Source organism: Candidatus Eisenbacteria bacterium (genome assembly GCA_035712145.1).
Taxonomy (GTDB): domain Bacteria; phylum Eisenbacteria; class RBG-16-71-46; order RBG-16-71-46; family RBG-16-71-46; genus DASTBI01.
In genome coordinates this window covers 1-57,671 of the sequence record DASTBI010000081.1, presented here as the reverse complement: position 1 = coordinate 57,671, position 57,671 = coordinate 1, and the positions used below count along the sequence as shown (strand labels likewise).

Annotated in this window: 42 protein-coding genes; 18 read left to right on the top strand and 24 right to left on the bottom strand. The window is 67.3% G+C overall.

The genetic code is table 11. The features are described from left to right. Positions 1–156: 156 nt before the first annotated feature. The 4 genes from VFQ05_05075 to VFQ05_05060 are packed head-to-tail and all read right to left on the bottom strand — an operon-like array spanning position 157 to position 5,032. Positions 157–408 carry a DUF2892 domain-containing protein gene (locus VFQ05_05075; protein ID HET9326127.1) on the bottom strand — a complete coding sequence of 84 codons (252 nt, stop codon included), beginning with the start codon at positions 406–408 and terminating at the stop codon, positions 157–159. Between the two features lie 15 nt (positions 409–423). Continuing rightward, positions 424–711, bottom strand: coding sequence for a hypothetical protein (locus VFQ05_05070; protein HET9326126.1), 288 nt, complete (start codon positions 709–711; stop codon positions 424–426). Further along, the gene (locus VFQ05_05065; protein ID HET9326125.1) at positions 708–3,980 is read right to left on the bottom strand and encodes an efflux RND transporter permease subunit; all 3,273 of its coding nucleotides are present in this window, start codon (positions 3,978–3,980) and stop codon (positions 708–710) included. The genes VFQ05_05070 and VFQ05_05065 overlap by 4 nt, the downstream gene beginning before the upstream one ends. Continuing rightward, the gene (locus VFQ05_05060; protein ID HET9326124.1) at positions 3,977–5,032 is read right to left on the bottom strand and encodes an efflux RND transporter periplasmic adaptor subunit; all 1,056 of its coding nucleotides are present in this window, start codon (positions 5,030–5,032) and stop codon (positions 3,977–3,979) included. The genes VFQ05_05065 and VFQ05_05060 overlap by 4 nt, the downstream gene beginning before the upstream one ends. Between VFQ05_05060 and VFQ05_05055 the strand changes: the two genes are divergently transcribed. Both VFQ05_05055 and VFQ05_05050 read left to right on the top strand, forming a co-directional pair. Further along, positions 5,031–5,936, top strand: a complete 906-nt coding sequence (locus tag VFQ05_05055) for a sigma-70 family RNA polymerase sigma factor (GenBank protein ID HET9326123.1) — start codon at positions 5,031–5,033, stop codon at positions 5,934–5,936. The genes VFQ05_05060 and VFQ05_05055 overlap by 2 nt on opposite strands. Further along, entirely contained in the window at positions 5,933–7,108 is a 1,176-nt protein-coding gene (locus VFQ05_05050; GenBank protein ID HET9326122.1) for an FAD/NAD(P)-binding oxidoreductase, read from the top strand. The genes VFQ05_05055 and VFQ05_05050 overlap by 4 nt, the downstream gene beginning before the upstream one ends. Positions 7,109–7,194: 86 nt before the next feature. Here the strand turns inward: VFQ05_05050 and VFQ05_05045 are convergent, their stop codons facing one another. The 3 genes from VFQ05_05045 to VFQ05_05035 are packed head-to-tail and all read right to left on the bottom strand — an operon-like array spanning position 7,195 to position 11,191. Continuing rightward, positions 7,195–8,175, bottom strand: a complete 981-nt coding sequence (locus VFQ05_05045) for a cysteine synthase family protein (GenBank protein ID HET9326121.1) — start codon at positions 8,173–8,175, stop codon at positions 7,195–7,197. Continuing rightward, positions 8,172–9,926, bottom strand: coding sequence for an NAD-dependent malic enzyme (locus tag VFQ05_05040; protein ID HET9326120.1), 1,755 nt, complete (start codon positions 9,924–9,926; stop codon positions 8,172–8,174). Before VFQ05_05040 ends, VFQ05_05045 begins: the two co-directional genes overlap by 4 nt. Before the next feature lie 2 nt (positions 9,927–9,928). Beyond that, a complete protein-coding gene (locus tag VFQ05_05035) occupies positions 9,929–11,191 on the bottom strand; it encodes a citrate synthase (GenBank protein ID HET9326119.1) in 1,263 nt (420 codons plus the stop codon). A 476-nt stretch (positions 11,192–11,667) separates the two neighbouring features. Here VFQ05_05035 and VFQ05_05030 point away from each other — a divergent pair, with 476 nt between their 5' ends. The 6 genes from VFQ05_05030 (at position 11,668) to VFQ05_05005 (ending at position 20,195) form a co-directional block, all read left to right on the top strand. Beyond that, a complete protein-coding gene (locus VFQ05_05030; protein HET9326118.1) occupies positions 11,668–13,068 on the top strand; it encodes a tryptophanase in 1,401 nt (466 codons plus the stop codon). Positions 13,069–13,257: 189 nt separating this feature from the next. Then, a complete protein-coding gene (locus tag VFQ05_05025; protein HET9326117.1) occupies positions 13,258–14,304 on the top strand; it encodes a hypothetical protein in 1,047 nt (348 codons plus the stop codon). Next, positions 14,301–15,731 (top strand): NAD(P)-binding domain-containing protein, encoded by a 1,431-nt coding sequence (locus VFQ05_05020; GenBank protein ID HET9326116.1) that lies wholly within the window; start codon positions 14,301–14,303, stop codon positions 15,729–15,731. Before VFQ05_05025 ends, VFQ05_05020 begins: the two co-directional genes overlap by 4 nt. After that, complete coding sequence (locus tag VFQ05_05015) at positions 15,728–17,554, top strand: hypothetical protein (GenBank protein ID HET9326115.1); 1,827 nt, start codon at positions 15,728–15,730, stop codon at positions 17,552–17,554. Before VFQ05_05020 ends, VFQ05_05015 begins: the two co-directional genes overlap by 4 nt. Before the next feature lie 5 nt (positions 17,555–17,559). Next, a complete protein-coding gene (locus tag VFQ05_05010; protein ID HET9326114.1) occupies positions 17,560–18,630 on the top strand; it encodes a hypothetical protein in 1,071 nt (356 codons plus the stop codon). Further along, positions 18,627–20,195 (top strand): hypothetical protein, encoded by a 1,569-nt coding sequence (locus VFQ05_05005; protein ID HET9326113.1) that lies wholly within the window; start codon positions 18,627–18,629, stop codon positions 20,193–20,195. Before VFQ05_05010 ends, VFQ05_05005 begins: the two co-directional genes overlap by 4 nt. Positions 20,196–20,511: 316 nt before the next feature. Here the strand turns inward: VFQ05_05005 and VFQ05_05000 are convergent, their stop codons facing one another. Both VFQ05_05000 and VFQ05_04995 read right to left on the bottom strand, forming a co-directional pair. Beyond that, positions 20,512–21,621, bottom strand: coding sequence for a T9SS type A sorting domain-containing protein (locus VFQ05_05000; protein ID HET9326112.1), 1,110 nt, complete (start codon positions 21,619–21,621; stop codon positions 20,512–20,514). Beyond that, positions 21,618–23,537 carry a FlgD immunoglobulin-like domain containing protein gene (locus VFQ05_04995; protein ID HET9326111.1) on the bottom strand — a complete coding sequence of 640 codons (1,920 nt, stop codon included), beginning with the start codon at positions 23,535–23,537 and terminating at the stop codon, positions 21,618–21,620. The genes VFQ05_05000 and VFQ05_04995 overlap by 4 nt, the downstream gene beginning before the upstream one ends. Positions 23,538–23,817: 280 nt before the next feature. Here VFQ05_04995 and VFQ05_04990 point away from each other — a divergent pair, with 280 nt between their 5' ends. Both VFQ05_04990 and VFQ05_04985 read left to right on the top strand, forming a co-directional pair. After that, positions 23,818–25,872: a hypothetical protein gene (locus tag VFQ05_04990; GenBank protein ID HET9326110.1), complete on the top strand. Its 2,055-nt coding sequence runs from the start codon at positions 23,818–23,820 to the stop codon at positions 25,870–25,872. A gap of 35 nt (positions 25,873–25,907) precedes the next feature. Continuing rightward, the gene (locus VFQ05_04985) at positions 25,908–27,629 is read left to right on the top strand and encodes a FlgD immunoglobulin-like domain containing protein (GenBank protein HET9326109.1); all 1,722 of its coding nucleotides are present in this window, start codon (positions 25,908–25,910) and stop codon (positions 27,627–27,629) included. 46 nt (positions 27,630–27,675) lie between these two features. Here the strand turns inward: VFQ05_04985 and VFQ05_04980 are convergent, their stop codons facing one another. Continuing rightward, on the bottom strand, positions 27,676–31,635 hold the full coding sequence (locus tag VFQ05_04980; protein HET9326108.1) for a protein kinase: 3,960 nt from the start codon (positions 31,633–31,635) through the stop codon (positions 27,676–27,678). Between the two features lie 299 nt (positions 31,636–31,934). On the opposite strand from VFQ05_04980, the gene VFQ05_04975 reads away from it, so the two are divergent. Continuing rightward, positions 31,935–33,557, top strand: coding sequence for an SBBP repeat-containing protein (locus tag VFQ05_04975; GenBank protein HET9326107.1), 1,623 nt, complete (start codon positions 31,935–31,937; stop codon positions 33,555–33,557). 28 nt (positions 33,558–33,585) lie between these two features. On the opposite strand, the gene VFQ05_04970 is transcribed toward VFQ05_04975, so the two are convergent. The 6 genes from VFQ05_04970 to VFQ05_04945 all read right to left on the bottom strand — a co-directional run bounded on the left by VFQ05_04970 (position 33,586) and on the right by VFQ05_04945 (position 39,133). Next, on the bottom strand, positions 33,586–34,260 hold the full coding sequence (locus tag VFQ05_04970; GenBank protein ID HET9326106.1) for a hypothetical protein: 675 nt from the start codon (positions 34,258–34,260) through the stop codon (positions 33,586–33,588). A 438-nt stretch (positions 34,261–34,698) separates the two neighbouring features. Continuing rightward, positions 34,699–35,520 (bottom strand): SRPBCC domain-containing protein, encoded by an 822-nt coding sequence (locus VFQ05_04965; protein HET9326105.1) that lies wholly within the window; start codon positions 35,518–35,520, stop codon positions 34,699–34,701. 8 nt (positions 35,521–35,528) lie between these two features. Continuing rightward, entirely contained in the window at positions 35,529–36,128 is a 600-nt protein-coding gene (locus VFQ05_04960) for a helix-turn-helix domain-containing protein (protein ID HET9326104.1), read from the bottom strand. A 53-nt stretch (positions 36,129–36,181) separates the two neighbouring features. Next, positions 36,182–36,640, bottom strand: coding sequence for a hypothetical protein (locus VFQ05_04955; protein ID HET9326103.1), 459 nt, complete (start codon positions 36,638–36,640; stop codon positions 36,182–36,184). 32 nt (positions 36,641–36,672) lie between these two features. Further along, a complete protein-coding gene (locus tag VFQ05_04950) occupies positions 36,673–37,494 on the bottom strand; it encodes a cyanophycinase (GenBank protein ID HET9326102.1) in 822 nt (273 codons plus the stop codon). Positions 37,495–37,525: 31 nt separating this feature from the next. Continuing rightward, positions 37,526–39,133 (bottom strand): acetate--CoA ligase family protein, encoded by a 1,608-nt coding sequence (locus VFQ05_04945; GenBank protein ID HET9326101.1) that lies wholly within the window; start codon positions 39,131–39,133, stop codon positions 37,526–37,528. A 324-nt stretch (positions 39,134–39,457) separates the two neighbouring features. On the opposite strand from VFQ05_04945, the gene VFQ05_04940 reads away from it, so the two are divergent. Genes VFQ05_04940 through VFQ05_04930 form a run of 3 tightly spaced genes read left to right on the top strand, consistent with a single transcriptional unit; the run spans position 39,458 to position 40,672 of the window. Continuing rightward, positions 39,458–39,976 (top strand): DUF2975 domain-containing protein, encoded by a 519-nt coding sequence (locus tag VFQ05_04940; protein HET9326100.1) that lies wholly within the window; start codon positions 39,458–39,460, stop codon positions 39,974–39,976. 2 nt (positions 39,977–39,978) lie between these two features. Beyond that, the gene (locus VFQ05_04935; GenBank protein HET9326099.1) at positions 39,979–40,203 is read left to right on the top strand and encodes a helix-turn-helix transcriptional regulator; all 225 of its coding nucleotides are present in this window, start codon (positions 39,979–39,981) and stop codon (positions 40,201–40,203) included. Positions 40,204–40,216: 13 nt separating this feature from the next. After that, the gene (locus tag VFQ05_04930) at positions 40,217–40,672 is read left to right on the top strand and encodes a hypothetical protein (GenBank protein HET9326098.1); all 456 of its coding nucleotides are present in this window, start codon (positions 40,217–40,219) and stop codon (positions 40,670–40,672) included. 24 nt (positions 40,673–40,696) lie between these two features. On the opposite strand, the gene VFQ05_04925 is transcribed toward VFQ05_04930, so the two are convergent. Further along, positions 40,697–41,011, bottom strand: a complete 315-nt coding sequence (locus tag VFQ05_04925; GenBank protein HET9326097.1) for a YdhR family protein — start codon at positions 41,009–41,011, stop codon at positions 40,697–40,699. Between the two features lie 218 nt (positions 41,012–41,229). Here VFQ05_04925 and VFQ05_04920 point away from each other — a divergent pair, with 218 nt between their 5' ends. Together VFQ05_04920 and VFQ05_04915 are read left to right on the top strand one after the other, a co-directional pair. Then, positions 41,230–41,754 carry a hypothetical protein gene (locus tag VFQ05_04920; GenBank protein HET9326096.1) on the top strand — a complete coding sequence of 175 codons (525 nt, stop codon included), beginning with the start codon at positions 41,230–41,232 and terminating at the stop codon, positions 41,752–41,754. Further along, complete coding sequence (locus VFQ05_04915) at positions 41,754–45,035, top strand: lamin tail domain-containing protein (protein ID HET9326095.1); 3,282 nt, start codon at positions 41,754–41,756, stop codon at positions 45,033–45,035. Before VFQ05_04920 ends, VFQ05_04915 begins: the two co-directional genes overlap by 1 nt. A gap of 66 nt (positions 45,036–45,101) precedes the next feature. Here the strand turns inward: VFQ05_04915 and VFQ05_04910 are convergent, their stop codons facing one another. Then, the gene (locus VFQ05_04910; GenBank protein ID HET9326094.1) at positions 45,102–45,608 is read right to left on the bottom strand and encodes a hypothetical protein; all 507 of its coding nucleotides are present in this window, start codon (positions 45,606–45,608) and stop codon (positions 45,102–45,104) included. Positions 45,609–45,623: 15 nt separating this feature from the next. Beyond that, complete coding sequence (locus VFQ05_04905; protein HET9326093.1) at positions 45,624–46,607, bottom strand: hypothetical protein; 984 nt, start codon at positions 46,605–46,607, stop codon at positions 45,624–45,626. 71 nt (positions 46,608–46,678) lie between these two features. On the opposite strand from VFQ05_04905, the gene VFQ05_04900 reads away from it, so the two are divergent. Then, a complete protein-coding gene (locus tag VFQ05_04900; GenBank protein HET9326092.1) occupies positions 46,679–47,149 on the top strand; it encodes a DUF1801 domain-containing protein in 471 nt (156 codons plus the stop codon). Positions 47,150–47,187: 38 nt separating this feature from the next. Here the strand turns inward: VFQ05_04900 and VFQ05_04895 are convergent, their stop codons facing one another. Then, positions 47,188–47,952, bottom strand: a complete 765-nt coding sequence (locus VFQ05_04895) for a DUF4239 domain-containing protein (GenBank protein HET9326091.1) — start codon at positions 47,950–47,952, stop codon at positions 47,188–47,190. Between the two features lie 160 nt (positions 47,953–48,112). Between VFQ05_04895 and VFQ05_04890 the strand changes: the two genes are divergently transcribed. Then, on the top strand, positions 48,113–49,807 hold the full coding sequence (locus VFQ05_04890; GenBank protein HET9326090.1) for a hypothetical protein: 1,695 nt from the start codon (positions 48,113–48,115) through the stop codon (positions 49,805–49,807). An 83-nt stretch (positions 49,808–49,890) separates the two neighbouring features. On the opposite strand, the gene VFQ05_04885 is transcribed toward VFQ05_04890, so the two are convergent. The 4 genes from VFQ05_04885 to VFQ05_04870 form a co-directional block, all read right to left on the bottom strand. Then, complete coding sequence (locus tag VFQ05_04885) at positions 49,891–50,607, bottom strand: hypothetical protein (protein ID HET9326089.1); 717 nt, start codon at positions 50,605–50,607, stop codon at positions 49,891–49,893. Positions 50,608–50,833: 226 nt separating this feature from the next. Beyond that, on the bottom strand, positions 50,834–53,647 hold the full coding sequence (locus VFQ05_04880) for a protein kinase (protein HET9326088.1): 2,814 nt from the start codon (positions 53,645–53,647) through the stop codon (positions 50,834–50,836). Continuing rightward, positions 53,637–54,221: an RNA polymerase sigma factor gene (locus VFQ05_04875; GenBank protein ID HET9326087.1), complete on the bottom strand. Its 585-nt coding sequence runs from the start codon at positions 54,219–54,221 to the stop codon at positions 53,637–53,639. Before VFQ05_04875 ends, VFQ05_04880 begins: the two co-directional genes overlap by 11 nt. A 117-nt stretch (positions 54,222–54,338) precedes the next feature. Further along, positions 54,339–57,551, bottom strand: a complete 3,213-nt coding sequence (locus VFQ05_04870; protein HET9326086.1) for an FG-GAP-like repeat-containing protein — start codon at positions 57,549–57,551, stop codon at positions 54,339–54,341. Positions 57,552–57,671 lie beyond the last annotated feature (120 nt).

Below are 57,671 nucleotides of genomic sequence, written 5' to 3'. Positions count from 1 at the left end.
GCCATCTCGCACTCCGAGCATCCCGCGTGCCATGGAGGGCCGGTGCCGCAACTCGTTGAAGGCGAATCGCGAGCCACGAGGTTCGATCAGCGAATCGTCGCGGGGGGCTGCCATCCCGGGTCATGGGACTGCCAAAGTCGCGGACCCGGCGGTCACCTACCGGGCGCTGGTGCCGTAGAGCCCCTTCCCCGCCGGACGCCGCGCGGACTCGGCGAGCTCGCCTTTACGCATGCCGAGCCTGCCGAGCAGCCACATCATCGGGCACCAGTGCGAGAATGCGGACTGCACCAGGTTCAGGCCGACGAATGCGGTGAACGCGAGAAACCACGGGCTCACCCAGAAACCGAGCGCCACCGAGACGGTGACGAACACTCCCGCCACGAGGCGAAGGCCTTCGTTGATGGTCATGACTGGCTCCTTTCCCTACGCTTGCCGCTCGATCGGCAGCAGGTAGAAACGAGTGACGCGATCACCGGCGGCGTCCCTGCGCCGCGCGAGCGCCTCGAACAGCGGATCGGCTGCGGCGTCCTCCACGGCCGCGAACAACAGGGCGAGACCTCCGGGGTGCACACGGTCCCCGGAATGGAGACCGGTTCGGCCCGAGCCCTCGGTCACCGGCAGCTCGGTCCAGCCCGGGGCGCCCAGCTCGGACAGGTCCTTGCGGGTCGCGGCGGCGCGCGCGTCGTCGGCGATCGCGAGAATCAGCTTCATGGCGTCGCCTCGACCAGTTCGGGTGTGAGCGGGAGCCGCCCTCGCGCGGGTTCGTGGTCCACCGCGGCCGCGGGCAGGTCGCCGGTGGACCGGGCCCGGTCGCGCCGTCGCACCATGTAGTAGAGAACCGGAACCGCGATCCGTGAGAGCGCGGTCGCCGCCACCTCGCCCCCGATCAGCGCCACCGCGAGACCCTGGAAGATCGGGTCGAACAGGATGACGCCGCCACCGACTGCCACGGCGGCAGCGGTGAGCACCATAGGGCGGAAGCGCACGGCGCCAGCGTCGATCACCGCGTCGCGCAGCGACAAACCCTGATCCCGGCGCAGCTCGATGAAGTCCACCAGAATGATCGAGTTCCGCACCGTGATCCCGGCTCCCGCGATGAAACCGATCATCGAGGTGGCCGTGAAGAACGCCCCGAGCATCGCGTGGGCCGGCAGGATCCCGACCAGCGAAAGAGGGATGGGCAGCATGATGACGAGCGGCGTCGTGAACGAGCGGAACCAGCCCACCGTGATCACGTAGATCAGCACCAGCACCACGGCGAACGCCGCGCCCATGTCGCGGAACACCTCGTAGGTGATGTGCCACTCGCCGTCCCACTTGAGGCTGTATCTTTCGTCGGAACGTGGAAGCTGCGTGCTGAGCTGGTGAAGCGCCACGCCGTCGGGTGTCGGGAGCTTCTGGATCGCCGGGCGCAAATCGGCGATCGCGTAGACCGGGCTCTCGACCCTGCCGGCAACATCGCCGAGCACGTAAACGACGCGCCGCAGGTTCTTGTGGTGGATCTCGGGAGGCGCGTGGTCCCGGCGGACGCTCACCATCTCGGAGAGCGGAGTCCCGGCGCCGGTTCCGAGCCGCAATGCGCCGAGCGCGGAGAGATCCGTGCGGTCGGCGGCGGGGAGCTGGAGCCGGATCGGCACCGGCTCGGCCTGCGAAGGCGCCCGGAGGACGCCGGCCACCGCGCCTCCGTAGAGCGCGGCGGCCGCTCGCGCGGCATCGCCCGGGCTCACGCCGGCGAGCGCGGCCCGCTCGCGGTCGATGTCGAAACGGATGCGTGGAGCGTGTTCGGTGAGCAGCAGGTCGCTGTCGACGACGCCGCGAGTGCGGCGGAACACGCCCCACACTTGATGCGCAAAGCCGCGCTGGCCCTCGAGGTCGGGGCCGTACACCTCGGCGACCAGCGTGGAGAGCACGGGCGGCCCGGGCGGCACCTCGACCACTTTGACCCGCGCGCCCGAGGCGGCCGCGATCCGCTCGAGCGCCGGGCGCACGCTGCGCGCGATCTCATGGCTCTGGCGGCGCCGGTGGCTCGCCTCGACCAGCTCCACGTGGATCGAGCCGAAGCGCGACTCCTCGCGGAAGTCGTAGTGCCGCACCAGACCGTTGAACGTGACCGGCGCCGCGAGACCGGCGTAGATCACCTGATGCTCCACTTCGGGCGTCGCGACGAGCGCGTCACTCATCCTCTGTGCCACCGCGAGGGTGCGCTCGAGCGGCGCGCCAGGCGGGAGGTCGAGGACCACCTCGAACTCGCTCTTGTTGTCGAACGGCAGCATCTTCACCGTGACCACGCGAAACGCCACCAAAGCCATCGCGCCGCCCAGCATCAGCGCCACGCCGCCGAAGAAGGCGCGGCGCGCACCGGGGCGGTCGAGCAGACGGCCCATCACGCGGCGGTAGAGCGCGTCCATCCGGTTTTCGCCGGCGCCGGACCTCGTCGCGGGTCTGGCGTGGGGCCGCAGCACGCGCCGTGCGGCCCACGGGGAGATCGCGAACGCCACACCCAGCGAGAACAGCATCGCCAGCGAGGCCCCGATCGGAATCGGCTTCATGTAAGGGCCCATCAGCCCGCCGACGAACGCGAGCGGCAGGATCGCGGCGATCACCGCGATCGTGGCGAGCACGGTGGGGTTGCCGACCTCGTCCACCGCCTCGACCACGCGCCGGTCGGGGTCGCGGCCGTCGCGCATGGCGAAATGGCGGGCGATGTTCTCGACCACCACGATCGCATCGTCCACCAGGATGCCGATCGAGAAGATCAGCGCGAACAGCGTGACCCGGTTCAGGGTGTAGCCCAGGAACCGGTAGAGGAACAGAGTGAGCGCGAGCGTCACCGGGATCGCGATCGCCACCACCACCGCCTCGCGCCGCCCGAGCGCGAGCGCGATCAGCGCCACCACCGAGAGCGTGGCGAGGAGCAGATGGAACATGAGGTCGTCCGACTTGTGCTTCGCCGTCGCGCCGTAGTCGCGCGTCACCGCCACCTGAACGTCGCGTGAGAGCAGCGTGGGTCTCAGCTCCGCGACGCGGGCGTGCAGGTCGCGCACCAGCGCTGCGGCATTCACGCCCGGGCGCTTCGCCACCTCGAGCGTGACGGCGGGTTCGCGGCGTCCGTCCCGGCCTGCGAACTCCACGTAGGTGCGGGGTTCGTCCGGCCCGTCCCTCACGGTCGCGACCTCGGAGAGCCGCACCCTCCGTCCATCCCGGGCCGGCACGAGGAGCGCGCCGATCTGCTCCGCGCTCTCGAGCGCCGATTCCGCGCGCAATGTCACCTGGCCCCCGCCCTGGAAGGCGGCGCCGCCCGGCAGCGAGAGCCCCGCGCTCGAGAGCGTGCCGAGCAGCGCGTCCACGCTCACCGACGCCGCGCTCATGCGGCCGGGATCGGGCTCGATGCGGATCGTCCGCGGCGGACCGCCGAGCAGTCGCACGCGCGCGACGCCCGGGTGCTTGTACAGCTCGGTCGCCAACTCAGTGGCCACCGGCCGCAGATCACCGGGACCGAGATCGGGGCGCGAAGGCGCCGTGAGCGTCAGCGCCAGCACCGGGACGTCGTCGATCGAGCGCGGCGCGACCGAGGCGATCGCGGCGCCGGGGGGCAGAAGCGGAGTCGCCTGGTCGAGCCGGGCGCGTACGCGGGTGAGCGCGCGATCCGGACTCGTGCCGACGAGGAACCGGGCGATCAGCAGCGCGCCGTCATCGGTCGAAGTGGAGTAGAGGTACTCGATGCCGGGGATTTCCCAGAGCGCGCGCTCCACCGGCGTCGTGAGTTGGCGTTCCACCTGCTCGACGGGGACGCCTGGCCAGGCGAGGCGCACGTCCACCATCGGCACCTGGATCTGAGGCTCCTCCTCGCGTGGGAGCGTCGCGAGCGCGAGCAGCCCGAGGAGGATCGACGACACCACCATCAGCGGCGTCAGCCGGGAGTGAACGAACGACGCCGCGATGCGGCCGGCGAGGCCGGCGCGGAGCGAGCGGTGCTTCAAGGTCCGACCTCGATGGCGCGGCCATCCGCCAGGCCCGCCGAGTCCAGCGCGTAGATCTCGCCGGGCTCGAGGCCCGCCAGCACCTCCACGCCTTCCGTGCTTTCACGCCCCAGCCGAAGCCATCGGAGTCGGGCGCGGCCGGATTCGATCACGTACACGCCCGCCAGCGATCCGCGCCGCGTGAGGCTCGACGCCGGAACCACGCCCGCGCCGCCGTTCGTGCCACCAATCGCGACGCGCGCGAACGCTCCCGGCTCCCACGCCCCCGGGGGCAGAGCGAGCCGCGCGGTGCGGGTGCGCGAGCGGAAATCGGTCATCCCGTCCAGCCGGGCGAGACGCGCGGCATGCCAGGCGCCGTCGGCCGACTGGATGCGCAGTGGGCCGCGCTCGAGCGCGGCGACCGTCCCCTCGGGGATGTCCGCGACCGCCTCCTCCGCCGAGGCCGAGCGCAGGTCCAGGAGCGGCGTGCCCGACTCGAGGTCGGCACCGGCGTCCACATGACGTCGGATGACGACCGCATCGAACGGGGCCCGCACGGCCACCCCGCTTTCCAGCGCGTCGAGCGCCGCCGTCGCTTGGCTCGCGCGCGCCCGGGCGGCGCTGAGGTCGGCGTCGGCCACCTCGCGGTCGTGCGACGAGATCACGCGCAAGGCGTACAGTGACTCGGCCCGGGCGTGCTGACGCAAGGCGAGTGCGTGCGCGCTGGCGGCTGCATCGCTCTCGGCGCGCGCCGCCGCGAGCGCGGTACGAGTCTCGGGGGCGTCGAACCGCGCGAGAACGGCGCCGCGCGAGACCCGGTCGCCTTCGCGAACGACGAACGCGGTGAGCCGCGCGTCGAGCCGTGCGCGGATCGTGACCTCCTCGGACGCCTTGATGCGGCCCGGGAGGATCAGGGTACCGTCGCCGCCGCCCGCGTCGAAACGCGCGGCGCGTGCCCGCACCGGCGGCGCGGCGGGCGCGACAGTCTCGTGACGGGCGCAGCCCACCAGCGAGACGACCGATGCGAGTGCTAGGATTCGGCGCAGATGTCTCGTGCCCCGGGAGGGATTCATGGCCGGTGAGAACCGCGAACCTCCAAAAGGATTCGGCGTGGGCCGCAGGCCGATGCGGCTCAACGAGCTCCGCGCTCCGACCGAGATCGAGAGCCGGACCCGCGCCGCCACGGAGCGCGCCTTGGTCGCGGACGCTCGGGCGGGCGATCGCAAGGCCATGGACACTCTCGCCACCCGCCTGGCGGACGCCGCTTACCGTTTCGGTCGCGGCTTCTGCGGTGACCCCCACGATGCCGAGGACGTGACGCAGGAAGTCCTCACGGCTCTCGTCACGTCGCTGCCGCGGTTCCGGGGCGAAGCCTCGCTCTCGACCTGGGCGTGGATCGTGGCGCGCCGCGCGTGCGCCCGCCGCCGGCGCGACGTCCGCCGCATCGCGCCCCTCGAGACTTCCGGGAACGGGAAGGTTCGTGAGCATGCCGACCCCGCGGCCGGGCCCGATCGCCATGCCGAGCGGCGCGAGCTGGCCTCCGCGCTCGACCGCGCGATCGCGTCGCTGCCCTCCGGGCAGCGCGAGGTGCTGCTGCTCCGCGACGTCGAGGGCCTGCCCGCTTCGCGCGTGGCACGCGCGCTCGGGCTCGAAGTGAGGGCGGTCAAGTCGCGCCTCCATCGTGCCCGGCTCGCACTGCGCGCCGCGCTCGCCCCGCACGCGCCGGGCGCGGAGCCGTCGCGCCGGCGCGGTTGCCCCGACACGGCGCGGCTCGTCAGCCGCTTCCTCGAGGGCGAGCTGCGCGGCGACCTGTGCCGGCACCTCGAGGCGCACGCGAGCGAGTGCCCTGACTGCACGAGGGAGTGCGCCGAGATGCGCGAGCTGCTGGGCTCCTGCCGCAGATGGGGGAAGGCGCCCGCGCCGCGGGCGCTGCGGCAGCGGCTGAGAAGGATGATGAGGGCAAAGGAGCTTCGATGAACACATTGATCCTCGGCGGTGGCTTCGGCGGCATCGCGGCGGCGCGTCACCTCCGCTCCGCGCTCCCCTCCGGCCACGCGATTTGCCTCGTGACCGACACGCCCACGTTCCAGATCGGGGCCACGAAGACGTGGGTGATGATCGGTGAAGCCGACCCTGCCTCGGTGCAGCATCCGATCGACACGCTGCGGGATCACGGCATCGAGATCGAGCATTCGACCGTCCGCCGCATCGACGCGAAGAACCGCACGGTCCACACCGATGCCGGCGAACGCGGCGCCGATTACCTCGTGATCGCGCTCGGTGCGATCCGCGACGCGAGCCTGGTGCCCGGGCTCCTCGAGGGCGCCGAGACGTTCTACACGCGTGAAGGCGCGATCCGTCTGCGCGGGACGCTCAGCGGCTTCGATGGCGGCCGCATCGTGGTTCTCATTCCGAGGGTCCCGTTCTCCTGCCCGCCGGGGCCATACGAGGCCGCGATGCTGCTCGAAGCGTGGCTCGAGGCGCGCGGAATCCGCGACCGCTCGTCCCTCGGCGTGTACAGTGTCGAGAAGGCGCCCATGATGACCGCGGGGCCGGAAATCGGGCGCTACGTCGTCGAGCGTCTGAACGAGCGGGGCATCGGATTCCATCCGGCCTGTGAGGTCCAGGCGGTCGACCCCGCCCGCAAGGTGGTGAGCATGAAGAACGGCGACGAGGTCCCGTTCGACCTGCTGATCGCCGTCCCGCCGCACGTCGCTCCCCCGGCGGTCCGCGAGAGCGGACTCACCGGCCCTTCCGGCTGGATTCCCGTCGATCCCCGGACGCTCGAAATCACAGGGTCGCCCGCGCGGGGGCGCATCTTCGCGATCGGCGACGTCACCGGCGTCCCGCTGCCGGGGCGGTTCAATCCGGATGTGCCGCTCTCCCTTCCCAAGGCCGGAGTGTTCGCGGAAGCGCACGCCCGCACGGTGGCGGCGCGCATCGCTGCGGATGCGCAGGGCAGGGAACCCGACGCCGTGTTCGACGGCCGCGGCTTCTGCTACATCGAGCTGGGACGGGGCGAGGCGCTGCGCGGGGACGGCTCGTTCTTCGATCTGCCGCATCCGCGGATGACGCCGAGCGAGGCGGGCGCGGCCCGTCTCGCCGAGAAGAAAGCATGGGTCGAGCAGTGGTTGGCGAATTACCTCTGAAAGCTCGGTGCCAGTTTCCTGACGACGACGGAGTTCGATGACGGGCTCGTGCTCGTGGTCAGGATGGTCAGATCATCGAGCAGCGGTCATTCCGGTTTGGAGAGCAAGGCCTGGGCGCGCGCCTGGCAGAAGGGCTGGAGCGCGCAGCGCAGTCCCTCCGCTGCAGGACTCAAACCGCTGGAGGCATAGCGGTCGGCGGAATCGGGCCAGAGCGTCAGCACGTTTGCAGGGCCGGTGCGGAGGCGTAACGCGATCCGCATGTTCGCCCCCGAGCTGATCCCGACGCAGAATCCGTAACGGCCTCGGATCCGGCGCGCCGTGTCGAGCGCCTGTGCGGTCGAGACCGTGCGCACCTCGTGGATTCGCGCGAGATCGATGAGCTCGGGAACGAATCCATCGCCGATTCCCATGATTCCATGGTCCCCTGCAGGGCCACCGCAAAGCGCGTTGGATTCCATGGGCTCGACGGCGACGATCTTCATGTCAGGCATGCGTTCGCGGAGGGCTTCCCCGACTCCCATCAGCGTCCCGCCCGTGCCGACTCCGGCGACGAAGTAATCGATCCGTGGAGAGCCGTGGTCTCGGAGCTGCTCCAGGATCTCGCGAGCGGTCGTGGCGCGGTGGCAGGCGGGGTTGTCCGGATTCGCGAACTGGTCGGGAACCCAGAAGCCGCGCCGGGACTTGTACGCATCGCGGGCTCGTATCGCGCCTGGGAATCCTTCCTCGCGCGCTGTGAGTCGCACGACGGCGCCGAGCCGCTTCATCATCTCCCGGCGCTCGGGGCTCATGTGCTCGGGCATGAAGATCAGCAGGGGAAAACCGAGCTCACGCGCCACCATCGCCAGCGCGATACCGGTGTTGCCGGACGTCGTCTCGACGATCGTCATGCCGCGGACCAGCTCGCCGCGCTGGATTGCCTGAAGGACCATGTGACGCGCGATCCGATCCTTCACGCTCCCGCTCGGATTGGCGCACTCGAGCTTCACATACACGCCTTCGATCTCGAGGAGGGGTGTGTGGCCGATCCGCTCGAGCAGCGGCGACTGGGGAGCAGCGTCCATCCTCATTCCAGGTCCTCCCGGGACACCGGGCGATAAGGGAGATATTCAGGCGTCCAGATGGCGCTCGCCAGCCGTCGCTCGATCTGTTCGTCGGTCAAGGGTGGAGCTTCTCCGCACGCGACCAGCTCGCGTGCCACCGCACGTGCCACGCATCGCGAGATCTCCCGCAAACGCGAGAGCGGTGGATAGATCGGTGTTCCCGGCCGTGGGTCGGGGCTCGTGAGCTCGAAGAGCGCCTGGGCCGCGACCGTGAAGACACGGTCCGGGAGCCAACGCGCTCCCACCGTGGTCGCTCCCAGTCCAAGGCCGGGGAACATGAGCACGTTGTTGCCCTGGCCGATCACGAAACGCCTGCCACGATGCTCGACCGGCGGAAAGGGGCTTCCGGTTCCCACGATCGCCGCTCCATCGGTCCAGCGGACGAGTTGCTCGGGCGTGGCCTCGACCAGGTTGGTTGGATTCGACAGCGCCAGGATGATGGGCCGCCCGCACCCCGCCGCCATGCCACGGACGATCTCCTCGCTGAAAGCGCCGGGCTGGCCGGATGCTCCCACGAGAACGCCTGGCCGAAACTGGAGCACGACATCGGCGAGACGAAAGCGCCCATCTGCCGATGCTGTCCAGCCCGCGACGCGATCGAGCGAGGCCGCGATCTCGCGCTTCTCGGGCGGGAGTCCGTCCCGGTCTTCGAGGATCAAACCCTTGGAATCGAGCGCGAGCACGCGCGAGGCGAGCTCGCGTTCCGGCACGCCGGCGTCCCTCAGCGCCGACCGCACCGCGAGCACCGATCCTGCTCCCGAGGCGCCGGCCCCGAAGAACACGAAGCGCTCGTCGGCGAGATCGCGTCCCGCCTGACGGAGCGCCGAGCGAATGCCCGCAACGACGATGGCGCCCGTGCCCTGGATGTCGTCGTTGAATGACAGCCGCCCCCGTCGGTAGCGCTCGAGGACGTCGAACGCGGTCCGATTCGAGAAGTCCTCCCACTGAATCAGCGCAGCGGGATGGACCTCGGCCATGGCGTCGACCAGCTCGTCGAGAAGCTGGTCGTACGCCGCGCCCCGGAGCCGGGGATGGCGCATTCCGAGGTAGAGCGGATCCGCGAGCAGCTTCGGATTGTCCGTGCCGACGTCGAAGTCGATCGGGAGGGTCTCTTCTGGCGCGATGCCGGCGCCGGCCGTGTAGAGCGCGAGCTTGCCGATCGCGATCCCCATGCCCCCCACGCCCTGATCGCCGAGTCCGAGGATCGCTGCGTTATCGGTCACGACCGCGACCCGACACTCGCCGCCCCAGTTGCGGAGGATCGCTCGCACCCTTCCACGGTCCTGTGAAGTGATGCAGATCCCGCGAGGCCGTCGATAGATGTGGCTGTACTGTTCGCAGACCTTCCCCACCGTCGGCGTGTAGACGATCGGCGCCATCTCGTCCATGTGTTCGACCAGGAGCCGGTAGAAGAGCGTCTCGTTCCGGTCCTGCAAGCCGGCGAGGAACAGATACCGCTGAACGTCATCCGCGGCGCGGCCGAAGTTCTCGTAGGCTCGGGCCGCCTGCTCGGCCTCCGTGGCAACCGCCGGAGGCAGCAGGCCGGACAGCCCGAAGCTCTGCCGCTCCTCGAGCGTGAAGCATGTTCCCTTGTTGAGGATCGGATCGTTCAGGAGGGTGGGGCCACGTTGCGCGACCGCGAGGTATCGTTGACCCGTTCGTGGATCGACGCGGCGCTCGTAGGCGCGGCGGAGCCCGCCCTCCAGAACACGCTCCATTTTCAGAGTCTCGACTCGACCGCGACGTAGGGACGCTTCCTCGCACCCGTGTAGATCTGCCGCGGTCGGACGATCCGAGCATCGGGATCGGTGCGCATTTCGAGCCACTGCGCGATCCAACCCGGCAGCCGCCCGATCGCGAACATCACGGTGAACATGTTGACCGGGATTCCCAGCGCCTTGTAGATGACGCCGGAATAGAAGTCCACGTTGGGGTACAGCTTTCGGGCGACGAAGTACTCGTCCTTCAACGCGATCTCTTCGAGCGACATGGCGATCTCGAGCAGGCGGCTCGAGCCTCCGACGCGCCCCAGGACCTGCGAACACGCCTTCTTGAGAATCGCGGCGCGCGGGTCGTAACTCTTGTATACGCGGTGACCGAATCCCATCAGGCGGGTCGTGTCGTTCCGGTCCTTGGCCTTGTCCAGGAACTTCCGTGCGCTGCCCTCCTCCGCGGCGATCCGCTCGAGCATCTCGATGACTTCCTGGTTGGCGCCGCCATGGAGCGGTCCCCACAGCGCGCTGATCCCGGCCGCGATGCTCGCGAAGAGATTGGCGCGGGAGCTGCCGACGACGCGTACCGTGCTGGTGGAGCAGTTCTGTTCGTGATCGGCATGAAGGATGAAGAGCAGATCGATCGCCTTCGCGAGAACGGGATCCACGATGTAGGGCTCGCAGGGTGTCGAGAACATCATCCGCATGAAGTTCGCCGAGTACCCGAGCTGGTTGTCGGGATAGACGAAGGGCTGGCCGATCGAGTGTTTGTAGGAGTGCGCAGCGATCGTCGGCATCTTGGCGATCAGGCGGACGATCGTCTCGCTTTGCGTCTGCAAGGTCTCGGGCTGCTGGTAGAAGGTCGCGAGCGCGCCCACCGCGGCCGCGCAGACCGGCATCGGGTGCGCGTCCTTGGGAAGACAATCGAAGAACCGGCCGAAGTCCTCGTGGAGCATCGTGTGGTAAGTGACCTCGCGCTGGAATGCCGACAGCTCTCGTCCGGTGGGGAGCTCGCCGTGCATCAACAGCCAGGCGACCTCCAGAAACGAGCTCTTCTCGGCCAGCTCCTCGATCGGATATCCGCGGTAACGCAGAATTCCCTTCTCGCCGTCGATGAAGGTGATCGCGCTGCGACAAGCCCCGGTGTTGCCCAATCCGGGATCCAGCGTGATGAGTCCGGTCTTGTTGCGAAGTTGCTGGATGTCGAGGGCTTTCTCGCCCTCGGAGCCCTCGACGACGGGCAAGTCCAGGCTCACGCCGTGGTATTGCAGGGTGGTTGCCGGCTGGGTCTGCGGGGGAAGGATTTCGGTCGCCACGGCTAGGTCCTCCCGTGGGTCGGCATGACTTGCCGACCGAAGATGATGCGCCAGGATCCGTGCTGGACGGATTCGCTTCGAGTCGAGATACAGCAACATCTACCGGCCTCTCAACCGTCGACGGTCAAGCATCAGAGGTGCCACTGCTCGTGGCCTGGAAACTGTTTGCATGGTTTCAGGATAGGCGCGCAGCGCGATTCGCTGGACTCCGCGCTTCCCGCCGTCCTGTCAGGCCCGCGCCGAAAATGGCAGGAGCGGCGCGAGCGCGAGCCGAGGCTCGGTCGCCAGCGCGACCGACGCATCTGCGGGCCGCAAAAAGGGATGAGGTGGTGCCGAGAATCGTTGGCCCGCAGCTTGAACCTCCACCATGCAGACCCAGGGAGAGTCACGATGGACTGTTCGTCGTCACACGGCGCCGCGAGCTCTCGATCATGAAGACGATCATCGAGCCGTTCCGGATCAAGAGCGTCGAGCCGATCCGCATGACGAGCCGTGAGGAACGCGAGCGGGCTGTCGCCGCGGCCGGTGGCAACCTCTTCCATCTGTCTTCGCAGGACGTCACGATAGACCTCCTGACCGACAGTGGAACGGGCGCGATGTCGAGCGAGCAATGGGCGGCGATGATGCGGGGCGACGAATCCTACGCGGGCGCGCCGAGCTTCGGTCGTTTCGAAGCCGCGGTGCGCGAAGTGTTCGGCTTCCCGCACGTGATTCCGACCCATCAGGGTCGGGCGGCGGAGCACCTGCTCTTCGACACCCTCACGGGCCCCGGCCAGATCGTTCCGAACAACACTCATTTCGACACGACTCGCGCCAACATCGAGATGGCCGGCGCCGAGGCGCTCGACCTGCCTTGTCCCGAAGCTCGTGACCTCGAGAGCGATGCGCCGTTCAAGGGCAACATGGATCTCGTCGGGCTGGAGCGTGCGCTCGCTCAGTTCGGCGATCGCATTCCCCTGGTCATGATCACGGTGACGAACAACGCGGGGGGCGGTCAGCCCGTCAGCCTCGAGAATCTCCGCGCGGTGCGGAGACTGTGCGAGCAGGCGGGCCGGCCTCTCTACCTCGACGCCTGTCGTTTCGCCGAGAACGCCTTCCTCATCCAGCAGCGCGAGCCCGAGGCCTGCGATCTGGAGATCCCCCAGATCGCTCGAGCGATGTTCGATCTTGCCGATGGCTGCACGATGAGCGCCAAGAAGGACGGGCTCGCGAACATCGGAGGCTTCATCGCCTGTCGCGACGAATCGCTCGCGCACGAGCTCCGCACCCGATTGGTGGTCACCGAGGGGTTTCCGACGTACGGCGGCCTGGCTGGGCGCGATCTGGAGGCAATCGCCCAGGGCCTGCGGGAGGTCGTCCATCGCGACTATCTCGAGTATCGCCTCGCGAGCATCCGATACGTCTGCGAGCGGCTCCGCGCACAGCGGATCCCCGTGGTGTGGCCGCCTGGCGGACACGCGGTGTTCCTCGATGCCGGGCGCTTCCTCCCGCATCTGCCGCGAGAGGCGTTCCCGGGGCAGGCGCTGGCGATCGAGCTCTACCTCGAGGGTGGTATCCGGTCCTGCGAGATCGGAAGCGTGATGCTCGCGCACCGGAACCCGCGGACGGGTGAGGAGATCCTGCCCACCCACGAGCTCGTGCGCCTCGCGATCCCGCGACGCACGTACACACAAAGCCACATGGACTACGTTCTTGAAGTCATCGAAAGTGTCTGGCGGCGCCGCGACGGTATCGCCGGCGTGCGCATCGTGACCGCGCCTCGCGCGCTGCGCCACTTCCGGGCCACGTTCGAACGGCTTCCGCTCGCCGCCGTGTCCCCATCGCCGGCTTAGGCCCGAACCCGTGCAGTTTGCCGTGAGCGCTGATGCATGTTGATGGCTGCCAATTCGGCAGCCAGTCTGCCATCCACGGCCACGCGCTGTTCGAGCCGACGCCGGGGCTCGCCCTTTCCGCGCAACTGGGGCGCCCGGGCGCGTTGGATCGAGCGCGACCGTGGTATCCAAGTTGCGTTCCCGCGCCACTTGCCCAAGTTCACGTTGCAGGGTCGCCTGTCGATCGACCCGTTCTTCGTCGTCCGGGGTATTCAGCTCATGGCCACCACTCGCTACCACGGCGCGATCAAGAGCCAAGCGGCGGTCGGGCCGTCTTCTCACTCCGTGAAGCCCGCGGCGCGAGCTTCTCGCGGCGTTCCGTCTCTCGACTGGGGGCCACTGGCCGCCCTCCTCGCCATTCCGCTTGGGATCACGATCGGCGGCTGGAGTTATTACTCCGCCTCGGCGCCGGTCCGCCTGCGACATCCGCTGCACGACTTGCTGCGACCCTCGGGTGTGGTTGGACTCTGGCTCGGCATCCTGGGCTTGGCGCTGTTCCTGTTCCTCTGGCTCTACCCGCTGCGGAAGCACGTGCGCTGGCTGGCCTGGACGGGCCAGGTCAGCTCCTGGCTGCGCGTGCACATCGTGTGCGGGCTGTCGGTGCCGGTGATCGTCGCCGCGCACGCCGGCTGGCGTTTCGAAGGGCTGATCGGGCTCGGCTACTGGGCCATGCTGACGGTGGCGCTGTCGGGCATCGTCGGCCGCTACCTCTATACGCACATTCCGCGCAGCCGCGACGGGCTCGAGATGTCGATCGAGGAAGTTGCGAGCGAACGTCGCGCCCTGATCACCGAGATCGCCGCCGCCACCGGGCTGTCGCCCATGGCAATCGAGCATTCGCTCGCGCCTCATCGCGCCGCCTACCAGGGGCTCGGCCTGTTGCGGACGGTGGTGCGCCTGGTGGCTGACGACTGGGAGCGCACACGGACGCTCTCCCGGCTGCGGCGCCAGTGGTCCACGCCGCAGCCAGGGCGAGCGCCGATCGATCGCCGGGCGCTGCGACGCGCGATGACCCTGTCACGCCGTGAGCTGGGGCTGGCCCAGCAGGTCCGACTGCTCGGCGTCACCCGCCGGCTCTTCGGCTACTGGCACGTCGCCCACCGGCCGTTCGCCGTCACCGCATTGCTCGCCGTGCTGGTTCACGTGGTCGTGGCTTGGGCGGTCGGCGCGGTGCATCTCGGGGGAGGGCCGTCATGAGCGGGCTCCTCACCTTCTTGATCGTCGCCGGCTTCACGGCGCTCTTCATGTGGTGGCACGTGCGCAGCCGCCGCGCTCCCGCGGCCCCCGAGAGGATCTCCTGCCCGCGCTGCGGAGCGCGGATGAGCAGGGGCGCCGAGTTCTGCACCGGCTGCGGCGCACCGCTCCAGGCGTTCGAGGTCGTGGCGGCACGAGCGGTGGAAGCGAACGGCGCGGCGAGCGGTCCACGCCACGCGATCGTTCGCGCCGATGTCTGCGTCGGCTGCGGACTCTGCGTACCCGCGTGCCCTGAGCCGGGCGCGATCCGGCTCGTCGACAAGCTGGCGGTCGTCGATCCCGAACGGTGCAAAGCCCACGGCGAGTGCGTCACCGCCTGCCCCGTGGGCGGAGTCTTCGTCGGCAGCGGCGACGCCGGGCAGCGCGTCGAGGTGCCGGATCTCGACGTCAACTTCCAGAGCAACGTGCCCGGGCTCTACGTGGTCGGCGAGCTGGGGGGCCGCGGCCTGATCAAGAACGCGGTGAACGAAGGGCGTCTCGCCATCGAGCACGTCGCCGAAGTGCTGAACGCTCCAGGCGGACGCGCCGGAGGCGAACCGGATGTCTTCGACGTGGCGATCGTCGGCTCAGGGCCGGCGGGACTCTCGGCCGGCCTCGAGGCGCTGCGGCAAAGGCTCTCGTACATCGTGCTCGAGCAGGGCGACCTGAGTGACACCATCGCCAAGTATCCCCGCAAGAAGGTGCTGTTCGCGGAGCCGCTGCGGGTGCCGCTGTACGGCGACTTGTGGATCGCCGACGCCTCCAAGGAGTCGCTGCTCAGGGTGTGGCAGGACGTGATCGCGCGCACCGGCCTGCAGGTGCGCACCGGCACTCGAGTGACCGGGATCGAGCGGCAGGAAGGCCGATTCACCCTCACGGCGGGGAGCGACACCGTGCACGCGCGAAAGGTCGTGCTGGCGATGGGGCGGCGCGGCACGCCGCGGCGGCTCGGCGTGCCGGGCGAGGAGCTCGACAAGGTCTTCTACGACGTGGTCGAGATGGAGCAGTTCATGGGCAACCGGGTGCTGGTGGTTGGCGGCGGCGACAGCGCGGTCGAGTCGGCGCTCGGAATCGCAAACCAGAGCGGAACCCAGGTGACGCTCTCCTATCGCGGAGAAGAGTTCAGCCGCCTCAAGGAGCGCAATCGCCAGAAGCTCGAGACGGCGATGGCGGCGGGCCGCATCGAGCTGGCGATGCCGAGCCAGGTGAAGGAAATCCGCCGCGACGTCGTGGTGATGGACCAACGCGGTCAGCAGCGCATGCTCCCGAACGACGCCGTGATCGTGCGCATCGGAGGCGAAGCGCCGTATCCGTTCCTGGAACGGATCGGCGTCCGCATCGTGACCAAGGAGGTGCCGGTTCCCACCGCGGCGGGGGCCAGGGCGGGGTGACGCCGGGGGCCGCGACGCTCCGCCTGGCGGGGCTGTTGCTGCTGCTCGGAGCCGGGGTGGCCGCGGCCCAGGTGTCGCCGGGGCCATTGTCCCGGGCGCATGCCGAGCTCGACGGGCCCACGCAGTGTTTTCGCTGCCACGCCAAGTCCGGCGGGCGGCAGGCCATGGAGGCACAGTGTCTCAGCTGTCACAAAGAGATCGCCTGGATGAAACGTGAGCGGCGAGGTACCCACGCGCGCCATCAGGAGACGTGCGTCAAGTGCCATCCTGACCATGGCGGGCGCGACTTCGCGCTGATCGCATGGCCCGGCAAGTCGCCGAGGGCGTTCGATCACCGCACCGCCGGCTGGCCTCTCGAGGGTGCGCATCGGCGCCTGGAGTGCTCCGCCTGCCATCAGCCGAAGCTGCAGCGCTCCGGAGCGATGGCGCTGGCGCAACGCAAGGATCCGTCGCACAGCTGGCTCGGCCTCGAGACCTCGTGCGCCAGCTGCCACGACGATCCTCACCGGAAGCAGCTCGGAAGCAATTGCGCGAGCTGCCACGACCAAGCGGCGTGGAAGCCTGCTGCGGGCTTCGATCACGCGAAGGCCCGCTTCCCTCTCACCGGGCGGCACGCGGACGTCCCGTGTGCCAAGTGCCACGAAGCGGAGGGTCTGCGTCTGGCTCATGACGCCCGAGGCCAGGCGGTGCCGCAGTACAAGCCGCTGGCGTTCGACCCGTGCTCCTCCTGCCACCAGGACCCACACCGGAACCGCTTCGGTCCCGCCTGCGCCACCTGCCATCGCACGTCGGGCTGGTCACAGGTCAGGGAGGAGGGATTCGATCACAGCCGCACCCGCTTCCCGCTGCTCGGCCGGCACCGCACCCTCTCGTGCGCTTCTTGCCACTCCACGAAGACGGGGTGGGGCAAACGGCCGGCTTTCGCGCGCTGCGACGCATGCCATGCCGATGCGCATGCCGGCAAGGCCCTGCTTGCGGGCGCGGCCGCCGACTGCGCCGCCTGCCACGACGTCCATGGCTTCGCCCGCTCGACCATGCCACGGGCTGCGCACCAGCAGACCGGTTATCCGCTCGAGGGCGCGCACCGGACCACCGACTGCGCCTCCTGCCACACTCGCGCCCCGGCCGGACCCGCCACCGTCGCATCGCTCGGTCCGTCGCGAGTCCGCCTCGAGCCGGCGCACGAGACCTGCACCGATTGCCATGGCGACCCGCACCGCGGGCGCTTCGCCTCCGCCCATTCGAGCCTCCGCGACGCCGGCTCCTGCGCTTCGTGCCACGACATGTCGCACTTCGTCCCGTCGCGCTACGACGCGCAGCGGCACGCGCGGTCCGGGTATCCGCTCGCCGGCGCCCACCTGCTGGCGCCGTGCTCCGCCTGCCATGGCGAGCTGGCCGGGAAGGCGGCGACGGCAACGCTGGTGGCCGATTCATCCCGAATGCGCGTGCTGCGATTCGTCGATCCACGCCGGCAATGCGCGGAGTGTCACGCCAACCCGCACGGACGGCAGTTCGACGGCCGAGCGGGAGCGGCCGCCTGTGATGCCTGCCACGACCTCGCGGCGTTCGCCCCGGCCGCTCGATTCGATCACACCCGCGACGCCGGCTTCCCGCTCGAGGGAGGGCACGCCAAGACCGCGTGCACCGCCTGCCACAAGCCGGCCAAGGACCCGGACGGCGTGGTTCGCGTCCGTTGGAAGCCGGTGGCGCGGTCTTGCGAGGCCTGCCACGGCGGATCTCGTGGAGGCGACCGCAAGACGGGATTCGCGCCACGGACGGCACCTCCGAACCACGGCCGTCGTGCCCAACCGGGAGGAGTGTGAAGGCCATGCACACGAGCCGCTTCAAACCTCATCGGATCACGGCGCTCGCCATCGCGTTGGCTCCCCTGCTGGCCTGGGCCGCACCGGGTTTGTTCGCGGCCATCGATGAGGTGAAGAGCCCGCACGGCAAGCTCAAGGAGCCCTGCGCGACCTGTCACACCGCCAAAGGCTGGAAGCAGGTACGGGTGAGTCCGAAGTTCGACCACGCGAAGTTCGGCTTCCCGCTCCACGGCGCGCACAAGACGGACTGCATGTCCTGCCACACGTCGCTCGAATTCAAGGCCGCCGACATTCGCTGCGCCTCCTGCCACCAGGACCCCCACCGCGGGGAGATGGGGATCGACTGCGCCCGCTGCCATGGACCGCGCAGCTTCATCGATCGCGCGCCGATGGTGCGCGGGCACCAGCTCACGCGGTTCCCGCTGACCGGGGCTCATGCCACGCTGGAGTGCGAGCTCTGCCACGCCTTTCAGGCGCAGGGGCACTTGCAGTTCAAGGGAACCCGCGCGGCTTGCGAGGACTGTCACCGCGACGACTACTTGGCCGCTCGGGCGCCGGACCACCGTGCCGGTGGCTTCCCGCTCCAGTGCGCCCAGTGCCATGGCACGATCGCCTGGGAGGGCGTCCGCTTCGGTCACGAGAAGACCGCCTTCCCGCTCACCGGAGCCCACCGTCGCGTGTCGTGCGAGCGCTGCCACGGTGACGGCGTCTACGACGGCAAGCCCACCGACTGCGTGTCCTGCCACCGCGCCGACTACGACGCCACCAGCGATCCCAACCATGCCACCATCGGCTTCTCGACCCAATGTCAGACCTGCCACAGCACGACCGCGTGGCATCCCGGAAGGTTCGATCACGACAGCCGGAATTTCCCGATCTACAGCGGACGGCACGCGACCTTGTGGAGCGGCTGCTCGGACTGTCACAACAACCCCTCCAATTACTCCCAGTTCACCTGCTTCAGCTGCCACCCCCACTCGAGCCGGACGCAGACCGATTCCAACCACAACGGTGTCGGCGGGTACCTGTACGACAGCAATGCCTGCTACTCGTGCCATCCCCGGGGGCAGTCTTGAGACGCTGGCCAGTCGTGATCGGTGTGGCCGCGACTTGCTTCTTGGCGGCGGCTCCACAGCCCGTGCGGGCAGCCGAGGACTCGACGAGGGTGACCTTCGTGGCCGGCGCCTCGGTTTACGTCAATGCCGGCGCCGCTCAGGGAATCGCCGCCGGCGACACGCTCGAACTGGTGCGCGAAGGCCGCCGCATCGGTCTGTTGGTGGTCACGGCGACCTCGCAGCAGCGCTCGGTATGCACCTTGGTGGGTGAGGGCGACCCGCCGGCCATCGGCGATCGCGTGCGCGGCCCGCTCGGCGGTGATCGGAAGGCGCCGGCGTCGGCCAAGGCGGCGGTCACCGATTCGGGGGTGGTGTCCTCCGCCACGGAAGCCGAGACGAGCAGGACGCAGCGACCCGCGCGCTGGCTGCGCGGAAGGGCCGCCCTACGCTGGCTATCGACCAGCGGCCTTGGCTCCCGGTTGGTGCGGCCGATGCTCGAATTCTACGTCGCCGGCGCTCGCGAGCACGGTCCGCTCGACGTCGTGCTCGACCTCCGAGCCCATCGCAGCCGGCTCACCGGGAACCTGGTGAAGGAGGAAACGGTCGGACGCCTCTATCGGGCGTCGATCGGCACGCACGCCCCGGGGTCGGGACCTTTCGTGGTGGCCGGTCGCCAGTTCGGACCAGGGGTCGTCAGCCTTTTCGACGGGCTCTCGCTGGGTTGGAATGCCGCCCGTTGGGCCGCGAGTCTCTACGGCGGCAGCGAGCCGGAGCCGCTGCGCATGGGCTTCTCCAACGACGTGGTGCACGCCGGGGCGTACGTCGAGGCTCGCCACTTCGCGTTGTCGAGCGCGACCTGGAACGCCCGCGTGGGCGTGGCCGCCTCCTACGACGAGGGAAACGCGAACCGGAGTTTCGTGTTCGTGCAGACCTTCTGGCGGAACCAGCGCGTCAGCTTCAACGCACAGCAGGAGGTGGATCTCGCGCCGGCATGGCGGCGCGAATCCGGAGCGCCCTCCGGGGAACCCACCAATACCTTCGCGACGGTGAGTGTCGCCGCTCTGCCTTGGCTCGATTTGAATGGCGGCTATGACGCGCGCCACAGCGTGCGGCTGTGGCGCGACCGCGAGACGCCGGAGACCGAGTTCGATGATCGGGCGCGCGAGGGCGGATGGGTGTCGGCCACGGCGATGCAGCGCGGCGTGAGGCTGACCGGCGAGATGCGGACGGTGGCCGGTGGAGGTCAGAGCGATGTGTCCTGGAGCGGCGAGCTGAGCTGGACCCCGCGCGTCGCCTGGGCCCCGGTCGCCCGAAGCCGCTACGCCACCTACCGGACGGAAGACAGTCATTCCGAGCTGACGGCCCTCACGCTGAGCGTGGACTCGCCCTGGGGCCTCCACCTCGAAGGCTCGGGAGGTCGCAGGATCTTCGACGACATCAGCGGCGAGGACGCGATCGACTGGTACGAGGGCGTGGTCGAATGGAGCCCCGGCGCCCGGTGGTTCGTCCACGGCGCCTTGACCGTCGAGCAGCACGCGCCCGAGCGCATGACCGAAGCCCTCGGCGGTCTGAGCGTGCGCTTCTAGGCGACCTCTCGCTTCGCGGAACCGTGGGCTCCCGCGGCCAGCCGTGATTGCCCATCGTAGTACGCCACGACCCTGCGGAGTGCCACGCGCCGATCACCTTCGTAGAGCGGCACGGCGAGAATGCCGCGCGCGGCAGCGGCCAGCAGGGAGTACTCGGCGAACGCGCTGAAGGTGACGGCGGCCGTCGCCCCGTACGCCCGGCGCCGGAGCTCGATCGCCCAGCGGAAGAGGGAGTCGGCCTCCTCGTTCCTTCCGCGCTGCGCGAGAATGCCCCGCCACTGCTGAAGTGCGGTGGCGGGCGCGTCGCGTGTTGCGTCTACCTTGCCACCACCCAGCGCCGCGTGACCGCAGGCTTGCCCCCCCGTTCCACGCTCAGGAAGTAGAGGCCGGCCCGACTCACGCCCGGGTCCCAGGAGAGGCGGTGGATCCCGGCCTCGAACCGCCTCGGCGCGAGGCTGGCCAACCGCCGGCCGCTCACGTCGTACAGCGTCAACGCGACGTCGGCGGCGCGATCCAGCCATAGCTCGAACGACGCGGAGCCGCGCGAGGGGTTCGGATAGGGAGCGCCGAGGAACACGCCCCCGCCTGTTCGCGGCGTGACTCCGGTGGTGGCCGGCTCATCGGTGGCGAGCGCGGTGAGCGTGAGCTGGTTCATCGAGCCTTGCCATGCCCAGGCGACCCCGTCCAGGGACGTGGCGACGTGGCCTTCGCGGCTCGCGGCCACCAGCGAAAGGCCATTTCGCGCCAGTCCGCTCATGCCGACCTGGGACAGCGTGCTGATCGGCGCCCAGCTCGCGGCGCCGTCGGTGCTGCGATACACGTCGCCGGTTTCGGTGAGGGCGTAGAGCGCGCTCTGGATGGCGCGCAGCCGGACGGCATTGGATGCGGTGAACAGCCCCTTGGCCGCCCAGCTCGTGCCTCCATCGACGCTCTCATAGACCTCGCCGGTCCGGGTCAGGGCGTAGTACGTCACCGCCGGCGTGGTGAAGGCCAGGCTGGCGAAGTTCGAGGCGCCGAGGCTTGCCAGTGGCGCGAAGCTGGCGCCGAGATCGGTCGAAAGATAGAGCGAGCCCGTGGCGGTGAGCGCCAATAGCCCGCCGTCGGGACGGATCGACAGATCCACCAGGCCGCTCGCCGCAATCGCGCCGACGGGTATCCACGTCGCTCCGGCATCGGTCGAGCGGTAGATCGAGCCGGAGCGCGAGGCGAGAAACAAGTCGGAGCTGGAGAGCCGTGCCGCCAGCGCAACGGCGTCACGCACGGGCAAGACCGCGTGAGCCGTCCACATCACGCCCCCGTCGGTGGAGCGGAACAGCTCGCCCGTGTCCACGAGGCCCAGCAGCGCGGCGCCGGCCGCGGGTCGCGCCGCGGGGAACGCCAAGAGCAGCGCGGCCGCGAGCGCCGCCGACTGCAATCGCGCGTTCACGGCATCACCACCAGCTTGAGCTGGGCGACCTCCCCGCCGGTCGCGGCGCGCACGAAATAGACGCCACCCGGCACCCTCGTACCGGATTCGTCGCGGCCGTTCCAGGTTGCGGTGCGGTATCCGCTCTCGAACGCGCCGCTCGCCAGCGTGCGCACGCGCCGCCCGGAAAGATCGAACACGGCGACCTCGGCGCTTCCAGGGCCGCCGCCGATGCCGCCGGCCACACCGAACGAGACCGTCAGCTCACCGGCCTTGTAGGGGAGCGGCCACGCGGCAAGGCTGCGAGCGGGGAGCAGCGCGGCCTCGCCGAGCAGGCGCTCCTGTCCAAGCCCGTTGACCGCGAACAACCGGTAGCGGTCGCCCCGTGCGGCGTCACGGTCGGTGTACGACGTCTCGCGGGTCAGCGCAACGACCGTCTCCCAGCCGCCCCCCGAGCCGGGCAAAGCGCGCTCCAGGCGATAGCCGGATAGGTCCTCGGGACCGGGGTTCGTCCGCCACGAGATCCTCGCCTCGGCCGCACCTCTCTCCCATTCGGCGATCAGCGAGAGCAGCCCGATCGAGGATTCGATCGTGAACAGCCCGGTCGAGACCGAGGAGGAGATGGGGCTTGTCCGGAAAACGCCGACGCGGGCGAACCTGGTCGGAAGGTGCGGGACCTGGAACAAGAACGAGTTGTCCAAGATGCCCGAAGCCACGGTCTGGAAGCTCGCTCCGCCGTCGGCCGAGAGCTTCACGTCCACGGGGCCAACGCCCGACCAACGGACCTCGCGAACGGCGCCGACCGGCCACGTCTCGCCGCCCGCAGGGCTCAGGAGATGCACGGAGGCATCGGCGTACTTGAGATCGTTCGTGTTGATCTCGCGATAGCTGATGCGGGGATTGCCCTGCGCGTCGAGCTCGAGCGAAGTCTCCAACCCCTGGCTGCCCAGGACGTCGACCGACTCGATGATCCACGAGCCTCCGATCTTGCGCGCGTAGCGAAGGACCGAGTAAGGCGACTCGGCCTGGTAGCTGATGTGCGGGATGCCCTGGGCGTCGAGCGCCAGCGAGCCGTACTGGCCCGCGACCAGGAACGGATCGGGAACCGTCTCGGCGACCCAGGCGCCACTCTCCTTGGTGATGTACTTGAGGTTGGAGTTGGTTTGGTCGTAGTAACAGATCCGCGGGATTCCGGCGCCGTCCAGCGCAAGCGACGTCCACATGCCGACGATGCCCGTCGATTCCAGGCTCTCGACGAGAAAGGATCCCGACGTGGTGCGCCAGGCGATGCGCAGGTCCCCGCCAGTCACCTCGTGGTAGCTGATGCGCGCGAGGCCCGAGGCATCGAGGGCCAGAGACGTGAACATGCCGGTGTCGCTGCTGCCGCCATCCACCGACTGATTGGTCCATCCTCCGATTCCGGTGTTCCGGGCGTACTTGAGGTTGCCGTTGGTCTGGTCGTAGTAGCTGATGTGCGCCAAGCCCTGAGCGTCGAGGGCGATCGAGGTGTAGAGCCCCACGCTGATGCCGCCGCCACCGTCCAGCGTCTGGATGGTCCAGGCGCCGCCCACCTTGGTGGCGTACTTGAGATCGAGATTCGTCTCATCGTGATAGCTGATGTGGGGGTTGCCCAGGGCGTCGATCGCGATGGAGGTGTAGGAGCCGACGGAGCCGACGGCGTCCACGGTCTCGAAGCTCCAGACCCCGCCTATTCTCTTCGCATAGCGCAGGTCGCCGCTCCCGAGAGCGTAGTAGCTGATGTGCGGGTTGCCCTGCGCGTCGAGCGCCAGCGACGTCCAGAACCCCGTCGTCCCGGTCGCATCGACGGTCTCCGTGGTGAAGGGAGTGGCGGCGGCCTGGTGATGAGCCAGGAGGAAGGCGGCCAAGGCGGGGAGGAACAGGACGAAGCGCTTCGGGCGCGAATGCAAGGCGGTCATTTGCATCACCCCACGGGTGAGAGGGCAGCAGCAATTTCGGGGGCGGAAGCAGGTCATTCTACGCCTCCGCCCGGATCTGCGTCTCATGGAATTGCGTGCGAGCCCGCCGGGATGGAGTTCCGTCACCTGGCCGCGGTTGCTCTTGACGAGTCGGCCGGCGGATTCCTTTGCCTCGATTCGAGCGCAGGAATAGTCTGCGCCTGCGGCCGCGCCTCTCTCCACCGATCCTGGGCTGCCGGATATCGAACGCATGCACTCCGAACCCCACGGAGGTCGCACCATGCTCCCCCGCTCCGCAGTCGTTCGCTTCTCGTTCATCCACCGCTTTGTCGCCTGCGTGGTGATCGCTTCGCACCTCGGGACACCCGCGCTCGCGCTCGCCGCGGAGACCTCGTCGCCCAAAGAGTCCGCCGCGACCGCGTCCGGAACCGGCGTGACCACGAACCCGATCTCGACCCCGTGGACGATTCCGCCGCCTATGCCCGAGGTGAAGACCGAGCCCGTGAAGCCGGGCCTCCGTCCCGAGCGGATTCCCAAGCCCGAAGCCGCGGATCCGATGCGGGTGGAGTACGACACCAACACCCACGCCGCGATCTCGGCGGTAGCGATCCGCCGTCCCGACTGCGTGGCCGACAACTACCTCAAGACTCGGCTCCTCCTGCCATCGGGGATCAACACCTCCAGCGTCGAAGGCACGCCCGCCGACCGGTTCCGGCAGGCGGCGATCGACGAGGACGGCTCCGCCAACTTCTTCCGACACTTCTACGACCCGGTGCACAACGACGTCGGGCTCACCGATGGCGGGGGCTGGTTCTCGAACTCGATGCAGTGGGCGTGGGATGGCCACGACCAGGACTGGCGGGTCGCACGCCAGGCGTTCTTCGAGGCGGTGACCCAGGCCCCGAAGTCGGCCCGAGACTTTCACATGGCCCGGGCGTTCTACGCGCTCGGCCACGTCGCCCACTTGGTCGAGGACCTCGCCCAGCCCCAGCACGTGCGCAACGACGCGCACCTCGCCCATCCGTACGAGTCGTACTGCCGCGACCACTATGGCGACTCCAGCGCGGTGGCGGGGCTGGGGAATCAGCCGCCACCGACGTTCTCCGTCATGTCGAACAAGTTCGAAGGGATTCCGCCGGAGTTCGCCGCGTTCTGGGACACCGAGCAGTACACGGGACAGACCGGAATCACGAGCATCCCCGGGACCCTGGGGCTGGCCGAGTTCACGAACCTTCACTTCATCACCGACGACACCATGTTCGGCCCGCTCCGCACCGTGGTGCTGCCGCGCACCGCGGCTCCCCCGATCCAGATCGACCTGGTCAGCTCGATCGAGAACCGCTCGACGGCGCCGCACCACCAGTTCAACTACCCCACCCTGCGCAACACCGATCTCGCCGACTGGTTCCCGGCCTCCAAGACGCGCGTCACTCTTCAGCGCGAGGGCGAGCAACTGGGTGGCGCTGTGCGCTACGTCGGATACTCGTTCCTCGGCGTGACCAACCCGGCGCTGTTCCTGATCAATAACAGCAGCGTCCCGCTTGTCTACGATCACGAGATCGGGTTCGACGACGTCACCTACCAGGCCGCCGCCCAGATCCTGATCCCCAAGGCGAATGCCTACGTGACCGGACTCGTGAACCTGTTCTTCCGCGGCAAGATCGGGCTCAACAACCCGACCACCACCTGGGACGCCGGGCTGCAGATGAACTCGGTCGTGATTCGAAACGAGTCAGGGACCGGGCACGACTTCGGTCCCGGAGGGACTTGGTCGCTCTACTACGACGACGCGAACGGCAACCGCCAGCCGGTTCCTGGATTCGACGCGAGCGCCTACCCCAGCGGCGGCCTCGCCAACGGAGCGACCTTCACTGCCAAGTTCCCCGAGATGCTGTGCGAGGGCGGCTACGGGTTCACGCTGGTGTTCAGGGGCAAGATCGGAAACGAGATCGACGCGATCGCGGCCCGCACGTTCTACACCGCGATCGAGCGCTGGGTGGGCACCTACAACGTGCCGAGCGGCGACCCGCTGTGCACCGCCGTCTCGGGTCCGGCGATCATGCGCATCTATCGGCCGACACCGCCGGGCTACGACATCGTCGGTTGGATCCAGTGGGTCGGCGCCAGCAACGAGTTCCAGGTCACCGGCACCTGCGAAGGCACCGACTTCGATTTCGGCATCCATCCGGAGGTCTGCGGCACATACATCAGCGGCACGATCTCGGGCGCGACACTCATCAACGTGACGACCGATTGCTGGTATTGCCCCCTCAACCCACCCCCGACCGGGCCGTTCTTCTCCGGCACGATCACGGGCATGCAGCGCCAGCAATGAACCGGCTCGAGGCACTTTTCCGGGAGGTCTCCCCCATGAAGCGCACGTTCGCAGGGTTTGTCCTGGCGCTCGGGCTCGCCGCTGTCCCGGCGGCCCAGGCTGACAACTGGTCGGTGTCGCTCAGCGCGCCGAGCCAGGTCGCCTCGCCCGGCGGCACCGCCACCTACAGTGGCACCATCACCAACACCAGCGGCTCGAGCATCGCGTTCGACGCCGCCATCGACTTCCTCGGCTCGCCGGCGACCGAGGACATCACCATCAACTTCTCGAGCGGGTTCCTGGGGCTCGGGCTGGTGGTCCCGACGTCTGGCTACAGCGGCCCCTTGTTCGACGTGACGTGGGGCAGCTCGGTGCCGGGCGGGACCTCCGCGGTGGGCCATCTCCAGCTCAACACTCTCGGCGCCGCCACGCCCGGGGCGGTGGCCTCGACGTTCACTCTGCGGACGCCTGGAGTGGGCTCGTTCTGCACCCAGGGCACCGGCTTGGTCGCGGGCAGCAGCTCGATCGCGTCGCACGACTCGAACGACGTCTCCACGCCGCGGATCGCGTGGCACGACCCGGCGGTCGGCACGATCGGCTACGCCGCCTTGGTCGGCGGCACGTGGAGCTCCACGCCGGTGGCGGCGGGCATCGGCAACCAGGCGGCGCCGGCGCTGATCCTCGACGCCGACAACCTTCCGCACATCCTCTACTACGACTCGGTGCTCGGCGACCTCGTGTACGCCCGGAACACCACGGGTGTCTGGACGTTCGAGACCGTGGACGCGACCGGCAACGTGGGCATGGCTCCCTCGTTCGCGAGGGACCAGTACGACCAGCTGCACGCCTGTTACTACGATGCGACCAACGGCGATCTGAAGTACGCGCTCCGGTCCGACGGCATGTGGACCGTGGAGTCCGTCGATACCACCGGCAACATGGGTTCGACGAGCTCGATCACGGTGACCGAGACCGGTATCCCTCACGTCAGCTACTACGACGCCACCCTTCAGGATCTACGCTACGCCACCAAGAGCGGCGGCGTCTGGACCAAGTCGACGCTCGATGCGGCCGGGGTGGTCGGAACGTGGAGCTCGATCGGCGTGGACGACGGCAAGGTGTCGATCGCCTATCGCGACGCCAGCGTCGGGACGCCGCGCCTGCGCTACGTATCGGGGTCGGGGATCACCTGGAGCTACGAGACCGTGGACCAGGCCGGGGATCCCGGGATCGGCTCGCGTCTCGACCTGAACGCCTTCGGCGAGCCACGCATCGCCTACTTCGACCAGGCGACGCAGCGGCTGCTCTATGCCGTCAAGGCGGCGGGAACGTGGTCGACCGGCGTGATCGCGGGCGACGCGACCGGGGCGCTCTCGCTCGCGCGCAGCGAGCTCGATCAGCCTTTCCTCAGCTACTCGCTCGGCAACGGCTCGCCGCTGCGCTTCGCCTCGCTCAGCATCTGCAGCCCCACCGCGGTCGGCAAGCCGGCAGCGCTCGGGCCGCGGCTGATGTTGTATCCGAACCGGCCCAATCCGTTCTCCGGGGGCACCATCATCACGTTCGCAGTGCGCGAGGCCTCCGCGATGCGGGTGCGCATCTTCGACGCCGCGGGCCGGCTGGTCGCGGAGCCGTTCCAGAAGATGGTGACGGCCGGCACCCACCGGGTGGAGTGGAACGGCACGGGCCGCTCGGGACACAGGCTGCCGTCGGGGATGTACGTCTACGAGGTGCGCAGCGCCTCGGAGGTGCAGCGCGGACGCATGGTGTTGTTGAGATAGGTTCACCCGGCGGCGCTAGTCGGAGGCATCACTCAGCGCGGGATACTCAGGCGGGCTGACTCTCCACCGGGTCGTCCTGGCCGACCAGCTCGCGCAGCACTTGGTCCATGTCCATCTTCGCCCCGCGAGCGAAAGCGGCTTCGATCTCCGCTTCCGACGCGTCCCCGCGGATCTCCGGCTCGTGAATCGTGGCGTAGAGCTGGTACTGCGCCAGGTTGCTCGTGCCGAGCTCACGGGCGAGGCCCAGGAGCTCGAGGGCGCGATCGCGCTGCCCGGAGCGAGCTTCGAGCACCGCGTAGAAGATCAGGAGCCAGGAAGGCTTCACCCCGCCGCCACGATAACCCGCGATGGCGCGGGCGAGGTGAGCGCGGGCGGCCTCGCCGGCGCCCTTGCGCACCGACAACCATCCGTAGTTCTCGTGCGTGTTTGCGATCAGCATGTCGTCGTGAAGCTCCTCGGCCAATCTCAGGACGGGGCCCATCTCCCGCTCGGCTTGATCCAGCTCGCCGAACTGGATGTGCAAGGAGGCGATGTTACCGGCGGCGATGCACTCCGCGTTGCGGTCGCCTTCTTCGCCCGCGAGCTGAAGCGCGCGCCCGTAGAACTCCACCCCCCTCGCTGCATCGCCGCTGAGCGCCCACACGTTGCCCATGGAGTTGAGACCGTGACCCTCTCCATATCGGTCGCCGATGCGCTGCGCGATGCTGACGCTCTCTTCGAGGAGCGGCAAGGCTTTGGCAGGGTCCTCCTGATGGATGTTTCCCATCTGCCGGAGGATGAAGACCAAGGCCTTCTGGTCGCCGACCTGACGCGTGAGGGGTAGCGCCTCTTCGAGGTAACGGGCGGCCGTTGGCGTGTCGCCCTGCCACATCGAAAATCGAGCCAGCATTCCAAGTCCCCGCGCCAGCACGAGCGAGTTTCTCGCCTCGCGGGCTTCGGGCAGCATGGCCTCGATCAGCTTTCGCCCTTCCTCGAGGTTTCCGGTCCTCGAATAGAACTCGGCGAGCGCCAGATCCACCTCGAACCGCACGTCCCGATGCTCCGGGGCAAGCACCTGCTCGCGCGCCCGCTGCAATACGGTCAGCGCCTCCTGGCGAGCGCCCACGCGCGTCGCCCCCTCGCCGGCCCGGCGCAGTTGCTCGGCCGCGAGCGCCGGCTCGCCGGCGCGCTCGTAGTGCTCGGCCACGAGGAGTGTGTGCTCGCCCGCGCGCTCGCCGCCGATCTCCAGCAGCCAATCCGCGGTCAGCTTGTGGAGGGCCCGCCGCTGCCGCGGAACCAGGGTCTCGTATGTCACGTCGCGAAGGATCGCGTGACGAAAGACGTATTCGATCGTGCCGGCGAAGGAGGATTCCTCACGGCGCAGGATCATCTCGCGGTTGCGCAGGTCCTCGAGCATCGACTGCACCTCGTCGGCACCGAGGCCCTCCTCGCGGCTGAAATGAACCGCGGCAGCCTGCCAGAACATCCTGCCGACGACCGAGACGCGTTGCAGCAGCTGCTGGAGCGGAAGGGGCAGACTGTCGAGACGCGACTGTAGAACGCCCGTCAGCGTGGACGGCACGCGAACGCTCGAGAGTCGTGAGCGATCCACCGTCCACGAAACATCGCCCTTGACGATCACCCCGTCGTCGATGAAGGCCTTGATGAGCTCCTCGATGTAGAAGGGGTTGCCGTCCGCGCGCTCCACGATCATGTCGCGCAGCTCGCTCGGGACCTCGTCCATCTTCTTGAGCAGCTCGCGCACCAGTCGGCGGCTGGAGAGCTGCGACAGCGGCTCGAGCTGGATCCGCTCGTGGAAGCGCTGGCCTTCACCCCACTGCGGCCGGCGCTCGTAGAGCGAGGGCCGCGCCATGCAGATGACGAACAAGGGAAGCTTCGCGTTCTCTCGGACCAGATTGTTGATGAGGTCGAGCGAGCGATCGTCGGCCCAATGGATGTCCTCGACGTGCAGCACGATCGGATGGACGCGAGTCGCCGAAGCGAAGAACTGGCCCAGATGTTCCAGGGCCTCGCGCCGGAAGGCTTCGGCGTCCTCGAGCGCCTCGGCCACCGCCGGGCGATGAGAGAAGTCGAAGCCCACCAGCTGTCCGATCAGCTCCGCCTTCTCGGTGGTGCTTTCACCCATGAAGGCCGCGATTCCGTTCACGAACTTCTGGTGGACGACGTCGAGCGGATCGGAATCGAGGATCTGGAACCGGAAAGAGAACAGATCGCGGGTGAGCGAGTAGGGCTGAAGCATGGAAGGCTGCGTCGCCCGTGCCTCGAACAGCCAGAACTTCTCCTCGATCAGATCGGTCCATGCCGAGAACTCGAACAGAAGCCTCGACTTGCCCACGCCGGCATCGCCCACCACGGTGACCACCTGGGTCTCTCCGTCCTCGAGCGTGAGCGTCAGCGCCTCCTGGAGCAGGCGCAGCTCGATCTCCCGCCCGATCATCTTGGTCTCGACGCCCTCGATGCCGCGCGCCTTGAGGCGGAACGCACGCGGTCTGGCGAGCACCGCGATGTAGACCTCGAGCGGGTCGCGGCGTCCGCGGATGCGGATCGGCTCGTGGGAGTGGAAGGTGAAGATGCCCCGCACCTGGATGAAGGTGTCGTGGGCGACCAGGATCTTGCCGGGCGGGGCTGCGTCCTTGATGCGTCCGGCCAGCGTGATGGTGGCGCCACTGGCGGTGTAGGTGCCGGTATCGGTCGAGCGCTCGAGCAGAACCGGGCCGGTGGTGATGCCGGCCGAGAACGGAAGAGGACTGTCCTCGGTGGGCTCCCAGGAGGCGCCGTGCACGCCGCGGGCTTCCTCGAGCACGATGTCGCGCATGCGGAGCGCGGCGCGGATCGCCCGCTCCGGGTCGTCCTCGCTGATGCGCGCGCGGCCCCACAGCGCCACTCCCACCTCGCCGGTGCGGCCCTGGATGACGCCGCCGCCTTCCTGCGCGATCGTCCCGAATCGATTCCACAGACCGTCCATCCGCGCGCGAACCGACTCCGCGTCCCGGCCGGACTCGTAGAGCGCCGTGGCGAGATCGGTGACATCGAGATAGACCGTGGTCATCTGCCGCTGCTGTTCAGACGGCGTACCCGAGGTCGGCGTTTCCTTTCGGCGCTCCTTGCTCTGCGCCTCGAAGGCTCGCAGCTGCTCGAGTGACAGGGTCTGCGTCAGCGACTGCAGCTGGGTGGGTGCTTCGGCGCGGCTTACCTTGAGCGCCGCGGTCAGCTCGGCCAGCATCGCTTCGGCACGGGGGTAGCGCGCCTTCTTGTCCTTGGCCATCGCGGTCTGGATCACGTGGTCGACCGCCTGGGGGATGCGCGGGTTGCGCGCGTGGGCGCTCGGCACGGGGTCGCTCAAGTGGGCCATGAGGACACCCAGGCTGCTTTCGTGCCGGAACGGCACCGAGCCGGTGAGCATCTCGAACAACATGGCGCCGAGCGCGTAGATGTCTGCCGCCTGGTCGACGTCAGAGCGGCCGTTGGCCTGCTCCGGCGACATGTAGGCCGGTGTGCCGATCAGATCGCCGTCATGGGTCAGGTTCTCCTGGCTGCCTGCGGCGCGCGCGATGCCGAAGTCGGTGACGAAGGCGTTTCCCTCGCGATCGATCATCACGTTCGACGGCTTGAGGTCGCGGTGGACGACCTTCTGGCGATGGGCGTAATCGAGCGCCAGGCCGACCTGGTTGAGCATGTACAGCACCTCGTCGAAGGGAATCTCACCCTTGGCCAATACCTGCTTGAGCGTTCCTCCCTCGAGGTAGCGCATGACGATGTAAGGCGGCTCGTGGTCGCCGTCGAAGTCGTAGACCGGCAGAAGGTGGGGGTGCTCGAGCCGGGCGATGAGCCGGGCTTCGCGCTGGAAACGCTCCCGAAGGGTCGGATCCTGGAGGATGCTGGTGCGGATGACCTTGATCGCGACGTGGCGATCCATGCTCGGCTGGTAGGCGCGATAAACGGTCGCCATGCCCCCGGCGCCAATCTCTTCCGTGATCGTGTAGGGCCCGAGCCGCTTGTTGATCATTGGAGTCTCCGTCCAAATCCAGAACACGCGGCGCGCGGAGCGGCCGAGGCTGTCATCAAGGTGCGGCCTGTCGGATGAAACAGGTTGAGGGGGGTCGAGATTCTAGCCGTTCGAGGGGAGCGTGGCACGGCCAGAGTTGAGGGCGGCGTCCGTCACATGGCCGTTGACGCCTGGTGGGTCACATTGCACTCTCTCAGAGAGTTTTGATCCCAAAGAGAGCCAGTTCCGGCGCCCGGCGTCGAGAGCCGGCCGCCCGATCCGGCCGCGGTGTCCCCCACCCCTCCGAAGGGAGCGCGCTCATGCACGTGCGACTTGAAGTTCCAGGCTCAGTCGCGCAACTCATCCTGATTCTCGGGCTCGCGATTCCGACTGCTCATGCCCAGGTCTCTGAAGAGTGGGTGGCGCGATACGCCAGCGCCACTTCCTGGAACGACATTCCCTATGCCATGACCGTGGATGCCGCGGGCCACGTCTACGTGACCGGAACCGCAGCCACGTCCTCGGGCGGCAACGACTGGGCGACGATCAAGTACAACGCGGCGGGCGTTCAGCAGTGGCTGCGCACGCTGGACGGAGGCGGATCCGATGCCGCCGTCGCGATCAAGACCGACGATGCCGGCAACGTCTACGTAACCGGAAGCAGCGCCGGAGGACTCTATTCCATGACGGCGAAGTACAACGCCGCCGGCGACCGGCTCTGGATACAGTCCTTCACCACGATCGGCGAGGGAGATGCCGGTGTCGACCTCGCACTCGATCCAGCGGGGAATGTGTACGTGACGGGCTACAACGTCGAGACCGTCACTGGCTTCGACATCATCACGATCAAGTACAGCCCGGGCGGCGTCGAGCAGTGGGTGCGGCGATACGATGCCGGGAATGGAGAGGATGTTCCCGCGGCGATCGGCTGCGACGCGTCCGGCATCTACGTGACGGGCCGTAGCGGCGGCAACTTCACGACGATCAAGTACGACTTCAATGGCGTCCAGCAGTGGGTTCGGAACTACAACGGCGGGTTCGGCTCTGATGCGCCGGCCGACTTGGTCGTGGACGCGGCCGGCAACATCTACGTCACCGGGCAGAGCACCGGGTCCGGCACCAACGTCGATTACGCGACGATCAAGTACGACGCCGCGGGCACTCAGCAGTGGGTTCGCCGATACGACGGACCCACGACCGTGCTGGCCAGCGACTACGATCGCGCCGCGGCGCTCGCGGTCGACGCGAATGGCAATGTGTTCGTGACCGGCAACAGCTCGGATGATTTCGCGACCGTCAAGTACAGCGCCGCAGGCACGGAGATGTGGGTGCGCCGCTACAACGGCCCGGCGGCCGGCGGTGATTGGGCAACGTCGATCGCGGTGGATGGGTCCGGCAACTCCTATGTGAGCGGGTCGAGTTACGGAAACTCCACCACCCAGTACGACTTCGCCACGCTCTCCTATGATCCTTCGGGCGCAGTAAGGTGGACCGAGCGCTACAACGGCCCCGCGAACTTCTACGACACACCATATGGCGTCGCCGTTCACTCGTCCGGGGATGTGTACGTGGGCGGCTCGAGCGGTGGAAGCGGAACCAGCGACGACTACACGACCATCAAGTACTCGCCGGAAGCGACGACATCCGTGCCGTCTCGACAGGATGAGCGGCGGAGCGCTTTGGCGCTCCGGAGCGATCCGAATCCATTCACGCCCTTAACGAGGATTCGCTTCACCATCCCGCCGGGCACCGGACGCGAACACGTGCGTCTCGCCGTGTACGACGTGCGCGGCCAAGAGGTCGCACTGCTCGTGAACGAGGTGCTCGCGCCAGGGACCTATGAGCGCGAGCTGAACGGAAAGCGGCTCGCGGCCGGCGTCTACTGGTCACGGCTCCAGACGCGAGGGCTCTCCGAAACCCGAAAGATGATCCGCGTGAGGTAGCCGGGGCGCGAATGGCTCGCGGCTTCCTTCAGAACCGGATCGTGATCGCCACTCCCGGGCCGGCTGACAGGAGAGCCGGCGACAGGATCACCGACGACATGGGCACCGGCGGAATCGCCGGTGACGTGAAAACCCTCCGCCTGCCGTGATGTTGGAGGTCCATCACCAGGCCCGTGACTCCTCCGATGCCGGCACCCCAGGCAGCCATGTAGTCGCGGGGGGCATCCGATCGGGGATCGCCTTCCTTGCCCGCATTATTCGCGGCGACGAGGCCCCACAGCGCGCCGCCGATCGCGCCGCCGATGGCGTTGTCCCACCAGCGATCACGGTCGTCCGGATAGTCGACCACTGAGACCGAATCGATCGGAATCAGTCTGCGGCCTCGTTTCGCGCGGACCTCGAGGCCCGTCTCTTTGATGCGCACGGGCCCAGTGACCCACTCGCCGTCCACGGTCAAGACATCGAGTGTGCCGAACAGATCGTATCTCTTCTTCATTTCTCCAAGGTCTGCGACGGGCACGGGCGGATGGCGATGAACGTACGGGTTGGGGCCATCACCGAAGGCAGCACCGACGAAAGCGATCAGCCCCACAGCGAGGGGGGTCGTCCAGAGCTGGGTTGGCTCGAAGGCTTTGTCCTGGCAGTAGCCGCTTGCGACCCCCCAGATCGCCCCCATGGCCACGGACGCCACGAGCCAGTCCACGATCTCCAGGTGGCCCGAGCCCTGTATGGTCGGCGGGCGCGTGTCGACTGGACCGACCGATGCTGCAGAGTGGCCGCTCGAAAGCTCGGCCAGGCGCAACGTGTCGGGCGGTGCCTCACCCGGAGCATCGGGCCCATTCCCCGCAATGGCGAAGAACCGCGCGAACTCCCCCGCGCATACGACTTCACGGGTGCTCGCTCCACTCGGATATCCCACGACAAACGCAAACGTGAGGATCAGAACCCGGCGCATGAGGCGGCCTCCATGGCGGGATCATTTGAGGGGGACGGCCGCATCATACGGCCTGGAAGACTCTGTACCCAGACGTCGAGCCACGAGGATCCGCTTCACCATCCCGCCGGCACCGGACTGATCCGTGTGAGTAGCCGGCGAGTAACTTGGCGCGGCGCCGAGGCTCAGCGGCGCCGCGCCGCGCAACTAAGACCCCGGCTGGCCGACCGGTGCGGGAAAGAGCCGAGCGAGCCACGCTTGCCACACCGGCGCCTCGCGTGTCGCGACACTGCGTGCTCCCTCGCCGTACAGGTAGAGACAGAGATACACGCACATCTGGCCGCCCATCGGCATCAAGGCAAGCTGCGCGGTGCCCGGCGCGGGTTCTTCGAGACGAAGCATGAGCTCGGGATCAGCTTTCTGACCCGCATGCTCGATGACAGCGGCAAAGCGTGGCGCGTCTCCGGATGACTTCGCCGCCTGGCCGACGGTTGCCTCCGTGATTCCCAGCCCGCGAGCGAGCTCCGCCCACACCTTCTCCCGCGGCTCGGGGGACATGGCCATGAGCTGGATCTGCGTGCACGGCTGGCCGCGGAAGTGCGCGAGATAGCGGCTCAGGATTCGGAAGAAGGCCGGCCATCCGCTCTCGACGCTCTCGAACTGCTTGTCCCAGTCGTCCGTGCTCGCGAACCAGCTATGGACGACGCGCACGCGACACGTTCCGCCGGCCTTCGCCTCGACCGTCCATTCGGTCGCCATCGCGGGTGACCCCGGGGCAATGCCTTCCTCGTTGCGGGCAGAGAAGCGGCGCGGAGGATCCCACTCCTGGATCTCCGCCTTCGACTCCATGCCCGGGCCGAAGTTCATGGAGATCGATCCCTTCTCGCGCTCTTCGAGCTGGGTAGGGACGAACCACGCGGTGATGCCCGGTCCGGTCGCAATCGCCTGCCAGACTTCTTCCGGTGTCCCGGGCACTTCGGTTTCGACAACGATGAAACGCCGTCCGGACGAATCTTTCTGAGTGGGCATGACCGCTCCTAGCTTCGGGACTTCCCGGGTGAAGGGTGGGCAACGAGGATGAGCCGGTGCGCGCGGCCTCCGGGAGCCGCCGCGTCGTGGTATCGCGCGACGAGCCCGGTGATGGCATCCGTGAGTTCCGCGGTGAATGCGGCGCGATCCGCGGGAGAACGAAATCGTACTTCGGTGTCGACGGCGAGCGTGGCGAGATGCTTGCCCTGCGCCTTCGAGCCGCGGATGAGCTCGGCGACCTCACGCACGACACGTGCGGCGAGGGCGATGAGATAGCGGGCCGAAAGTCGATCGGTGGCCCGGTCTGGATCACTGGCGGCGCGCCCCAACGCGGCCGGAGAGACCACGTAGGAGGCGGCGGTGGCGACCACGCGCCGCTCGACGATTCCACCCCAGCGTCGCTCTTCGACCGCGCGAACGAGTCCGTGAGCCTCGAGCGCCCGGAGATGGTAGTTCACCTTCTGGCGCGCGAGTCCCACTCGGCTCGCGAGCGATGCCGCCGAGCCGGGCTCGGCCAGCTCCGCCAGCAGGCGAGCGCGCATCGGATCGAGCGCCACGACGGCGGCGGCGGGATCGTCGATGACCTCGAGGTCGGCAACGGGCTTCATGGGCCGATTGGAGCATTGACAACTTTTGTTGTCAATAGTCCGTTTCTGGTCCTTCAGCGCGGCTCAGCGGCGCGCGGCTCGTCCCAGCGGTGCTCGACCATGACGTGAACGGCGTTGGCCGGGATCACGAAGCGCGGCATGAAGACCACGTGCAGCGAGTTCCGCGGTGACATCCGCCAGCCCAGACTCGGCACGGCCACGAGATCGAGCGGGCTCGAGTCCGAATAGCCGCTGATCACCCCGGCCATCAGCTCGAGCTGGAATGCGCCGCCCTCGAATGCCGGTACGGCCATTCCCCCGTACCAGCTCGCCCGGCCAAAGCTGTTGTGGAAACCTCCCAGTGTGAGGCCACCCTTCCAGCGCAGCGCCATGCCCAGGTTGGCATTGTTGAAGTCACCACGGTCGTGCCATGAAGCGACGTGGAGTCGCACGGCTTGCGGGAGGAGCTGCGCCAGCGCATCGCCGGGAACCGCGATGAGCATGAGCAGGAGAAAGAGCGGCCTTCGCTTCATCCATGGTCCTGTCCACGCACTTTCCCCCGGGCTCAATGAGCGGCGCTCGATCGGCGCGGCGCCTTCACTTTTCGCGCGGCGAGGTCGTAGCTCCATCCCTCGGTCAGCACGTGCAATCCCATTCCCGCGAACGCCAGGGGCCGGTCGTTCGCGCTGGAGCCGTTCCGCTTCGCCCCCATCAGCCGAGAGCCGTCCACGATGGTCAGAGCGCCTTTGCCAAAGACCCGGGCTCGTCCGGTGGAGTCGATGTCGACAGCGGTTCCTTCGTCGAGGCCGAACCCCAGCATCGCGGGGTTGAGGGATACGGCGGCAATCAACCGGCTCAGTCTTTCGCGCCGCTGAAAGTGTTGATCCACGATGATCCTGGGCAGCAGACCGAATCCGGTCGCCAACTCGACGGATGAGGGCTGAATCGGTTTCCTGCCTTCGCCCTGTGCGATCATCACCTGGCTCATGGCAGATGCCCCGGCGCTCGTCCCGCCCACATGAAGCCCCTTGCGGTGCCGCTCTCGCAGCCGCTTTTCGAATCGCCCCCCACCCATCACGGTCATGAGCTTCCGTTGAGAGCCGCCGCTGAAGTAGACGCCGTCGACACGATCGAGCATCGAGAGCAGTTTCGAGCTCTCCGACGCGGCGGGCTCCTCCGCGTGATAGATCGACACGTCACGCACGCCCACCTTGCGAAACGCAGCGGTGTATTCGCGGCGATGGACTTCAGGCGTGTCTGTTGCCGAGGTGATGACGAGCACGCGCGCCGACTTTCCGCCGCAGATGCGCGCGAAGTGCTCGATCAGTACGCGGTCTTTGTCCCGCCCATCCTTTCCACCGACGAGGAACAGTGTGCCTGGAGTCACGTTGGTTCTCGCCTTCCGCGCCACTTGAGTGCTATTGGACATTGGCCTGGCTGCGGCTCGCGAGCCTCCGTTCGATGTCGCCACGCTGGCGGCCCAGGCATAGCGCAAGTGCCGTGGCCTGGAGCACGGCGGGTTCGGGACCGTCGGCGTTCACGTGGCAGGCGCGAGCCTGCGGGTGAAGCGTCAAGCCGTAAGTTTCCGGATCCCTGGGGGCCATGACCACGTGGGAGCGCGCCGAGGCGACGACGGTGCTGAGCGCCCGGATGAGATCGGGCGATTCGATCGGCTGGTCGTTGACGATGGCGCACGCGTCGGCCCAGTCGTATCCGGGTCGGTGCAACAACGCATCGCTCAGAGGCATCTCGATGACCGCCACCTGCACCTCAGGATCGAGCAGCAACATTCGGGTTGCCGCAGGCCCATTCACTCCCCCTGCGTCGACGCGCTTTCCATTGATGAAGACCCCATTGTCCGCGGCCAGCCCCACGGTCGATCCATCGGCGCCGAGAAGGTCGGCCAGCATGCACGCCACGCTTCGCGTATCGCCGACGCCGGTCACGACGGCGATCGGGATCCGGCTGGAAGACCCTGGCGGAAAGAGCATGTCCAGGATGGGGGTGATCACATCGCGCGGCTGTCCCTCAGCCGGCCAAAGGTGCTTCCGAAGACCGGGTCGCGAGTTGATCTCACAGATCACACCACCCTGATTGCGCATCGGCTGCTCGATGTCCTCGACCAGCAAGTCCACGCCCGCGACATCCAGACCGATCGCCTTCGCAGCGCGCTCAGCGATCTCCCGGTTCTCCGGGTGGACCTGATCGGTCACGTCGATGGCCGTCCCTCCCGCGGACGTATTGGCGACTCGTTTGAGATACACGATCTCGCCTTGGTAGGCGATCGAGTCACGACGATAGTGGCGCTCCGCCAGGAGCCGATCGGTCTGGTCATCGAGCTCGATCCGGGTCCATGAGCCGTCCTGGCCGGCGGCGCGGCGCGGATCCCGGTTGGCTTGGCGAACGAGCTCCGCGACGGTGTGCGTTCCATCGCCCACCACGTGAGCCGGCACGCGCTTGGCCGCGGCCTCGAGCTTTCCGTTGATCACCAGCATGCGGTAATCGGCGCCGTGGACGTACTCTTCCACGAGCACGGAGCGCCCGAACCCGCGCGTTCTCTCGTAGGCCTCGCGAACCTGCTGAGGCGTGCGCACCCCGACGCTGACGGCATTGCCCATCTTGCTCCGGTTCGGTTTCACGACCACCGGGTACCCGATGCGCTCGGCGGCGGCGATGGCGTCATCTTTCCGGTAGACACGCTCGTACCTGGCCACGGGCAATCCAAGGGCCCGGAACAAGCGGCGAGCGTAGTCTTTGTTGGACGCGAGATCGTTGCCGATGACATTGGTGTGGCTGGTCTCGCTTCCGCTCATGCGCTGCTGGTTGCGGCCATGACCGAGTTGGATGAGCCGCCCCGCGATTCGGATGACCGGAATGTCCCGGGCCTCGGCGGCTTGCACCACCGCCGTGTCCTGCGCGGGTAACGCCTCCGGCTCCTTGAGCCGGACACGTGCCTTTGGCCGGCGCTCCCGCGCGGGTGAATCGACGGACGACGGTCTCGCAGGCTTGTCCGTTGTTCGCGTCACGTCCCTAGATTCCATGGAAGTCGTCCTTAGAAGTCGTCCTCGTCGGGGCAAGCCGACTCGCAGTCATCAGTCCAACATCCTTAGAAGCAGACCATCCCACGCGATCGAGGACAAGGACCGAGGTCCACTTCCCGCCGAATAAGCCTCATGGATTTGACACTCGGCCCATCCATCCCCCAGCCAGTCCCCACTGCCGAGAGCCCTTCTGTTCCGGGTCCCTAGGGCAACTTTTATCGTTTATCAACGTAATGCTTGACGATAATCGATACAACTGACATCGTTTATCGGTAAGACAGCCCTTCAACTGGGCGGAAGGAGTCACCGGTGAAAGACCCTCGAGCGTTATCCCTGTCCCGCAGGGTGCTCCGCGCACTGATGGTCGCGAATGTGGTCTATGGACTCGGGATCCTGGCGATGCTGGTCGCCAGCTTCGTCTCCGAAGGCGCCTTCTTCACGGCCATCGGGGTGAAGCAGGCCGAGGGCATGGATCGAATGTTCCGCGGTATGCGATGGATCATGGTCCTTGGCGTCGCGGCCGTGCCGATCGGCCAGATCATTCTGGCGCGCCTGCTGGCGATCGTCGACACGGTACGAGCCGGCGAACCATTCGTCGTTCAAAACGCCGCGCGGCTCAAGACGATCGCCTGGTGCGTGCTCGGCCTCGAAGGGCTGCACCTCGTCATCGGCGCGGTCACGGCGAGCTCGGCCTCTTCCCTGCAGCCGCTCGACATCGATTGGAACTTCTCGGTCACTCGCTGGATCGCCGTGTTGCTGCTCTTCGTGCTCGCGCGTGTCTTCGATCAGGGCGCACGCATGCGTGCGGACCTCGAGGGGACCGTCTGACCATGGCGATCATCGTCAAGCTGGACGAGGTGCTGCACAACCGGCACATGACGCTGACCGAGCTGTCCGAGAAGGTGGACATCACTCTCGCCAACCTCTCCATTCTCAAGACCGGCAAGGCGCGGGCGGTTCGATTTTCGACGCTCGAGGCGATCTGCGCCGCACTGCAATGCCAACCCGGCGACCTGCTCGCCTTCGACCCCGCAACCTCGGCAGAGAAAGGGTAGTCCGATGAAAGTCGTGTCCTGGTTCACACCCGACCACACGCGCTACGAGGGCGTCCGACCAATCCAGGTCTATCTCCTGCGCGTGTTCTATGTCCTCATGCCTCTCTTCGTCGGCACCGCGGCATGGCGATCGATCTTCACGCACCAGGGTCCATGGGATCCGGTCCGCGCGGTGGCGGTGTGTGTATGGGCCGCGTATCCGACACTGTCGATCCTCGGCATCCTTCACCCGATTCGGATGCTTCCGCTGTTCCTGTTCATGCTGGCGTACAAGATCATCTGGCTGGCCGCGATCGCCTACCCGTTGTGGAGGAGCGGTGCGTTGTGGGGCACTCCGACGGGTGACATCGCGAGGGACTTCCTCGGGCTCCCGCTTGCGGTCGTGGCGGTGCCGTGGGGCTACGTGCTCCGCACCTACGTGCTGCCGCCGAAGCACCGGTTGTCCGAGAGGGTCCGTGAAGCAGGATGATGCTGCTTTCGCGTCGAGGCCGGGTCATTGGTTCGCGGCTTGAAATGGCCCGCGTTCCGCGTGCAAGGGGTATAGCACCTCGTAGACTTCACGCCTGACTTCCTTCGCTTCATACGCAGCAGGGATGCTTCGCGCCAGATCGCTCTCGCGATAGGCATCGAGGGCCTGCCGGCTCTCAAAGAAATAGATCCCGCAGATGGCCCCCGATTCGTCGCGGCCATAGAGCTTCTGGATCAGGCCGGGCACCTGGAGAAACCGCTGCCGCCGCTCGAGCAGACGGCGATCGATTTCCCCACCATCCAAATTCGACGTGATGCGCACGAACAAAATGGCTGCCACTCGACCTCCTCAGGTTGACTGTCCAAGAGGCGTGGGCGGCGCCTCCCTCCTTGATTGCCGGCTCCCCCCAACACCCTCGCGCCATTGAAGCTAACGGGCGCGAAACCAGCCTTGTGAGGGCATTCGACGGCCGCGCTCAACTCCCAGTCAAGACCTCCTGGTGACCCTTGGTGGCGTTGATCCAAGCAGCGCCAACCCTCCCCCAAAGGAGTCACCCCGTGCATCGTTCACGGCTCATTCCGATCCTCTTCGCGATCTTCGTCGCGACGCTTCCGGCGGGCCACGCCGCTGGCACAGCCGGCTCATCGCCGCTCGCCGGCACGGCTCCCAAGCTTTGCAGTGCCAGTGTCATGCACCCGATCGGCGTGCGGGTCACGGCTCTCGACCCTGTCCGGCGGGGCTCGGAGTTGCGGCTCCAAGTGACGGCCATCGCGGCCCGCGAAGTGAGCAACGTGCAGGTCCGGATGGTGTCCGATGGCGGCGCCCCGCGCCGCAGCCCCGCTCTGGTATCGCTCGGCAACCTGGCTCCGGGCCGCCATGCCTCGGCGGTGTTCAGGCTCGCGGTGCCGCAGGGCAGTGCCCGGCACTACGTCGAGTTCCAGGTCCAGGGTGAAGGAGCGCGAGGACAGCTCACCCGTGGAGCCTGCTTCAACATCCTCCCCGACGGCCCGCTCGAGAGCGCGCGGATCGTGGAAACAGCGGGCGGCCGTGTCGTCGAGGTTGCCGCGCGGAGGATCGACTGATGCATCGCGCCTTCCTGATCGCGCTGGCAGTCCTTTCCACTTTGCCGGCAACCGCTGGCGCCTTCACGGTGAGCGGCCGTTTTCTCTACGAAGACCGCGTGTGGGACAAGGACGGATATACCGGGCAGGTACAGAATCTGCCTATCCGCCACGCCCGAGTGGAAGTCGTGGACCTCGCCGGCGGGTTGGCGCTCGCCACCGGAACGACAGACACCGCGGGTTTCTACTCGCTCGACGTCACGGGCCTTACCCTGCCCGTCAGCTTCTATGTGCGCTGCACCGCCGACGCGACACCCGCGGGTTACTACATCAAGGTGTACGACAATTTCGTCCGAGTGCCGACCGTCAGGATCGTCACAACCGGTGCAATGCTCTACGCCATTCGCACCGACAACACCCTGGCCCATTCACCCGCAAGCAACATCGATAAGGGCACCTTCGTGATCCAGGACGTCGATGGGAGCGGCGTCGCCCAGGCCTTCAACATCCTGGACAATGGCATCGACTTTTGGGACTGGATCGCCTCACCGGAGTTGAAGGGATCGCTTCCGACCGCCAACGACTCGCTGATCTTTGCCTGGAAGCCTCTCGGATCTCCAGGCAATGCGGCCAATGGGTTCGGCTCGAACTACTCGATGCAGGGGATCTACATCGGCGCGGACACCACGGACACGGACGGCTGGTCCGATACGGTCATCCTTCACGAAGCCGGCCACTGGTACGACGACCTGTTCTCGGGCGAGAACAATCCCGGCGGGGCGCACTTCATCGGCGACAACAACGCCAACGTCCTTCTCTCCTATGGCGAGGGTGCGGCGACCTATCACTGCGCCAAGGTGCGCGAGTATCGCGCTTTCCACCACCGCAATCTGATCGGCCAGCCGATCGACGATCATGTCAGTGTCTACGGCGACCTCATGATTCCGCCGCCGGTCGGCACACCCGGCGGTCTGTCGTTCGGCTACGACTTCGAGACCGGGAACTTCTCGAACGGCACGCCGATCGGGCAGCGCGGATCGGCCAATGAGACCAACGTGACCACGGCACTCTGGGACCTGATGGACGGTCCCGAGACCCCGGACGAGACCCCCGGAGCCGATGACGATGACGTGAACGTATCGGATTCCTATGCCTGGAACATCGAGCACCACCATCTCCGCAGCCTCTCGGCAAACATCACCGTGGAGGACTACTACCAGGGCTGGTTCCTGCTCAATGGCGCAACGTTCCTGAAGCCACAGGTGGATCATGTCTTCAACACGCTCGCGCAGATGCCCTGGCATGTCGACGCCTTCGAGCCGGACAACACGCTGACCACTGCCAAGCCGCTCACCATCCAGTCCCATGACGCCACCGTCGGGCACGTCGTCATCAGTGAGCTGGATCTGGGTCCACAGGATTGCGTCGAGCTCTACAACGCTTCACCGGCCGCGGTGGACATGACCGGCTGGCAGGTCCAGGTTTACGTCAACGACGACACCCAGCAGCAGGTCTCGCGGATCTACGTGTTCGACTCGTTCACGATCCAGCCGGGAGACGCCGTTGCCATCTGGGAGCGTGGCGACGAGAGCGACAATGGGCGATACCATCGTTACGCCGGATCCACGAATCCACAGGCCTTCAACGCGTCATGGGACGCCACAGTCGACGGCGCCTGTGTGTTGCGTAACGCGCAGATGGAGCCGGTCGACTTCGTGAAGTGGTCCGATCCTCTCGGCACTCCCAACGGCACGCCGGTGCCGGCCGGCACAGCGTTCACGGGAGCGCTGGGCCCACCGCCCTCGAACTCACTGCACCTGGCCCGGGACATTCACGGCACCGATACCGACTCGGCCTCGGACTGGAGCTATCGAGACGGTACGCTGGCGTCCGCCAACTACAGCAATCCCATCCTGCGAACGAGCTTCGATACCGGCGATCAGGACCTGTTCTCGTTCCAGGCTCTGGCCGGAACGCGCTACGGCTTCGAGGCACGCGGGCCCTACAGCGCCACCGATCCCCAAATCGAGCTGCTGTCTCCGACCGGCACTTCGCTCGGCGTGAACAACAACTCCGATCCTGGCGTGCGCGACGCCCGTCTGGATTTCTTCGCCGGCGTCGCGGGCACCTATTACCTGAGGGTGAAGCATGTCGGTGCGAACACCGACTGGGGCGAGTACGAGCTGGTCGGTTTCCAGCGCCCGCCCAACAACTCGCTGCAGGCTCCATCGGGCCTCAGCGCCACCGCCTCGCATACCTCGGACACTGCCGATCGGGTGGCGATTCAATGGCTCAACGCCTCCACCTACGATGCGGTCAACGTCTATCGCGACGACGTGCTGATTGCGACACTCGAAGGTTCACCTTCGAGCTACAACGACCAGGTGCCGCGCGGCCTCTACCGTTACGAGGTCTCCGGGAAGCGCGCGGAAACCGAGACCGCGCGGACCTCGGGTCATGAATTCGCGGGATTGATCGGCTGCCACGCCGAGGAGGATTTCGAATCCGCCTCGGCTGCGAATTGGATCATCGAAGGCGGCACCTGGGGCGTGACTCCGATCTCGTCCAGCGGAAGCTGGGGCTTTACCGACAGTCCCGCGGGGCTCTACACCGGCTGCCCGACGGGCGCCTCGGGGTGCACGACGAACGCGACCGCGACCTTCGGCGTGCCGGCGCTTCTGCCGCCCGGCTCGACGCTCGAGTTCGATCAGATCTGCGCCACCGAGAACGACTTCGATTACGGCATCGTCGAAGTTTCCGCCGACCACGGCACCACATGGAATGAGCTCGCGCGCTTCGACATGGGCGACGATCCCGCGTGGGGGACCGGTGTGGCGGATCCCTCGGCGTACAGGCACGCATCCCTGAGCCTTGGAGCGTTCGCCCATCAGATGGTGCAGGTTCGCTTCCGCTTGCAGAGCGATGCGAATCTCGAGTACGACGGATGGTACATCGACAACGTGCAGATCAACGATGAGAACTGCACGCCCGTGGTCGCCGTGACGCCTCCCGCCGCGCAGGTCTTTCGCTTGATGGCGCCATCGCCGAACCCCAGCTTCGGAAGGATGCGCTTCGCGTTCACGCTTCCTCGCAAGGAAGAGGTGGTCGAAGTCCGAGTCTTCGACGCGCTGGGTCGCCAGCTGCGCGCGGACAAGATTGGCCCTCTCGTGGCCGGCCATCACTCCTGGGAATGGAACGGCCGTGATGCCTCGGGTCGGGAAGTTGGCGCCGGCGGATATTTCGTTCGGCTGCAGGCAGGCGGCCTGATGCAGACGCGAAAGGCCTTCCGGCTATCTCGCTAGCTCGCCACCGCACGACGGACTTCCCGGTCTCGACGCCGGGAAGTTCGCCGTGACCCGTGCCTCGCGCTACGGCAGGTAGCGCGCCACGGCCATGGCGCCCGTCGACAGGAGAAGCAGAACCGTCACGATCACGCTCGCGATCGCCAACCGCGACTGGAGCTGCTGGAGTTGCCTGGTCTCCTCCGCAGTCGCCGGGCCGCCGCGCTTGTCCACAGCTTCGCCGATCGCGCTCATGCGGCGGGCAGCGGGCGCATTGATCACCATGCCCAGAACCAGCGCCAGGATCGCGAGGCCGCCCCCCATGCTGAAAGCCCGGCCCGCGCTGGAGCGCATCCAGACTCCAGGGTTGTCGCTGGCGAGAATGATCATGAGCCAGATTCCGGCCCCGACCGTGAGAATCGCGGAGCCCATCATGATCAGCGGCAATCTTCGCCGGCCCAGCTCTTTCATCACCGTCACGCCTGATGGGCCCGCTGCGCGCATGGAGGGCATGAGGACCACCGTCGTGAACAGGACGGATCCCACCCAGAAGACACCGAAGACGATGTGGATCAATCGCAGAATGGTGAACATCACGGCTCCTGTCGGCTACTTGTAACGCATGAACGGTTGGAGGTCATCGCGGGGGCTTGAAAGGGTGGCGCGCACGAGTGCCTGCGCGCGCTCATAGATCCACACGTCCCGCATCCCGGCGCCGCCCGAGCGCGAGGATTGGAAGGCGATTCGCTGAGCATCCCAGCTCAGCGAAGGATGGCGATCCTCTCCATCCGACTGAAGACCTGGGAGCGAAACGAATGTGCGGGCCTCGAGATCGTAGAGGTAGATGTTGTAACCACCGCCCGTGCTCGGACGGTTGGAGGCGAATGCCAGGAACCGCCCGCTTGGCGTGATCCACGGCTCGACGTCCTCATCAGGCGAGGCCAGATCGGGCAGTGTCAGGACGCCCGCGCTGTCGCGGTCCCACACCATCACATCCAAGTTGCCGGCGCGATCGGTGGTGAACGCGATCCTTCTGGCGGTGGAGTCGCACGAAGGAGAAAAGTCGCTGTAGGGGACCGTTCCGACGACCGGCAGCGAGACCGGCAAGGCCGGCGGCCAGCCTTCGGCCAGGAGGATGCGATCCACCGTGCCGTAGCGGCGCACGAACGCCAGGTGGAGCCCATCCCCCGAAGGCGCGGGTTCAGTTTCCGACAGCGACGTGTTCACGTTGGGGACCCCGAGGAACATGCGGTCCTTGAGATCGTAGGCAAGGATCTCGGAGTCGCCCGGCTGGTTGCGATCGGACGCGAAGAACAGCCGCTGACCTTCACCGCTGATGGCCGGATCGCGCTCTGAGCTCCCGCTGTGGTTGAGGCCGGCCAGCGGAATGATGCCCCGCATGTCGACATCGTAGAGATAGATGTCGGTGAGCCCCTGGGTGGATCCACGGTCGCTGACGAGTGCGATCAGGTGGTAGCCGGCGAGGCCAGCGGGTGGTCCCGTTACCGGCGATGGATTCTCGCTGCAGCCACTGAAGGCGGCCGCGATCGAGAGCAGGATGGCCGGCCTGAGCAGGCGCCACGCTCGGTTCATGGCGATACCATACACGGCGTCGACGACGCATACCTCAGCCAGCGACTGGGACAAGTCGTTATCATGGGGTGATGGAACAGAAGAAGTCGTCCAAGCCCCGCACGTCGTCCAGGAAGAAGCCCGCCCTCCTGGCGGGTGGCAACCCCAAGGTTGCGAAAGCCGAAGGCAACGCTCCCGTGAAGGCCTACCTCGCGGCAATTCCGGGATGGAAACGGACCGTGGGGCGTCGTCTCGACGCACTCATCGTGAGAACGGTCCCGGGGGTGCGAAAGGCGGTGAAATGGAACTCGCCTTTCTACGGCATCGAAGGCCAGGGCTGGTTCCTCGCATTCCACGTATACACCCGATACATCAAGGTCACCTTCTTCAGAGGCACATCGCTGCGACCGGTTCCGCCAGGAGGCAAGAGCAAGGAGGGGCGCTGGATCGACGTTCACGAAGACGATCTCGATGAGACGCAGATGGCGAAGTGGATCCGGCAGGCGGCTTCCATCCCCGGCTGGAACGGTGGATCCAACAGCTCCGGCGGTGTCGCGCTCTAGGCGCGGTACTCAGTCTGGCTCCTGGCAACCGCCGCCCCTCAATCCATCTCCGCCCGAACCTCTTCCAGCAATTGGTCGGCCTGATCGAGCCGTATGAAGCCGAGGCGTGGATATTCCATGTCGAGGCTGATGTAGACCACCGCGGCGGTGACCAGAGCGAAGCTCACGATGTGAAGCCAGCTTCGTTTCACCCGGCTCGACAACCGGAAGCCAGCGAGCAGAGCGCACAGGAGCCCAAGCACGAAGAGGATTCCGTAGACGATTCCCGGCGGGTGATTCTGCAATGACATCATCCTCGTGATGGTCATGCGGTACATCGAGTCGACCGCGGGCAGCAGCATCCGTGCTGCGGCGGGATCTTCGCTGGGAAGCCGGGTGGCCACAATGGCCTCTGCCCAGATCTCTTCTTGCAGCTGCTTCATTCTGGCGAGGGCGGGGGCTGCGGCCCGCCGATCCGGCAGCCGGCGATAGATCTCGAGACGGATGTCCACGTACTGGCGGAACTTCTCGCGCAGCTTCGGTTGCTCCTGGGAAGCCACGAAGTCGATGCACCGATAGGCCGTCAGGATCTCGTTGGCTTCCTCCGCGATGAGCATGCGCTTTTCCTGGAATCGCGTGGCCGCGCCGGAGAAGGTGAAGGCGATCAACAGACCGAAGAGGGCGAAGAGGGCGGTCTCGATCGTGCCCGGCTCCGCGTCGGACTTTGGGTGCGCCATGGCGAAGCGGTGCCCGACTTCCAGGAGGGCGAGCATGCCGGCGAACAGGAGCAGGGCGAAGACGAAGGGATGGATGGCTGGTTGCATGGCTCCCGCTCTTGCAAGGTGTCGAATTCGCCGGCCCGTCGCGGACCGGGATACTTAAGGCACCACGCACTCGGAGGCAACTGCCCGGCCAACCGCCTCCGCAACCGTACGAATCCGCTGGATCATTCTGCCCCGGCTGCCGACAACCCCCGGGGCCCATATGGACGATTCCAGAGATGTACTCGGTAACGAGCCAACCAGGCTGCTCCTCGAAGACGCTGAAGCGGGACGTCGCCAGCTCGCGGCCTCCGAGGTGGAGCGGCTCGACCGCGCCGCGCTGCTGAGCTTCCTCGCGGCCCGCGGAATCCCACCCGGCGGATGGCCGGAGTGGATCGAGATCCGTCCGGTGCTCAAGGCCGAGCTGTGGATGCGCATCCTCGAGTCGGCCAAGAAGGGCTGGGCCGCTCTCGCCACGCTCGCGGTCGACGACCTCGGGCCCGATGGCGAGCGATGGGAACCGGCGCTCGATGTCGCGCGGACCGGCATCGAGACCGCGAAGACCCGCGGCGGCACACCGCTCGACTGGCAGGAGCTCGCGTCCCGTCCCGCATACCCCGAGCTGCGACCGTTGTTGACCCAGTGGGCTCGCGAAAACGTGGTGCGCATGCGCGGCGACTGGGAGACCGCCTATTTCATCCTCGGCGACGATCCCGGGGGCACCGCTCTCGCGCGGGCGAACGTTCTGGGCCCCGTAGCCGGCCGGTTGGTGATGCGCATGTGCGAAGCGCTGCCTGGTCCACATGGAGAGCGCGCTGCCGCATGGCTCGATGCGTTGGCAACCAGCCCGCTCCGGGACGTGGTCCCGCTGGAGATCAAGCTCGACCTGCCCGCGGTTTCCGCATCATGGGCGGCGCTGGCCAGGCTGCGTGACACCTACGATGGAACTTCGCCGAGCGCCGAAACCGCACCGCTCGAGCAGAGACGCTTCCTCGACCGCGAGCTGAAGGCTTTGACCCAGCGCGATCCCGCCCGATCTCCGGACGTCGTGGCGCTCATGGCGCAGCTCGGCGGCGAGATGTCGGAGACCACGCTGAAAGCGTTGAGCAAGTGGACCAAGCCATCGCGACCCGAGGGCGCGGCTGCGGGAGCCGCATGGCTCACCGGGATCGCTGCCGCGGCGCGTGAGCAGACGGGAAAGCTGGCCCGGCTCGGAGCCAAGGCGGCGATCGAGCAGACGGGGAAGCTGGCGGAGCTCGGCGTCAAAGCGGCGCGTGAGCAAACCGGCAAGCTGGCTGAGTTCGGCGCCAGAGCGGCGCGTGAGCAGGCGGCGAAGCTGAGCCGTCCCAAGCCCAAGGGGAAGGCGAAGCCCAAGCCGGAACCGGAGCTGGAGCTGGAGCCAGCGCCTGCCGAGACAATCGCACCCGTCATCGCGGGCGCGGAGCCGACGGAGCTGCAGAAGAACCTGCTCGAGTGGGTTCGAGGCGGGAGCGCCGAGGACGATCGACTCGCCGACGAAGCGATGGTCCGCCTGTTCGAGGAAGGCACCGAGGAAGAGCGCCAGCAAGCCCAACAGGCGATCGCAGGCTTTGGAGATGGCATGCTCTATCGGCTGGCCGCTCGCGCCGCATTGAATCCGCGATTGCTGGACGGTGTGGGGCGCGTGGTCGACGAAACCACGCTCGACGCGATTCTCCTCGACGTCGTGCAATACGACCTGTGGGGATTCGCTCCAAAGGCCGCCGAGCGCCTGAGCCAGTCTTCTCGCGATGGCTCCTACGGCCCCGTGGACCAGGCCGTCATCCGGCTTCTGCGTGATGGGCCGGCCGAGGCGCGCGAAGCCCTGGCCAAGCACCTCGGCTCGATCGACCGCACCCTGCTCGGCGAGCTGCTCGGACCCGACCTCAAAGCGGGATAGGGCGACGGCCGAAGTCGCCGCCCCATCGCGGAGAGGTCACCGGACCAGCAACATCTTGTGCGTCTCCCTGAAGTCTCCCGCCGTCAGGCCTGCTGGCGGCGCGTCTTCTCCACTCGCGGCATCAGCAGCTGCGCCAACGCATCGAGGCGCTCGGACCAGAACGCCTTGGCTCGAGCCGCGGCTTCCTTGTCCTGAAGCTTGCGGTGCGCGACCTGCGCTGCGCTCTTGCGTTCACCCTTGGCGGTGAGCCAGATCTCGACCGAGCTTCCGTCCTTCCAGGTCATGCGCACGGAGCGGTTGGCGGTCGCCTTTCGCACCGTGAGGCCGGCACCCCGCAGCCAGCGTCCGCGCGTGCGCGGCTCACTGAACGCCTTGAAGAGATCGGCGACGGGCACGGCGAAGGTGCGGCTCTTCGTGGCTTCGTAAGCCCCACCGCGCCGCTGTCCGATCTCCCGCAAACCGAGGATGCGCTCGTACCCCACGGTGACGGTCTGCGCCCACCAGTCCTCGACCTTGAATTTCTCCTGCACGAACTCGGCGATCCTTCGGTGCGGCCATTCGCGCGCCCCGGCATAGTCGAGCGCACCCACCCAGCGCTTCCAATCGCATCCGGTCGCGGCCTTCACGGCCGCGTCGCTCATGCCGGCGAGCCTGGCGTAGTCGGCTGTGGGTACCGGCGCTGGGGGTGTCGATGAAGGAGTCTTGCGCTGGAGGAGTTGCGCGCGGGCGGCGGTGTAGGACTCGCCCGTCTTCTGCATGCGCCGGCGGACCAGGCGCTTGAGGTCCTTGTTGATCGGCATCGACGGCTCCTTGGTCATGCCACGGACGCGCACCCCCAGCGGCGACGCGTCTGCGGCGTCACCAAAGCCGAATGCCGACCCGGGAGTGTGCCCCCCTTTGCCTCGCGAGGGTCCATGCTGGGATGGACCGGAGAGGTTGGGCGTGGATCACCGCCGGACGGAACTATGAAACGGTGGTGGGTACCGCGCAACATGAAAGTCGTCAGCACGGGCGCCGAGATCGCTGCTACCGCTTCGCCAACGCTTCGGCCGACCAGTTCTGAACGACGGTGATCGTGGCGGGCGGAGCATCACCCTCCGGCACCATGACCAGGAATCGACGGTGGTCGGGTGACGGCGTGATCCACAGGCCATCCGGCGCCTTGAAGAGCGGCCTCGGGATGGCCGCCTTGAAATCGCCTCCTCCGGTATCGACCTGCACCGACCAGACCGTGCCGTCCGAGCTGAAGACGATGAGCTCCCGTCCATCGCTCGACCAGGAGCACCCAGCTGCTTCGGAGGCGGAGATTTGGTGCTGCTTCCCCAGGCTCGGGAACGATTGAACGTAGAGCTGATTCATCCCCGTCTTGTCGGAGATGAAGGCGACCCATCTTCCATCCGGTGAGGGTCGGCCACTCAGCTCGATCTGGCGACTACGGAGATACGGGACGGCCCTGCGCTGGCCTAGCATCGCGAGGTACCACACGTCCCAGGCGGTTTGCGGCTCCGCCTGCTGGAAGAACAGGAAACGGCCATCGGCCGACCAGGACTCGACCTCCTTGAACTGAGCCGTCGATTGAAAGACCACGTGCTCCGGCGTGGCCTTGCCGAGGTCCTTCACATAGATGTTGGTCACGCCGTCACGGTTGGAGCTGAAGGCCACCTGGGCGCCGTCGGGCGACCACGCCGGAAGTCCGCCGATCCGCGACTGTGACCTCGACGTGACTCGAGTGGCCGACCCAGTCTCGGAATCGATGGTCCACAGGTCCACCACCGTTGGGGAGGTTCGGCGCACGACGAGGATGCGCTCACCTTCGGGAGAGATGGTTCCCTTTTCGTAGCGACCCTCGGGCGCTGCAATGGCGCCAATCCGGCGCCCAGACCGGTCCACCCACAGCAGCTGGGTATCAGGAAGCCTGGCGTTCAGATGAGCGAGCACGCCGTTACGCGATGCGGATGCCACCCGCTGTCCCACGCTCTGTTGGGTCTCGGCCGATGGGCCGATGGCGATGGGATCTCCCGCCACGCGGAGCTGTCCGGAATCGAATCGCTGAGCCATCAGATGCCCGTCGCGACTCAGGATGAGCCAGTCCTTGCCGGCCACGGTGGGCGCGGCATCGGACCGAGTCAGGAGCTTGCGCTTCGGTGTATCGGTCGACGATACGAACACCTCGTGCCCGCCGTCGCGAGACGGAAGCGCCACGAAGAGGAAGTGCTTTCCGTCGGGAAGGAACTGGGGCCAGCGAAGCGCCGTCTCCTCCCGGGTCGTGTCCGGCTTCTCGATCACGGTGGCCGCACCGCCATCCGGCGAAACGCGGCACAAGGGACCGGTGGGGACCGGCGCGAACACGATGGCATCCTTCCCCCATGTGCCCCCGCGCGCATCCGGCGCGTCGCACAGGATCTGGGGAAGTCCTCCCGCCACGGCGATCTTCTTCAGCTTGTCCTGAGCGAAGAATCCGATGTGGCGGCCGTCAGGAGACCAGAATGGCCCTGTGGAGCCATCGGTTCCTCCGAGCTGACGCGCCGCAAGCGCGTCGAGCGATCTGACCCAGATCGAGTTCGTGCCGCTCGAGTCACCGACCACGAATGCGATCTGCCGACCGTCCGGAGAGACGGCCACGTTCGCGGGGTTCCCGCTCAATGACCTGTTGGGTGGTGGATCGATCGAGAAGCGCGTGACGGGCGGTGAAGGGAGCGGCATCAGCGTACGCATCAAAGCCACGGTGGAAAGAACGACGAGGACTGCGCCGGCTGCGATCGCCACGGCGGCGAGCGGACGCCTCCAACGACTCGCCGTCATGGATCGCACGGCATGCTCGAGCGCCACGGTCATCTGCGCGGCACTCGCGAACCGCTCCTCCGGGTTCGGGGCCATGGCCCGGTCGATGGCCTGCACGAGCTGCTGGGGAGCGTCCGGCTGTTCGCTCTCGAGCGTTCTGGATGGACCTTCGGCGGCTTCGATCTTCAGCTCCTCGACATTGCTTGCATTGAACGGAGAACGACCCGTCAGCGCCCAGCGCAGCGTCACGCCCAGCGCATAGAGGTCGCTCCGCGGCGTCGCCGGCTCTCCGGACAGGACTCCCGGCGACATGAAGATGGGTGTGCCGGAGGCTCTCCATCTCCCGCTCAGAAGCTCCCATCGTTGTCCGAGACCGAAGTCGGTGAGGACCACGCGGCCAGTGGCCTCGAGCACCACGTTGGCCGGTTTGATGTCGCGGTGCACCAGGCCGGCGGACTCCACGGCTTCGAGCGCGCGACACAGAGCGAGCCCGATCCGGACCACTTCGAGCGCAGGCAACGCACCACGCCGTTCGATCTCCGCGGCGAGGGTCGCCCCCTCGAGGAATTCCATCCACATCCCGACGCGGCGGTCATGGTCGGCGATGCCGTACACGACGACCACGCTAGGATGGCGCACGCGGGCGAGAGCGCGAGCCTCCTCGAGCAACCCGGAATCGTGGAGGCCCGTGGGCTCCGAGTCTTTCACTTGCAGGAACTTCAGAGCCACTTCGCGCTGGAGCCACCGATCCCAGGCCCGCCACACTTCACCGTTCGCTCCGGCTCGGGCGAGCTCGAGGACCGTGAGGTCTCCCCATTGCGCGGGCGTGAGCCGGCCGCGGGATTCGGCGCCATCGGCTCCGTCGCCGGAACCTCCATGGACCCGCGAGCTGGCGTGGAGCATGCGATACCCGCGCGCGACTCGCTCGATATCGCGCAACGCATCGATGCTGGCCTTGTCGGATTCGTCCGCCGCGCTCGATTCAGCCAGCTCCCAATTCACGCGATCTCCGTCGGAGATCGATCCGGTCACGGCATCGACGGGATCGTCAGCGCTCATGGCCCATGACCTCGGCGAGCTTCTTCAGCGCGCGCTTCACCCCCATCCGGGCTGCATCGGGGCTGGGTCGGTTCATGGCGGCGGCGATGTCTTCGTAGCCGAACTCCAGCTCGAGCCGGAGGTGCAGGAGGAGGCGGTCGTCCGCGGACAATTGGGAGCAGGCATGTTCGTAACGCTGGAGCAGATCCCTGCCGATGAGCTTATCGAGCGGAGAGGCGTGCGGATCCGCCATCGCCTCCGAGATCGGCTCGGATCCCGCGCGCCTCGTCGCCCAGCGCACCTCGTCCACGATGCGATTCTGGATCGCCCGACGGACGTAGGCCTGAAAGCTTCCCGGTCCCCCGATCTCGATCTGATCGAGCATCTGCAGGGCTTTGAGCAGCGTCTCCTGGACCAGGTCGCTGGTCTCGAACAGCGAGCGCGCGTGGGCGGGCAGGCGCCCGCACGCCCATCGGTGGAGTCGCGGCAGGTAGCGCGCCATGAGCGCGTCCAGCGCGGCAGCATCGCCCTGCTTCGCATCGCGGAGCAGGTCGACGGTGAGGAGAAGATCAGGCGCTGGAGATTCGGGGGACATAAACCACCAGCGAAGCGAGCCGAACGGCACGAGTGCCCGGAACTGGCTCCGAGCGCTCGCAATCTTACCACGGCCGCTCCGCTGATGGTCGCCCGCGTCGAGGTCCCCGGGCGCGCCTCAGCGCGCCAGCGCCAGCTTTCGGGTGAAGGTCCTGTCCGCGGCGGTCATACGGACCAGATAGACGCCGTTTCCTTGCGCCACCCCCGACTCGTCCCGCCCGTCCCACTGAAGACGATGCCTCCCGGCTGGCCGGTCGCCGCGCTCGAGCACGCGCACCCGGCGCCCCATGAGGTCGAATACGGCGACCTCGACATGGCACCGCAGCGGAAGCGCGAAGCTCAAGCTCGACTCGGTGGAGAACGGATTGGGAATCGCGGGACCGAGCTCGGCTGCAGTCGGCATCGCGCCGGCGTCTTCCACCGCGACGGTCGAGGTCGCGAAGGACGACCCCAGGAAGCCCCCGTCGATCGCCTGAACGGACCAGTAATACGGACCCGGCGGCAGGGCCAACACCGTCCACGAGAACCGTTGCTGCGCATTGCCGAGCTGCACGACTCTTCGATAGCCGCTTGCACCCGCCATCGAGGGGACGATCTGGTCGCCCCCCGGCGTCGTTCCCACCCGCAGGTTGTAGCTCACACCCAGCGGCGGAGTGCGGTCGTCGCCGGTCGGAGCCCAGCTGAAAGTGACCGAGCCCCCGTTCCGCACCGCGGAGAGATTCCCGGGAGGATTGGGAGGTGCGTTGGGCGGCACACCGTCGTTCCGATACACCCTCGTGGGGCCATTCCCAGCAGTCAGGAGATCCAGATCACCATCGTTGTCGAAATCTCCCCAAGCCGCTTCCCGAGATGGGACCACGCTTGAAAACACGTGGGAGAAGGTGCCGCCTCCATCGTTTCGGAAAAGCCCAAAGTCATCGCTTCCCGTGGCGAAGAAGTCCAGGTCGCCATCATTGTCATAGTCAGCCCAGCTCGTCGACCGTTCCCAAGGAGCGCCACCCCCATTTGGAGCCGAGAACCCGAGTGCGAAAGATGCACCTCCATCGTTTCGATATACCCTGGTGGCCAACGGTCCGGTGAGCAGGACATCCAAGTCTCCGTCGTGGTCGTAATCACCCCAGGCGACGGAACCCGAATTGAAGCCGGCAAACGCGGCGGGGACGAGCACGAACCCATCCTCGCTGTCGTTGCGATAGAGCAACGTGAGCATCCCGCTCTCGTCGCCTGCACCCCCCATCAGAAGGTCGAGGTCGCCGTCATTGTCGTAATCACCCCATGCCGTGGCGAAAGCCCCTCCCGCCAAACCCGTCACAACCTCCAGGAAGCCGTCGTCCCCGTGGTTGCGATACAACCTCGTCGAACCAATGCCGTCCGCCTCCAAACCCGAGATCAGAATGTCGAGGTCTCCATCGTTGTCGTAGTCGGCCCAAGACACTGAAGAGTACGCAAACCCCACCAGTCCTGCTTCGATGTCCGTGAACGTCCCGTTGCCTTCGTTTCGATAGACCTTCGAGCGTGGCCCATTGATGAAGATGCTGTCTCCAGCGATGAGGATGTCGAGGTCCCCGTCGTGGTCATAGTCCCCCCACGCGGCGGAGCCGAATCGGGCGCCCATGATCGCGGCGCCGATGTCGACGAAGGACCCGCTCTGATTTCGGTAGATCTTCGTCATCGGCAACGCTGCCGGTACGTCAGCCCCCGTGAGCAGCATGTCCAGGTCACCGTCGTTGTCGTAGTCGCCCCAGACCGCCGCCCCCCCCGAGCCCCCTTCGAACGGAGCGAGCGACGCGTGCTGCCTGAATCCCTGTACCCAGAAGCGTTGCTCCGGCGCGAAAGCGGACCCGGCGAAAGCGCCGTCGACGGCCTGAACGCTCCAGTAGTAGTCCCCCGCCGGCAGCTGCAGATCGAGCTCAGTCTTCGCGTTACCCAGTCGGACGACCCGGCGGTAGCCATTGCCGCCCGACATGGGCGACACCGTCTGGAACCCGCCCGGCGTGGTGCCGATGCGCACGTTGTAGGTCATCCCCGGCGCAGGTGTCTGTCCATCGCCGCCCAAGCCCCAGCTCAGCGAAACGAGCGAAACGTTCACCGTGGCCCCGAGCGTACTGGGAGGTTCGGGGATGGTATTCGGCGGCGCCCCGTCACTCCGGTACAAGCGGGTGCGAGGCGTCATGCCCGAGTCGCGGCCGGTGAGCATGATGTCCAGGTCGCCGTCGTTGTCGTAGTCCCCCCAGGCCAGGGAGCTGGCGTCCACGTTCAGCAAGCCGGCGCCGGCATCGGTGAACGTCGGGGCCGGCCCGCCACTGTTGAGATAGAGCTTCGAAAAGACTGCCGAGAGCGTGGAACCCGAGATCAACAGGTCGAGGTCGCCGTCGTTGTCGCAATCGCCCCATGCGGCCGACCCCAGCTGCGCACCGGTCAAACCGGCACCGATGTCGACGAACGTTCGGGGTGGTCCTGGGTCGTTTCGGTAGATCTTCGTGACGATCCCGGTGCCGTCGAACCCGGTGACCACGATGTCCAGGTCGCCGTCGTTGTCGTAATCCCCCCATGCGGCCGCGTTCCCAAGCGTGTTGGGCAACCCGACGTTGACTTCCGTGAAGATCATCGAGCCGTCGTTTCGATAGAGCTTCGTGACGCGATCCGCCCCGGTGAATCCGGTCAGCAGGATGTCGGGATCGCCGTCGTCGTCGTAGTCGCCGAACGCGACGACGCCCGAGTTCGTGCCGGTGAGCCCGGCGCCGGCGTCGGAGAAGGTAGGATTCGCGCCACCGCTGTTCCGATAGATCCTGGCGATCCTCGTGAGGCCATCGTCGACGCCGGTCAACACCAGGTCGAGGTCGCCGTCGCGATCGGCATCGCCCCATGCGGCCGAGCCGGCGTGAACGCCGGTCAGTGAGGCGACGTGGAGCAACGTCGGGTTGGCTCCGCCGCTGTTGCGATAGATCCTCGCCACCGATGCCTCACCCGTAATCAAGCCGGACAGGGCCAGGTCGAGATCGCCGTCGTTGTCGTAGTCGCCCCACGCCAGGGCGCCGTTCCTCACGCCGATCAGTCCGGCCCCGACGTCGCTGAAGGCCGGACTCATGCCACCGCTGTTACGGTAGAGCTTCGTGAGTCGCGTTCCGCCCGCATCTTCTCCCGCGACCACGACGTCGAGATCCCCGTCGTTGTCGTAGTCCGCCCATGCCACCGCGGATACCCACACGTCGGTCATTCCAGCGCCGACATCCGTAAAGGACACCGCGAAGGCTGGACGCCCCATGAGGGCCAGCAGGATCGGGGCGATCGACGCGATGGCGAGCGACCATCCCGCTGAGGGAGCGCGCATGGCAGTCCTCCTCCGTCTGGACTGAGCAGGGCGCGCAACGGGATGACTCGGGTGGCGGACCCGCTCAATCCTCAGCACGTCCGAACGGAGGAGAACGAACAGCGGGATGGGGTGACTCCG

Bases quoted from the DNA above. Each gene is read 5' to 3' on its own strand.
- VFQ05_05075 (HET9326127.1), bottom strand. From the start codon at position 408: ATGACCATCAACGAAGGCCTTCGCCTCGTGGCGGGAGTGTTCGTCACC.
- VFQ05_05070 (HET9326126.1), bottom strand. From the start codon at position 711: ATGAAGCTGATTCTCGCGATCGCCGACGACGCGCGCGCCGCCGCGACC.
- VFQ05_05055 (HET9326123.1), top strand. From the start codon at position 5,031: ATGGCCGGTGAGAACCGCGAACCTCCAAAAGGATTCGGCGTGGGCCGC.
- VFQ05_05060 (HET9326124.1), bottom strand. From the start codon at position 5,032: ATGAATCCCTCCCGGGGCACGAGACATCTGCGCCGAATCCTAGCACTC.
- VFQ05_05050 (HET9326122.1), top strand. From the start codon at position 5,933: ATGAACACATTGATCCTCGGCGGTGGCTTCGGCGGCATCGCGGCGGCG.
- VFQ05_05045 (HET9326121.1), bottom strand. From the start codon at position 8,175: ATGAGGATGGACGCTGCTCCCCAGTCGCCGCTGCTCGAGCGGATCGGC.
- VFQ05_05040 (HET9326120.1), bottom strand. From the start codon at position 9,926: ATGGAGCGTGTTCTGGAGGGCGGGCTCCGCCGCGCCTACGAGCGCCGC.
- VFQ05_05030 (HET9326118.1), top strand. From the start codon at position 11,668: ATGAAGACGATCATCGAGCCGTTCCGGATCAAGAGCGTCGAGCCGATC.
- VFQ05_05020 (HET9326116.1), top strand. From the start codon at position 14,301: ATGAGCGGGCTCCTCACCTTCTTGATCGTCGCCGGCTTCACGGCGCTC.
- VFQ05_05010 (HET9326114.1), top strand. From the start codon at position 17,560: ATGCACACGAGCCGCTTCAAACCTCATCGGATCACGGCGCTCGCCATC.
- VFQ05_04995 (HET9326111.1), bottom strand. From the start codon at position 23,537: ATGACCGCCTTGCATTCGCGCCCGAAGCGCTTCGTCCTGTTCCTCCCC.
- VFQ05_04990 (HET9326110.1), top strand. From the start codon at position 23,818: ATGCTCCCCCGCTCCGCAGTCGTTCGCTTCTCGTTCATCCACCGCTTT.
- VFQ05_04985 (HET9326109.1), top strand. From the start codon at position 25,908: ATGAAGCGCACGTTCGCAGGGTTTGTCCTGGCGCTCGGGCTCGCCGCT.
- VFQ05_04980 (HET9326108.1), bottom strand. From the start codon at position 31,635: ATGATCAACAAGCGGCTCGGGCCCTACACGATCACGGAAGAGATTGGC.
- VFQ05_04975 (HET9326107.1), top strand. From the start codon at position 31,935: ATGCACGTGCGACTTGAAGTTCCAGGCTCAGTCGCGCAACTCATCCTG.
- VFQ05_04965 (HET9326105.1), bottom strand. From the start codon at position 35,520: ATGCCCACTCAGAAAGATTCGTCCGGACGGCGTTTCATCGTTGTCGAA.
- VFQ05_04960 (HET9326104.1), bottom strand. From the start codon at position 36,128: ATGAAGCCCGTTGCCGACCTCGAGGTCATCGACGATCCCGCCGCCGCC.
- VFQ05_04955 (HET9326103.1), bottom strand. From the start codon at position 36,640: ATGAAGCGAAGGCCGCTCTTTCTCCTGCTCATGCTCATCGCGGTTCCC.
- VFQ05_04935 (HET9326099.1), top strand. From the start codon at position 39,979: ATGGCGATCATCGTCAAGCTGGACGAGGTGCTGCACAACCGGCACATG.
- VFQ05_04915 (HET9326095.1), top strand. From the start codon at position 41,754: ATGCATCGCGCCTTCCTGATCGCGCTGGCAGTCCTTTCCACTTTGCCG.
- VFQ05_04910 (HET9326094.1), bottom strand. From the start codon at position 45,608: ATGTTCACCATTCTGCGATTGATCCACATCGTCTTCGGTGTCTTCTGG.
- VFQ05_04905 (HET9326093.1), bottom strand. From the start codon at position 46,607: ATGAACCGAGCGTGGCGCCTGCTCAGGCCGGCCATCCTGCTCTCGATC.
- VFQ05_04900 (HET9326092.1), top strand. From the start codon at position 46,679: ATGGAACAGAAGAAGTCGTCCAAGCCCCGCACGTCGTCCAGGAAGAAG.
- VFQ05_04895 (HET9326091.1), bottom strand. From the start codon at position 47,952: ATGCAACCAGCCATCCATCCCTTCGTCTTCGCCCTGCTCCTGTTCGCC.
- VFQ05_04890 (HET9326090.1), top strand. From the start codon at position 48,113: ATGGACGATTCCAGAGATGTACTCGGTAACGAGCCAACCAGGCTGCTC.
- VFQ05_04885 (HET9326089.1), bottom strand. From the start codon at position 50,607: ATGCCGATCAACAAGGACCTCAAGCGCCTGGTCCGCCGGCGCATGCAG.
- VFQ05_04880 (HET9326088.1), bottom strand. From the start codon at position 53,647: ATGAGCGCTGACGATCCCGTCGATGCCGTGACCGGATCGATCTCCGAC.
- VFQ05_04875 (HET9326087.1), bottom strand. From the start codon at position 54,221: ATGTCCCCCGAATCTCCAGCGCCTGATCTTCTCCTCACCGTCGACCTG.
- VFQ05_04870 (HET9326086.1), bottom strand. From the start codon at position 57,551: ATGCGCGCTCCCTCAGCGGGATGGTCGCTCGCCATCGCGTCGATCGCC.